The following is a 57404-nucleotide window of genomic DNA, read 5'->3' on the forward strand; positions in this document are numbered from 1 at the left end:
ACCTCCGGGCGGGCGGCCGCCTACGCGGCCTGGTGCTCGCGCAGGTAGCGGACCAGCCCGGCGACGTCCTCGGGGACGAGCCGTCCGATCGCCCCACTGGAGTACACGCTGACGACGACCTTGCCGTGCCGGTCGAGCACAAAGCCGGTCGACTGCAGGTACTTCGGGTCCTCGTTGACAAACGCTCCGGTCGCCTCGGCGAATGCGGTGGCGTCCGCGCTGTGGCCCAGGGGGAACTCCAGACCGTGCTGGGCGATCGTCTCCTTGGTGGTGGCCTCATCGTCGACCGAGACCGCGACAACCTTGATGTCCAGCTCGGCGAGCTTCTCCAGCGAGCGCTGAAAGGCGCGCAGCTGGGCCGTACAGTACGGGCACCACGAGCCACGGTAGAAGAGCAGTACGCCGAAGCCGCCGGCGAGCGCGTCGGGCACTTGCAGGGTCTCCCCGCCGGGCAGCGACAGCGTCAGCGCGGGGAACTGGTCTCCAGGCCGCAGCAAGCTCATTTTTCGAATCTCCTTATTTCTGCGTTCGATTCTTGGGTTGTGGCCGGCCGGCATGGGCACCGGCCGCGTGCGGCGGCCGCCACTGGGCGAACACGCCCAGTTGGATCCATTCGTCGCAGCGGTTGCGGATGGTGGTGGCCGAACAGGTGCTGTTGGCGATGCCTTCGTAGGAGCAGCCGAATCGCAGGACTTGCAGGAGTTTGTCGAACACGATCCGGTCAGACACGTGGTCGGTGACAGCCCAGCGGGTGGGTCGGATCGATAGCCGGTCGTACGGGCAGGACCTTCATGATCACCGATGCATGTGCCCGCTTCGTATCCGCCCGGTAACCGCTGCCCTATTTGCGCGGCGCCCTTACAGAAGATGACCGGCACCCCGTGGGCCGCGCCCCACGGTTTGACCCGCCGCGCCAACCGGCCGGCCATCCGCATCAGATGAGTGTCATCGAGCTGGTCATCAGACCCCGTGCAGCCGCCGCCACCACGTACGAATCCCACCCGGACCGCGTCCCAGCGGGTAGTAGGCGTTGAGCACGATCGGGTCCACACAGTCGTAGGAACCCGTTACCAGGTCCGCGTACCGCGCACTGAACTCATCGATCACTCTCACACCGTACGGACCGCCCGGCCGGCACCGCACCTACCCGCCAGGCGAAGCTGCCGAGAAGGGGCCACTGATGTTGGGCGAAGTCCCAAGATCAGCATAGGTTTCTGGCTTGTCGGAGGTCAGGAACCGAAGATCGGAACACGGCGTGCGTTTGACCAGGGTATTTCATCGGCAGGTGGGGTTCGATCGGGCGGTCGTCGAGGACGTGCGCCTCGATGAGGACGCCGACGGTGAGGTCCTCGTCGTCGCGGCCCGGCCACGTAAGGGCGGCATCCGCCGGTGCGGGCGCTGCTCGGATAAAGGGCAACAGCGCTCTGTGCGCGGTCGGCGTCAACGTGATCAGTCGGCGGAGGGCGGGACGCGGAAGGAAGCGGGATCGACGGGACGGCTCTGCTTCGGCAGGCTGGCGACGACGAGGAGGTACGACTCGGTCACGAGATTGTCGACAAGCGCGGGCTCGACGTTCGCACCCGCCCGGACCGTGATCCAGTGCTTCTTGTTCATGTGGTAGCCGGGCGAGATGCTCGCGTGAGCTGCGCGGAGCGCCTCCGCGTCGGATGGATCCGCTTTGAGGATCACGACGGGCTCGCCGGGCATGGACGTCTGCAGCATGAACACCTTGCCGCCGACTTTCCATACCTCCCAGTCGCCGGTGAACTGGTGTGTGTGCTCGGAGCCGGGAAGCTCGGCGGCGCGGGCCGCGGCTCGATCCTGCACTGCCTTGTCAATCTGCATCTTGACCTCCTCGAAGTCCTTAGGGGGTCGGTTGCCCGGCGTCCGTCGATGAGGTGCGGATGCCGGACAATCGAGTCGGAGTGAACGGGGCCGGCACCGCGGTCCGATGTCCGCCCCGTCCGTCACATGTGCGTGAAGATCTTCTCCGCGTCGAACCGCGAGACCGGCTGGCGGGAGACCCGAGCCTCGTCGGGGTAGCCGAGCACCATAAGCAGCGTGGTCGTGTAGCCGGTGTCGGTCAGGTCGAAGGCCGCGTCCACGGTCGTGCGGTCGAAGCCCTCGAGCGGCGTCGCGTCCACCCCGAGGGATGCGGCGGCCATCATCGTGGCGCCGACGACGAGGTAGGTGTTCTTCTCAAGCCAGTGGAGCACGTCCCCGCCATAGTTCTCCGTCTGGATGTCCACGAAGTTGGAGGCGCCCGCCTCCCATCCCTTCTGGATCTCCGGGTCGGCGAAGCGCCCGTCGGCGCGCTCCTTCTCGAAGATCTCCTGCAGGTGCGTGTCGGGGATGTCCTTGCGCGTCGTGAAGACGATGGCGTGCGACGCGTTGCGCACCTTCTCCGCGTTGTCCGCGAAGCGGCCGACCAGTGCGTCCGCGAGCTTGTCCTTGCCATCCTGCGTCTCCAGCACGTGGAAACGGTTCGGCTGGATGTTGATCGTCGTCGGCGAGGTGCGCAGGTAACGCAGCAGCTGCTGGAACGTCTCCTCTGGGATTTTCTTGCTCGGGTCGAAGTAGCGGGTGAGGTGCTTTGTGATCAGCTTGTCGAGATTCAACGTCGCGCTTTCTGTCGATTGAACGGCGGGTGGAGAGGAAAGTCAGGCCGACTGGTGGTCGGCGCCGGGGACGTCGACGACGGTGTCGCTGACGTTGTTGAGGTAGTTCGTGAGCAGGGTGACGACCACGATCGTGACGATCGCCTGGATCTCCGGGTCGATATACCCGACCTCGCGGATCGCTGCGAGGTCCTCGTCGCTGACCTGGCCACGCGTCTCGATCACGTGCTGCGCGAACTTCGCGACGGCGGCGCGCTTCGGGTCGCTGGACGTGCCCATGCGGGCGAGCTCAATCTCCTCCGCCGACATACCGCCGAGGTTCGACGAGATGAAACCGTGGAGTGCCTGGCAGTAGTGGCAGCCGTTCGACTGAGAGACCGCGAGGGCGATCGTGTGGCGCGTCTTCGCGTCCAAGAGCTTCGCGATGCTGCCCTGCAGGCCCATCACGATCTCGAGCACTGCCGGGTTCGCGGCGAGCGTGGTGAACATGCTGGGCGCGAAGCCGAACTGCTTCGCGATGGCGTCGAGGGCGCCCCGCGTCTTCGCGTCGATGTCGGCGGGCGCGGGAGCGGTCAGGCGAGCCATCGTGATGAACCTCCGTGTGACGTTACTGGACTATTTCGTCCACTCGCTTGAGTGAACACCATCGAGAATGGGTTGGCAAGCCCAGTTTGTGTTACCTTGATGACATGCAGGTGGACAACGGGGCGGATGCAGCCCAGAAGCTCACTCCCAAAGGCCAGGCCACGCGCGAGCGAATACTGGAGCATGCGGCCGCGTTGATCTACAGCAAAGGGGTCCACGCAACCAACAACGAGCTCGTCCGCCGCACTGCAGGCGTGAGTGGATCGCAGCTGAGTCACTACTTCCCCACCAAGGAGAGCCTCGTCCTGGCGGTCATCGACTGGCAGGCCGACAGCGTCCTCGGCTTCCATCGCAGCGAACGGTTTGCCGGCTTCGACACCGTCGAGGCGTTCCAGGACTGGACGGACTTTTACGTCCTCTCGGGGCGTCCGTTCGAGGACGGCTGCAGCCTCGGCTCGCTCGCGAGCGAAATCGTCAAGACCGATCTCGACGTGCACGACCGGCTCGCGGAGGTGTTCGCGCAGTGGCGCGAGATCTTCCGCGTCGGGCTCGATCGCATGCGGCAACTCGGCCGCATCGACGCGTCCGCCGACCCCGCGCGGCTCGCCGACATGTTCCTCGCGGCGTATCAAGGCGGCACGCTCCTCGCTCAGGTCGCCCGGGACATCGGCCCCCTGCAGGACGCGCTCTCTGCGGCGGTTGACCATCTGCGGACGTTCGTGACGTCTGACGACCAGCACATGGGCTGACGCGGCGCATCCGAGCCTCGGGTGTCGGGCTGCGGAAGATGGTCTGGCGAGCTGTTAAGAAGACCACGTCGGTCGACGCGAAAGGGCGTCCGCTCTGTTAGCAGAACGAACGGCTCGCCGACATCCAGCCTCACGAATTTCTGGGCTCGATGGCGTGACAGCTGGTTGCCGGCCCTGACGTGAAGGAGATGCCGTCCTACCTGGAATGATCTGGATTGCCTAGATCGAGAATCCTCCAGAAGTGCGGCACCTGCCCGGTGAAGGGGACTGCCCCCGGTTCGGTTGACTCCTGACCTGTGAGGATGCGTTCCTCGCTGGGAGCATGTCTGTCATGCCGAAAGCGTTCCCGCCCGAGTTCCGCCGTGACGTCGTCGCGGTCGCCCGCAAGGGTGAGGCGCTCATCGCGCAGATCGCGAAGGACTTCGGGATCTCCGAGTCGTGTCTGCACCGCTGGCTCAAGCTCGCTGACATCGAGGACGGGGGTCGTCCCGGGACCACCAGCAGTGAGTCCGCAGAGCTGCGGGAGCTGCGGCGGCGTAACAAGCTCCTCGAGCAGGAGACGAGATCCTGCATCGGGCGGCGGGGTTCTTCGCCAAGGAGATCGCCCCAAAATGATGTACCCGCTGGTCGTGACCTGGCCGCGGACGGGATCCCCGTCGCGGTGACCTGCCGGGTGCTGGGCTTCAGCAAGCAGGCCCACTATGCGTGGAAAGCGAACCCGGTCACCCGTCGTGACCTGGAGGACGCCTATCTGATCAACGCCGCCTTGGACATCCACGCCGATGATCCGGCGTTCGGGTATCGGTTCATCGCCGATGAACTGCCCGCCCACGGCATCACCGCCGGCGTCAACAGGGTGGCCAGGCCGGGCTCAGCGCAGCGGATCTGGTCGGTGTTCGCCAAGTGCAAGGGGCCTCACGAGGCGGGCGGGCCCGCCAGTGCATGACGACCTGGTGCGGCGCCGCTTCACCGCCGAAACGCCGGACCGGCTGTGGCTGACCGACCTCACCGAACATCCCACCGCCGAGGGCAAGCTGTACCTCTGCGCGATCAAGGATGTGCACTCCGGTCGGGATCATCGGCTACTGCATCGACACCCGCATGAAGAGCTCCTTGGCCTTGTCGGCGCTGTGCAACGTGATCCCTTTGCGAGCCATGACAATCACTTCCTGCGAGAATCGTGGTGTACGGCTTGGAACCGGTCGGCACGAACAGTATGGACGGCTGCGGACGTCATCGAAGGCAGGGCGTTCCGACGGAAGAAACCACAGCGCGGAGGCCGGGGTTGTCAACTGGGGCGTGGGCCCCGGGTTTGACAAGAGTTCAGGCGGGCGTAGCCGGAGCGCACAGCATTTCACCCGTGGCGGGGTCCTCGCACAGGTAGCGACCGCCTTCATGCATCCAGCCCCTTGCCTGGGCGAGTTCGGTAAACGCGGCGGCGACCCGTGTAGCCGGCGGGGCTTCGATGGCGAGTTCGTAGTGTCCGCGGCGTAGGTTCTGCATGAACGCGTGGCCAGCGATGATCACCTGTGCCGTCTTGTTCGTCCGTAGGCCGCGCATCGGTCTCAACCGGTGTTTCAGCTGGCTGTGACCAGCCTCGATCGGATTGTTGGCGTACCGCTCGACGTGGTGCCACGCGGACGGGATCAGCTCATCCAGGACGCCGGGGTAGACCGCGGCGGCGTCGGTGACCACCTCCGCGGGTGTCACCTTCAACGTCGACAGTGCCCGGCGGACGAACCGCCGGGCCGCGTCGGCGAGTGGCGGGAGAATCGGGCGGCGTCGGCCAGCAGCGGCGTGAACCGCTACACCCACCGGTAGACGGTGACGTGATCGCCCTCGACGCCACGCTCGACCAGCAGCTCCTCACCGTCGCGATACGAGAGGTTGAAGCGCAGATACCAGCGAACCGCGACCACGATCACCTCGGTCGGGAACCGAATCCGGCGAACGCCGACTTCGGAGGCAGCCACGGTCCGGACGGGTCGATGACTTCACTGCTCAAGCCTGCCTCGATCTTGCCAACGCTCAATGCAACGGTGCCCGCTCTTCTCCTAGCAGTCGTCCTGCTTCCACTTGCCGTCTTCCCGTACCCATGGCTCTTTGGTCTGGTTCAGCGCAGGCACGTCGTACGTGTAGGTCACTCGAGCGAGATCACCCGAGATTTGCGCATCGAAGCTCTTGAGCGGCATCGCCTTGCCGTACATCTGCTTGGCCGCAGTCAGCATGCCGGTGAACTCGCTGAGGGTTACGCGATCCTTGCACCTGGCCGAGAACAGGTCGTACGCGACCGTGGGCTTCGCGTCGAGGAAGGCGTCCGAGTACGCCAACACCGCCTGGCGGAGCTCCTCCTGCCCGTCAGGCGCCTGCACGGTCGGGCTGGCAGCCGCACTTGGCGGCGCGATCGCCGAAGGCGCCGCGGATGTCGAGGACGCAGCAGCGTCTGGCTTATCGGCGTTGCCTGCGCAAGCGGTCAGAGGCAGAGCGAGAAGAGGAATTAAGATCATGGCGTTGCGGATCATGGCGCGCACGGTACCGCCGCGACACGCCTCGATCCCCGATGGCTCCCCTGCCGCGTGAGGCTGCAGGGTGAGCAACGCGCCCGGCCTGGCCGTGCTCGCTGTCCGAACAACGCAACCGCACCGTCCGTCCCGGCACCCCTCGTTGGAGCTGCCTGAACTGGAACGTACGCGGCGAATCCGGCCCTCCCTGACACCGGCGACGCCGCCGCCCGCCCCCGCACCCCTCACAAGGGCACATGAGTCTCCGCACCAGGATGCTCCCGGCCGTCGATCTTCGTCGGATGACCTACATCTTCGGCAGCGCGTTCGCTCAGCAGTATTTGCAGGCGCTTCTCGAACCCCTGGGTTGCTCCGTTACCGCGACCGAGCGCACTGGAGAACCTTCTGAGCGCATACCCGGACGCGTTCGGTTCGCTGGATTGCTGTACGGACGTCCGCGCCTACCAACGGCCGGCGCCGTGGCCGGAGTGGAATTTGGCAGCGGCTCCCCAGCAACAGCGACAACTCCCACAGCAAACAGCCCGGCCGAAGCACATGCTCCGGGCCCGGGCCGTTTCCGTCAGGCGAGCTGGCGAGGCGCTGCCGCCGGACTCGCTTTCGGTGGCACCGACATCAGCTGCTGTCACGGCCGCGATAATGGCCGACGATGATGAGAACCATGGCGACCGAGCCCGCCAACCCAGCGAAGGTCAGCAACCAGAGCCCGGAGCCGACGCTCACCTGCACAGCTTCGCTCATCGCCTTTCCGAGGCCGAGGACATCGTCCTCCCCGGACATTTTCGCTCGCGTTTCCGCCTCAGTCGCCTGCAGGTCAGCGATCTTCCATGCGCCCGCACCGAGCAGCCCGAGGGCAGCAAGGACGGCAAGGACGGGCACGGCCATGTGGGTGCGCTGGCCGCGCAAGGTCATGCCGGCGTAGACGACCAGCACTAGGCCGAGACCCGCCGTGATCCAACCGTCCGATCCGTCGACACCCGACACGGTGACCGTGCCAATGATCGGTGCGCTCACCTTGCCCCACGGCATGAACGAGCCGATGACGGCAGCAATACCTGCTCCCAGGACAGTCCATTCACGGATTGGTCGTGCGGCGGTGAGCCCAACAGCCGGGGCTTCGGCGGGTTGGTCACCGGACGGCGACTGGTTGAGCGACGGCGGTTCGGGCGAAAAAGACTGCGACACTAAAATTCCTCTGGATGTCGATGCCTACTCACCTCTCGAGACAGGCATGAGGAGAGCAATCTAAAACAACGCTGGAGCAGGAACCAGCGGCCGTATGGGTGGCAGAACCAAACGGAAATGTGCTCGGAGTGGCCGAGAGACGCGAAAGTCGATCTCATCCGCGATGGAAGGGCCGATAAGTTGCCAGACCGGGACGTCAGCGGCCCAGGGTCAGCGACGTAGCGGGCGTGCGGGCCGTTGACGAACGACATGGCGATGTCAGTGGACGGCGGCCAGTGTCGACGTATGGTGCGCTCGAATCGGCCGGTTCGCGCGGCGATCTCCACCGGATGCAGATCAGATCCCGCCGGGTCGGCTAGGTCGCCATCCTCAATCCCACCGAAACCCTCGACCTCCTCGCAACGCTGGCTGAGGCCCACACCGGGCGAGGCACCCACCGCGGCCTCCGTCATGTTGAAGAAGTGGCCATCCACCTCGACTTTGCTGATCGGGATACTGCCGCCGAAGGCGTCCCGGTTGCCGGTGAACGGATCCGCGTTCAACTTCCCACCGGCGGCGCCGCCGTCGCTGGGTAGTCGCCCGGGCAGGTGCGCCCCTAGACTCCCGGTGTCTCGGAGCTCGACAGATGGGAAGTTTCCGTGCGTCGCTGGACCGCCGTCCTGACCCTGCTCGTGCTGCTCGCCGGGTGCGGTGGAGGCGAACAGGTCGACCCGCAAGCTCCAGCGCCGGTTTGGCAGAACGCCGCGCCGACCACCCCGGCAGGGCTGACGCCTACTGAGGCGAAGAACCGCTACCTGGCGATCGTGGCGCCGTACAACACCGCGTTGGAGGAGCTGGAGGACGCGGTCAACGCCGGGAAGCCGTGGAGGACGGCCCGTACGCTGGCCGCCGACGTGGCCCGGACCAACGCGGCGCACGCGGTTGAGCTGCGCGAGACGGTCTGGCCGGCAGAGGTTCGGGCGCCGATGGGCGCACTCCTCAAGGAGAACGACGTCGCGTTACGGCATTGGCGGCGCGCCGGCGAGGCGGCGGACGCCGACGCGCTGATGCGGGAGATCCGCGCAGCAGCGGCGCACAGCGGAGCCCGGGAGGCCGGCAGAGTCCGCACCGCGCTCGGGCTGCCCGCCTACCGGGAAGGCTGACCGCCTGCTGCCCGCCGATCGTCGGCCAGGTGCAGCCGAAGCACCGGGCGCCCCTGCATGCAAGGACCCGGTTCAACTCGTACCGAGCCTCGCGCTGCCTCCTGCGGCTCGCTACCGACTCACCTACAACGGCTGGCCTGCTTCTGCTGCTCGGCGGCCCGCTTCTGCAGCAGCGCCGCCGGGCTGAGGCCGGCGGGGATGACTCGCTGGTGCCCCTGTTTTACCGTTCGCACGCGTCGCGAGTCGGGGTAGCCCCTGCGCTGTGCGACTACCGCGGCTATAGACAGTTGCCGTTGGGAGAAGGCCATCTGTCCGGTGGACGTCGGCACCTCCAGGCACTGACTCCACGTAGCCGACCCGCCCACACCGCGTCGAACCGACCGACAACAAACAGCGCACGGAGCGGACGATCACCGGCTGGCGACATGCCGCGATGACCGTGTTTGCTCTGGCACAGCTCGCGATCCACGACCGGGACCGCCCGTACGCCGGGCGTTCATGAAGTAGTACCGGGGACTCCTCGCCGCCGACGAAGCGCCGGAGCGCCTGACAACAGGAGAAGGTCATCCCGATGGCGTCCGAGAACAGGCAACACTTCGAGCGCTGGGCCTGCTCCCCTGAATACCGGGAGCCTTCCGGGGACCGGGCGTCCGCGACGGACAGCCCGGTCCTCGGGGTCGGGGCGGCCGGGCTGCCCTATACACCGAGCGACGCGTCAGCATCTGCCCACCATCGGCAGGGTGCAGGCTTCATCGCCACCGAGGTCCTGGTGTCGGAGCGCGCCGACGGGCACTGCATTGGTTCAGCCGAGTGGGCCGCCGCGGTTACCACCATCCAAAAAGCAGCGAAAAGGATTGGCAGGCCCGGGCCACCAGGGCCACCCCCGCTCATCGACGTCTCCGGACGTCCCTCCGGACGCAAGCGGTCACGATCCGTAACACTCGGATCGGGCCAGATCCGGATGGCACACCAAGATACCTGGATGTGCGCCCCGGCCATTACGGTGCCGTGCGTCGGTCAGTAGCGCGAATCCCGTAACGGCAAGGACAGCGGTGGATGTCACGATGGCGTCCACGTGAGACCCTGTTCAAAGTTGATCTCTACTCAAGACTGCTTTGAACAGGGGCTTCACGCGATTCGGCAGCAGAGCTCGAACATCAGGGTCAGCGAAATCAGACCTATGCGCTACTACATATGGCACTACCGGTTGTAGGAAATGGTTTACTGCCCGGGCGTCAGCGCCGGGCTGTTGTGATAGGCAGCGATCAGCCACTGGCCGTCCCGCTTCTCGAGGACCCAGGTCGCGTTCACCTTGGCTGTGTCCGGAACCTCGGTCTCGCCGGCGAACAGGATGCCGGATTCGCTGACGACGATCGCGGCGTCCCGGCCGACGAAGCGGAGGCTGGGCTGCTTGTTGTAGGTCGAGCTGCCCTTGAGTGGTCCCTCGAAGGCCAGGGCCATGCTCTCGCGGTCGCGGCGGCGGTCGCCGAGGGGGACGTCGGGCCAGGGCAGGGATTTGAGCTGGGCGAACAGGGTGGGCTGGTTGCCTTTCGTGGGGATCATCAGGTGGGCGCCGCAATGCGGCTGCACAACCGCCGAGGTGGGGCCGGCCGGGCTGCCCGACGATTGCCGGGCGACGATGCCGGCGCTGCCGGCGAAGTGGTTCATGTTTCTGTACGCCTTGAAGGCGGCCCGCAAAGCGGGCCGCGCCGGCCCGGCCCCGGCCTGCTGGCGACCTCCGGCCGGCATCGGCCGGGCCGGCCGGCCACGCTTGGAGCGACCAAGCCCTTGAAGACCTCGGGGCTTCGCCCCGAACCCCAACCCTCCTCAGAGATGCCGCCGCAGATCACCTCGCCGGGCACCACAAGGGCTACCAGCCTCCCCGGGCGGGGACCAGGTCGTACGTCCAGTAGGGTGCTCCACCTGGTCCCCGTCCGGGGAGGCTGGACGGTCTGCGACTGCCCGACGAGGAGATCCGCTTCAGCGCTAGGCGCCACGCTTCGAGCAATCCGCTCTGTCAGGGGGGTGGTGTGCCAGTAGCGCCTGGGGTGCGATGAGCATCTTTCGACCGCTGCTGGGAAGTTGTGCAACAGGTGCCAGCGCTCGACGAGCCAAGTGAAGGCGGGCGCCTAAGCCGGCCTGCCGGCTCAATCCTGGAAGTCCACGCCTCATGGGCCGGTTGTCGTGAGGTGGGGCTGGATCTGGTCGGGGCCGTCGAGGTGCTCTAGAGAACGCACTGCCGGGATCGGCGAGGGAAGCAGCCATAGCACGCACATCGTCCCCCCGATCGCCGCGATCCATAGCGTCGGGCGGAGGCCGAGCCAGGTACCCAGGGCTCCGCCCGTCAGGGCGCCCAGCGGACGGACGCCGTAGTTGATCGTCGAGTACGCGCCGACCACCCGGCTGCGCAGGGCGTCGGGGATCACGGCGGCTTTGAGCGTGTTGAGGTTGACGTCGAAGAGCATCACGCCGAGCGCGGAGATGAACTGCGCTCCGCCGACCAGGACTGTCCGCAGCCAGAGCGGCCCATCGGCTACGGCGACCAGCGCGATTGGGGCCGGGAAGACCACTGCGCCGATCACGATGCTGCGGCCGATCCCGATTCGGGCAGACAGTCGGGGCGCGGCGACCGCGCCCAGCAGCCCACCGAGCGCGCCGGCCCCGAGCGCGAGGCCGAGCAACCCGGCGGGGATGTCGAGTGTACGGCTGGCGAAGAGCACGAGCAGGGTGACAAACATGAAGGTGAAGTAGTTGCTGGTTGTCGCGCAGGCGAGGCTCGCCCGGAGGACGGGATGGCCGAGCGTGAACCGGAGCCCGTCCCAGGCCTGCCGCCACAGTCTGGCGGTCCCGGGTCCGCCCTCGTCGCCAGTCGCATGCGTCACCCGGATCCGGCCGATGCCTAGCGCCGAGGCGAGGAACGAGACCGCGTCCACGAGCATTGCGACCGGCGCCGTCAATGTCTGGACCAGGGCGCCACCGAGGGCCGGGCCGGCGATGAAGGAGAGTGACCGGCTGCCGCTGAGCGCGCTGTTGGCAGCAAGATACTGGGAGCGGTTCACGAGCAACACGAAAAAGGCCGGGTAGGTCGTGTCGAACAGCACCGACGCGGCGCCGGTCAGCAGTGCGACGACGTAGAGCTGGGCTAGCGTGCCGGCGTCGAAGGCGAACGCCACCGGCACGGTCAGCAGCAGCCCACCCCGGATCAGGTCTGCGGCCACCAGGAGTCGCTTCTTGCGGGCCTGACGATCCACCCAGGCGCCGAGGAAGACGGCGGTGAGGTTCGGCAGCCACACCAGCGCGGTCAGTACCGACACCTGAGCGGGCGTCGCGTCGAGAATCAGCACCGCGAGGAGCGGGAACGCCAGCTCGGAGATCCGGTCACCGAACTGCGAGACGCTGTGCGCGAGGAAGAACGACCGGAAGCCGCGCTCGTGGAGCAGCGTGCGGGGCGGCTTAGCTGGGCCGCTCACCGCTGCCCTGCCTCGTGCATTACGTAGCCCATCCACATGTGGCGAGACCCCGGTGCCTGGTCGGGTGCCCGGCGAGGAGATCCGGCTCCCGCTCCGTGTGGTTCACACGTCGGCCCCAAAGGGCTAACGGATGCCGTGGGACAGATGTCGCAACCACGACCCCGATCGCAGACGCCATTCGCCTCGTCACGAGCGAGCACTGGCCCTATTCCTCACGCAGCACGAGCACGGTGTGTTCCTGCTCGCCGTGCCGAACCGTCCCGACCCGCTGAAAGCCGCATTTCTCCAGCAGCCGCACCGAACCCGTGTTCCCGGCAAAGGGATCAGCATAGAGCGGGCGGGTTTTCTCGCGGCGGAGAAAGAGCGTCAGCGCCTTCGTGCCGACGCCCCGCCCCCAGTGCCGGCGACCCAGCCAGTACCCGATGAAACGCTTATCCTGCTCCCACCAGGCCACGACATGACCAGCAGGTTCGCCATCCACGGTGACCGTCTGCACGAAGGCCAAGGGGTCTCCAAGCACCTTCGTGGCCCAATGCGTCATGAATTTCTCTCGATCGCGAGGAGGAAACTTTGACCGTTGCGCGGCCTCCGGATCGCGCTCCTGCTCGTGGAACACCTCAAGATCTGCTTGCTCGACGTCTCTCAACCGCACAAGATCGCTCATCGGGCAGAGCCTCACACGAGGCACTGACAAACTCGAAGGGATCGGAGGTGGCCTGACGGCAGTGTGTGACAGGCGCCACATGACCGTTGTCGTCAAGCAATGATCACTTGGCTCGGGCTTGTTCCCGGTGTTGCCAGCTGGTGCTACAGCCGTGTGGCTGTACAGGCCTTCGTACAGCCGAGCCGACCGATGAGGGTCGGAGGAAAGCGGCAGGTTGGCGACCACTTCCGCGCCAGCGGTCGCGACGGGCACCGGCGTGCCATTAGCGTGCCATTGGGCGAGGACAACAGGGGCCAACCGACGCCACGAGAGACTGCCGAGACCAGGCCGCCAAGCCGGTGGCCTGCCGGACATCAACAATTCCCAAGCTGACGTTGACCGCCGCTGACAGCAACGGCTGACAGCAACGGCCCTGGACGCCCAGCGACGGACGAGGACAGTGGTAGCCGTAGAGCCAGGGACGCGAGCCGGATGCGGACGGTTCTGGACGGGGCCGCCGAGGCTACGGATCAGCGGGCCGGCCGGACCATCCACGGACCGGGGGACCAGGCGGGGACCGCACGTGGTGCGCGATGCTAAGCGGTACACCGTCGAGAGAACGGCTTGATCATGCGCACAGCGTGTGTGGCGTGCGGAAACGCTTAGCAAATCGTCCTGGGGGTCAAGGGGTCGTCGGTTCGAATCCGGCCGTCCCGACGGAGTTTCGGCAGGTCAGAGGCCTTGATTCACTTCGGCGAGTCGGGGCCTTTGCCGTTTCGTCTCACAATTTCTCACGTACGCCCGTACTGCTGAATTTCGGGCGCTCGAGTCATCCAAACAGCCCTGATTCGAGGTACTCGGCCGCCACCTTGAGGTGGCTGCTGTCGGGGTGGACGTAGACCCGCTTGGCGAGCGTGCCGCCGTCGGCGTGGCCGGCCCAGGCCGCGAGGACGACGTCGGGAACTCCGGCGCCGGCGAGGTAGGTCAGGCAGGCGTGCCGGGCGTCGTACGGTCGGACCTTGCGGACCCCGACCTTGGCCATCAGCTCGTAGACCCGGCGGCAGAGCCAGTCGGTGCGCTGCGGCGAGCCGCCGTGCGACGGAGCGGGCGGTGCCGGCACCGACCACCACGAAATCCGCGTGTTCGGTTGTTGTCATGATCGTGGCGGACTTGGGTACGGTGGGCGGGCACGTGCGAGGAGGCTGGGCGTGACCGACGTTGTGCCGTAGATGGTCGTCGCCGCACCCATTCCGCCGTCGTCGCCGTCGCCGCAGTCGTGTTGGGGCTGCTCTCGTTCGCCGCCGACTTTGCCGGGGCTGTTGTCGGTCAGGTCGTGGTCGCGCTCACCAGGAGTGGCTTCGCCTGGGGTCTGGCGGCCTTCCTGTTCGGCCGTTCCGCCGCGGACGCTGGACGAGCCGCTGTCGGTGCTACCGGGCTGTTGGCGCTGGCCACGCTGGTCTACTACCTGCTTGTGCTGCTGGTCAGTCGTCGGTGGAGCGGGGGGTACCTGGAAGACGGCACGTCGGCCGACCTGCAGGTCCTGCGCTCCATTGCCATCATGACGGCAGTCCGGCTGATCGGTTCCCTTGTCGCGGGGCCAACGCTCGGCCTGCTTGGTGGTGCGTACGAGTGGGTGGAGTGCCGCGGGCGGCGCTGGCTGCTGGGGGCACGGCTGGGCTGCTGTCCGGCGAGGGCTGGCATTCGATTGTGGTGGCCTCGCCCTGGGTTGCCACTCCAGCGAGGTGGCGAAGGCTCTTGCGAGCCTTCGCCACCCGGTTGCCTACCTGATGCTGAACGCGTCCATGACGGTCTGTTCGATGGTGTTGCCGTCGGCGTCGGCCGCCTTGGCCTTGATGCTGACCTTTCCGTTGGTGTCGGACAGTCGCGGGATCCGATAGCTCCCGCTGTAGTCGCCGCCTCGCTTGGCGTGGACCTTCACCTGCTGCCAGGTGACCCCGCCGTCCGTGCTGATCGACAGCTCCAGGCCGGCGACCGGCGAGGTGTGCGGGAACTGGTGGTAGGCGGTGATCTTCAGCTCGTGCGAGCCGCCGGCCGTCACGGCGTTGGTGGGGTCGACCCCGCCGTCATAGCGCAGGAACAGCAGCGGCTCGGCGTGGCAGGCGACGCCGCCGTCGTCGGGACAGGCAAAGCCTTGCGGCCGTTGGTCCGCGGCCGGCGCCGACGATGTGAAGGTCCATGCCGTCGTGGTGGTGCCGGCCAAGTCGGTGGTGGTCAGCCGGTAGCGGTTCGCCTGCTCCGGGAGGACATAGGAGGGACCCCACAGCACGTTGAATGTCTGCGGTACCTCCTGCCCGTCCGCGGTGTACAGGTGGATGTTCTCCGGCACGAAGGCGTAGGCGCCGTCCTGGATCTCGGCGCTGGCGCCGGAGACCAGGTGCGTCAGCGGAAAGAACGTGTTGCCCTGCCGGCAGAACGAACAGAGCGAGACCGCGTTGTACAACTCGCTGCCGTCCCACCTGCCCGGCTGCGCCTGGAACAGGGTGGGCGACAACTGCGGTGCCCCAGGGACCCGCGGCTGATTGTCCCACCGCTGCGGTGCGCTCGGCCCCGCGCGGTCCACGACCTCCGTGGTCCTGTGACTGTGGTTATCCCACTGCATCCGGACCAGGTCGGGAGCGATTGGGCCCTTGTAGGTGGTGTAGCGGGTGCCCTCGGGGATCTTGGCAAGATCGGTTCCGCCGGTGGCCATCACGTTCCTCCGGAACGCGGAATAGAGGAACTTGCTTTCGTTGGCCGGGGAACCGGCCACCGTCGTGTCGACCTCGGCGAGGTCGTTGTCAGTGAGCGTGGTGTGCAGGGACTCCGGGATCCGGCCCTCCTGGTAGCGGTGGCCGCCCTGGCGCTGACCGAGGATCGGCACGTCGGGGCGGCGTACACCCTCACCGGGCCCGAGGCCGCCAGCCAACTGAAGCAGGTACGGCTCATCGGGACGGCGATCGACCGCGACCTTCGGTGGGAGGAGCAGCCTCGTGCCGAGGCGCGCGAGTCTCTGCTGGCCGCGTGGGGCGATCCGGCGTTCGTGGACATGGCGCTCGACGGGTGGGCCGCCATGATCGACGCGCCGGAGCCGGTCACCACGACCGTGGAGCAGGTCACCGGAGTTCCGGCCCGCGAATTCCGGCAGTGGGCTCTCGACCACGCAGCGGACTTCCGCTAGTCGCGCACCAGCCTCCAGTCAACCGATCAGATTCGAGGATTCAGCATGCCAACATCGACCGCGGACCCCATCGCGGCACTATTTCGTCCGTTCACCATCGGCCGGCTCACCGTGCCGAACCGGATCGTGATGGCGCCCATGACGCGGACCCACTCGCCGGATGGCATACCGGGCCGGGACGTCGCCGCGTACTACGCCCGCCGCGCCGAACACGGGGCAGGACTGATCATCACCGAGGGCACGGTCGTGGATCACCCTGCCTCGGCGAACAGCCCGGCCGTCCCTCGCATCTTCGGCGCCGCGCCACTGGCCGGCTGGGCTCGCGTTGTCGACGCGGTGCGTTCCGCCGGCGGCCGGATCGTCCTGCAGTTGTGGCACGTCGGTACCGACCGCAAACCAGGTGATCTGCCGAACCCGAGCGTGCCACCGGTTGGCCCCTCCGGACTTTCCAGCAGCGGCGAGCCCGTCACGGCGCCGATGACACAGGCGCAGATCGATGACGTGATCGCGGCGTTCGCGCGAGGGGCGGCGGAGGCCGAACGCCTGGGCTTTGACGGCGTCGAACTCCACGGCGCGCATGGTTACCTCATCGATCAGTTCTTCTGGGAGCGAACCAACCGGCGTACCGACCGCTACGGCGGTGACCTTGCCGGGCGAACTCGGTTCGCCGCCGAGATCGTGGCCGCGTGCCGGCGCGTGGTGGCGAAAGACTTTCCCATCTTCCTCCGCTTCTCCCAATGGAAGATGGACGACTACACCGCACATCTGGCGGAAACACCGGCCGAGCTTGAGTCGTTTCTCGCGCCACTGCTAACCGCCGGTGTCGACGTTTTCCACTGCTCGACCCGACGTTTCTGGCTACCCGCGTTCCCGGATTCGCCGCTCACGCTGGCCGGGTGGACCCGAAAGTTGTCCGGTCGCCCGACAATCGCCGTCGGCTCGGTGGGGCTCGATGGACCGGAGTTCCTAGACTCGATCCGCACCGGGGCAGGCGTTGGCAACGCCAACCTGGGCAGTGTCGTGCAACTACTGGAACGCGGCGAGGCCGACCTCGTGGCCGCCGGGCGTGCCCTGCTCGCCGATCCCGCCTGGACAGCGAAGATCCGCGACGGCCGGCACGACGAACTCGTGCCCTTCCACGTCCAAGCGCTCGGATCTCTCCAGTAACGCACCAATCCCGCCTGGCGGTCGCAGCGGGTTATGCGGAAGCGACCCAACACTCCGGCCATTCCCTCACAGGGCCCCGCCCTCAGGTCGAGTAGCCCGGACGAGATTCACCTCCCCGGCTACTCGGCCTGGGGGCACGAGCCATGATCAAATACACGCTCATCGGCATGTCCGGAAGGAACCGCACGCGGCTGACTCGGCCCCGGGTGTGGCCGCAGTCGTGTGTCTACGTGGTCGACGGGCCCTGCGCCGGTTCACCGTCACCGACGGCTGCGCGTTGCGCGGCGGCGAGGTCTTCGGCACCTGCGACACCGGCTCCTTTGACGGCGTACGCGTCGACGACGCGGGCCGGGTCTGCGTCGCCACGCACGACGGGCTGCACTGCTCCCACCCCGTCGGGCAGTCGCCAGACCATCCAGCCTCCCCGGACGGGGCCAAGGTGGAGCCCATTACCGAACGACCTTGGCCCCGTCCGGGAAGGCTGGTAGCCCTTGTGGTGCCCGGCGAGGGGATCCCCGGCTGATGTCTGAGGAGAGGTCGGGGTTCGGGGCGATCCCCGAGGTCTTCCCAAGGTTTTGCGCCCTTCAGCGTGGCCGGCCGGCTGGTGCCGGCCTGAAGTCCCAGCAGGCCCGGGTGGCTAGTGCTTTTGCCCGCTCGAGGCTGCGCGCGGTGTCCGGACTTCTTGATGTGGGATGACGTGCTCCATGCCGGCGTCGGTCAGCCGTCGGTTGAAGGTGGTGAGCAGGTCTTCGGCAGCGGCGTGATCGCCGAGCGCTTCGAGGGCGTGTATGGCGCGGCGGTGCAGGTTTTCGTTGTACGGGTCGACGCGGATCGCGTCTTGCAGTAGGGACAGCGTGCGCCGCGGGTTGGGCTGGGTGGCGGCTAGTGCGGTGTAGGCGTCGATGACGTGCCGGCGTAGGGCTTCTCGTGGCGGGTTGAGCCACGGCCAGTCGTGTTCGGCGGCGAGGTTGCCGGTGTGGGCGTTGATGACGGCCTGCCAGGCGGCGGGGCGTGCGGTCACTGCGGTGGCGGCATGTTCTACCGCAGCGTGGAACCGCCACAGGTCTACCTCGATGTGGTCGCGGCGCAGGCGGTAGCGGTCGCCGGTGTGCTCGATGAGCGGAGCGTCGCTGACGGCGGTGACGGCTTTTCTGAGGTCGCTGAGGGTGGTGTAGAGGCGGGCGGTGACGGTGTGTGCGGGAAGGCCGGGCCAGATGGTGGTAGGGCTCGGCTGTTGGCGCCGCCGGGATGCACGGCGAGGAAGACCAGGGCTTGGAAGGCCGCGGTGCGTCGGATCGTCACCGGCTGGCCGTGGCTCTGCAGCGCGGTGTCGCCGAGGATTTGTAGGTGCAGTGGCTGTTTGGTGGTGTGGCGGGGCGTGGTTGGCGCTTGGCCTCGAGCGGTCTGCCGTGGGACGCGCGCCCGGGTCGGCGGTGGGTCGGCTGCCGGAGCGAGTGGCGTGTTGTGTCCCGGGTGGGGCTGGGCTTGGCTGATCACTGTGAGCAGATCGGTGGCAGCCGCCGCGTTGAGAACGCACATTCTTGGCGTTGCCGGCTGCCCCTGGGTGCCGTCGTAGGCGTGACCGGTTGCCGTGATCTCCCAGGTTGCGCCGGGCGGCCAGGCTCCGACGAGGCTCCCGGACGAAGGTGACACCGGCCTCGGCCATCCGCCGGTAAGCGGCGTCGAAGTCGTCGACTCGGAGGAAGAAGCCAACTCGGCCAGCTACCTGGCTACCGATTGCGGCACGTTGGTGTTCCCCGTCGGCGCGAGCGAGGAGAATCCCGGTCTGGGCACCCGGCGGCCGGACCACGACCCACCGCTTGGGCCGCCCGTCATTGGTCAGCGATGGGGAATCCTCGACAAGGTCGAAGCCGAGTACGTCGGTGAAGAACGCGATCGCGGGGTCATACTCGTCAACGACCAGGGCAACCAAGTCGATCTTCACCACGACAGCGTACGCAGGGTCCCGTCGTGCTCGCCGCTCGCGCGCCGACAGCGGCAGAGATCCGGATACTGAGTCCCCCCAGTAGGGACAGGAAGTCCGTCTGCGCGGGCAGAGGGCCTCATGGGCGTGGTTGGGGGTCTCGGTCTTCGGCGAAGGCTGTCTGCTCCGCGGGTGCAACCCAGATGCCGGATAGCTGTCTGACGTGGTGGACCATGTTCTTCACTCGGCAGGTTCCCGACGCTTCGGGCGGCCGTCGCTGTCACGCTGCGCGACGCGCAACTTGCGGCGATGCCGTGCCATACTGCGGCGCGTGCACGTGACCGGGGAAGTGCAGATGACGTACGGCCTGCTGCGGCGGATGAGCCAAGACGCCCAGGGCCGCTGGCAACGCGTCATGCGGATGCTCCTGCTCGCCCTCGCGGCACTGGTTGTGCTGCTGGCCACGCTGCTCGCGACACTGACCGGGTTCAACGGTCGGCTGCTCTACCTCGTGCTGGTGTTGTGTGCCGCGTTCGCCGTGACAGAACTCCATCCGGTACTGAGTTGGTTGCTGCAGCGCCGTCTCTTCGTCGAGCCGTTCCAGTACGGGGTGAGCACGTCGGGCGTCGACATCCAGACCGCGAGCAGCCGGACCCAGATCGACTGGTCCGGCATCACCCGGATTCGGCGGCGACGCCATACCTGGCTGCTGAAGTACGGAATGAGCCAGATCCCGGTGCCGCGAGCGGCGTTCTCGCCCGAGGATCAACGGATCGTGGACGACTTCATCGTCGGGCGCCCCGAGTTCGCCGGGTGACCGTCTCCGACGCGGCCAGCCCGAGCAGCGCGACCGCCGAATTGTGCAGCACGTCGACAGCGTCCCCGCATGCAGCAGCCGACCGCTCGGCTACGGCCAGTAACCCGTACGGCAGTTGCGCAACGCACGGATCGCGGCATTAGCGCGCGCAGTGCGGCAGATGCGGATGTCCGATCATGTTTGTTGATCGCGCCGGGCGGGGCCTCGCTCGAGGTGTTCCCAGGGGTGCGCGAACGTCAGTAGGCGGGCCCTAAACTTGCGGCTCGTGACGACATCCCTCACTCCGGTCGAGCTGGCCTTCGCGCTGTTGCGGGAGGGCCGTATGGGCGATGCCGAGAATCTCATGACGCGTGAGCTGCAGGCCGCCACGGACAAACATGGTCACGGCAGCCCGGAATGGGCCTCAGCTCAATGCGACCTCGGCAATGTGCTGCTCAACGCCGATCAACTCGACCGCGCGATCGAGTGCTACCGCCGCGCCGTCTCCGCGACGCCGCGCGATCAGGAGTCCCGCAAGGAGCAGTTGACCTACCGACTCAATCTGGGCTTGGCGCTGCGTATGGCCGGACGACTCGACGAGGCCGAGACGGAGTTACGGCAGGGCGTTCAGGAGCGGCTCGCCTTCTACGGTCGCGAGCATGCCGGGTACGCGTTCGGCCTGGAACCGCTGGCGGACCTGCTGCGGCAGCGTGGCGACGTGGTAGGTGCCCGGCAGGTCGTCGAGGAGGCGGTGGCCAACCTGTGGCGCAACGGGCACGAGCGGGTGGCCTCCGCGTTGGCGCTGCGAGCAGCGATTGTGCACGCCGGTGGCACCAGCGAGCCGCTCTTCGTGGGCCTGCACCAACTGCCGGACGAGGTCGTCGAGCAGGTCGGGCGAGTCGTCACCGACATGCTGGACCACGACGATCCGGCATCCAAGCCCCTGCTCACCTCCCTGGTCACCGCCATGGAGGAGCGGCTCGGCATTGACCACCAGGCGACGCTCAACGCTCTGTCCGCGCTGGCGAACCTCGGCCGTGATCTCGGTGACCAGGCAGGACGGGTTGATGCGATCGAGCGGGTGCTCGCTTCGTACGACCGCCAGGGCCGGCAGGAGGAGGCGCTGACGGCAGCGCTCGGCTTGGCGATGGCCCAGGACGACGCCGGCGATGCCGAGGCGGCGCTGCGCACGTACGCCTCGGCGCACGCGAGGGCGGAGCGCATCGGTCGTCCGGAGCTGCGGAGTCAGGTGCTGCGCAACTGGGGTCTCGCGCTGAAGGAGGCCGGCCAGGTGGGCCTGGCGGAGCAACGGCTGACCGAGGCAGTGAACCAGGCGCGCCGCGGCACCGACCATGACACGGTCGGCCAGGCCTGCATCGCCCTCGGCCTGTTCCTCCAGCATGAGGCCCGGCTGTCGGAGGCCCGCACGGTCCTAGAGGAGGGCCTGCCCGTCATGGATCCTGTACACCCGGACGCGATCATCGGCCGCAGCCACCTCGGTGCAGTCCTGGACGGCCGCACCTGCGGGTGCGGCGACATGGCAGGCACGATCGCCGACGCGTTCCGCGAGTTCGTCATTACCAGGCTTCCCGCGGACCTGCTCGACCGCCTCGACGTGGCGATCGTGGACGGCGACTTCAAGATCGAAGTCGGCCTGCGGCGAGAACCGACCGAATCCGAGCTCGAGCGGCTCAACGACGTCTTCCAGACCGCTCACGGGGAATTCCGGCGGCGGATCAGCGAGCCCCGCTACGCCGACTGACCGCCCGACTGCCGTTGCGGTACCAGGCCATCGGAGCACGGGGCCAAGCCTCGACCTCGCCATGATCACACGCACTGTCCTCCGCAGAGTCGGGCGGCAGCGGCTGGGGGACGCGCGGTCTGCGCGCAGTGAGCGGATGCGTCGGCTCATCTACTACCGTCCGGGCTGTGGCAGCCAAAGCAGCGGGAGCGTTTCGTCGGACGCCGATCGAGCGATCAGACCAGCGGGTCGCATGGGAACGGACGGACCAGGCCTTCTTCGCTGCCGGAGCGTGTCACATCCTCGCCTGGGTCTGCCGGGGTTCCTATCCAGACCGGCCCATCGAGATAATCGCGGTGCGCTTTCCGGGCGAGCGGCAGGTCTTCCACACCTACGCGGCCTGGGGTGGCTGGGCGTTCGACCACTCGGGCTGGAATCCGGAGCCGCAACTGCTGGCTGTCAACACAGACTTCCAAGGCCACCCGCTAGAACACATCAAGATCAAGGACAGTCTCGCTGAGTTCTGCGAGAAGCACCACCACCGCAGGCCGAACCAGTATTGGCATGACCCGCTCCCCCGTGCTCGCGACTACGTCGGCCGATACATCCCGCCCTGGGCGTAGCCCCTTACCCGGGCACCCACACCGGAAAAGCACATCTGCCGAGCGGGCTTAGCTACGGACGGTGATGGCCGCACCGGCCGCCTACGCGCTCGACCCGCGACATGAGCGGACGTTCAACCTGCTTTCCGAGGCTGACTGGTGGTCAACGGTGTGCGCGCAGCTGGGCCGCGATCGACGGGTCCGTGATCCGGGCATCGTCGGCGAGCAGAAATGCCTTGCTGAGGATAAGCGCGAGCCGGTCGTCCTCGAAGGGCAGGAAGACCCGCTCGTGTAGTTGGCGTCGGGACGGCACGACGCAGAGGTACGTATTTCCAGACTCCATCAGGATGTTTGCGCTACCCAGGTGGATCTTGTAGGTGTGCAACTGTCCCCGCACGATGAGATGGCGCTCGGTCAGCTCACACCGATCGGCGAGTCTCGTGCGCGGGATGATCCGCTCCAGCGCGCTCCGCCGGGTCTGTGCCGTCGCCGTCAGCTCGGCGAGGCTCGCCTCCCGCCAGTAATCGACGTAAAGGTCGTCCCCCCGGTCCATCCAATGGGGATCGACGGCGATCGAGGTCACGGACACGAACAGGTCCACGTCGCGCATGGCCTCGCTGAAGGCGATGGCTGGAACGTCGGCCAGCTGCGCCGGCCGCCAGGTGCCGTCGACACGGCGATCGAACCACACCCGGCCGGTGCTGGCGCACTCGACGCCGTCCGGTTGTTGGTCGCGGAAGTCATGCCGGAACCCGACCCGCCAGGCCCCGCCGGGCAGGACCCGGTACGCGTCGTCGGTGTCCCCGCCGTCCCACGGACCGAGCCTCGAACACGTCCAGCCCCGGCCCTTTACCAGCGCGTACAGCTGCCGGTAGTGCACGATGTGCGCGGCGAACCGGTTGGAGTAGGTTTCGGTTTGCAGCTCGGCCGGCGTCAGCAGGTAGACCTCCCGGAACGCCTGCTTGAACGGTTGCCGCAGTTCGCGATCGGTGAGCTCATCGCGCCAGCCCCGGATCTCGTTGGCCGCCGAGTTCAGCGGATGCCACAGCCGAATGTCGGCCTCCGGCTCGGGCTCGGGCACGGCCGTCCCGCTCAGATCCGCGAAGCCGTCGCCCGTGGGGAGCACCGACCGCCATTGGCCGGACGCGCCCGGTACTTCCCAGATCAGGCGCCGCACCACGCTCCACCCGAGACCGTTCGCCGCCAACTCGTCACGCCAGCGGCGGTACGGCAGCGTGGCGCCGGCGGTGAAGCCAAATTCCAGCGACCGGGCTACCGTCGCGAGATGTCCCCGGGCCTGCTTCACCAGGTCGCGCAGTTCCTTTACGGTGTCGGCGTGGTCGCGCCGTACAGCCGCCGGGACAGTCGCCAGCGCCTTGCCGTCCGCCCGCCGCCAGGCCAGGTCGACGTCGTGGGACAGGGTGATGACCGCGTCATACCCGCCGACGGTCACAGTCCGGACGCCATCGGACCCGAATCCGAGGTCGGGTAGTCGGAACGCCACGTCGGGCCGATCCCCCAGGGCAGTTTCGATTCGCCGCAGCTCGCGGTCGAGCTGTTTGTGTATGCCCTTGTGCCGGGCTGCGGCGCGCGCGGCACGCAGCGCGGCCAACGCCTCCGGCGTGGGGAAGTCTTCGATGGCGCGGGCCCCCTCGTGCAACAGCGCCTGCGAGGGGGCTGTCCTTGCGGCGGTCGGCGCCACGGCGACGCCCAGCAGGAGCGGTCGCAGCAGGTCCATCAGCCAGGGCTCGTCCCGCAGCAAGGCGACCCGCACCGCCCGGCCGAGCGCCCCAACCTCGTCCCTCTCGAACGCCGCGTCCGCCTTGTACGCGATCCTGCCGGACTGAATATCCGCGACCCGCCTGTGTGCCGCCTCGAGCGCCCGGTGCGCGAACGACGCGTACCCGGGCAGGTCGGCCAGTCGTTGCCACAGGTCCGGCAGCGGCGGCGGCGAGTGGTACGAGCGCTCCCCGCTCGCCTCGGCGAGCAGCGCCTGCGCGGTGAGGCCGAGCGCGGACACCACAGCGGCCTCGTCCCGGGCGATCGAATGCAACGACCACGCGAATAGTTTGCTATCGATACGCGCGGTCAACCCGCCGCCAAGCCCGGCCAGGGCCATCAGCGCGTACGGATGATCAAGCCGGTATCGGTCGCCGAGTAGAGTGACGAGTTTCCCGGCCGATCGCGCCGCCTCCTCCGGCAATGGCCCCTCGCAGCGGGCCAGTGCGTTGACCGCCAGCACCGCATATCCGCCGTACCCGCCCCGCTCCAGCTTCTCGACGGCGACGGACAGCATGGCGGCACACGGTTCCGGCGTGAACGCCGGCTGCCGCAACTGGCCCGCCGTCACGATGGCCCCCACCACCCGGTGGGCGGGGTGCTGGGCCGACAGGCGAAAGGCGACGGGCAGCAGTACGCCGAGCTCCCGGTCGCTGAGCCGGGACGTGTCCACCGGCTCACGCGCGATCGGGTCGTCCTCGGCCGCCTCGGGGACGGTCAGCACCCGCAGCAGGCTGACCGCGTACGGCGACAAGGTCACATCGGGAATCACCGCGGTCATCAACCACCGACCAGGGGAACGAGCCGGAGAAACATGATCTCGGTGCCCGTCCGAAGATCGACCTGCGCGTCGAGGTCCTCGACCTGCCGGTCGTCGACGAGCACGATGAATCCGTTGCGACTGAACGCCTCCACCGCGCGATCGTACTGGCGGTGCGGATCGACCCGCCGATGCTCGTACACGGGGGCGCCATTGAGCCCACGCTCGATCTCCGACGGCTGCACCAGTCCCCGGAACTCTCCCGAGCGCCGGGCGTTGTGCTCCGCAACCTCCTGGAACACACGGCGACGAATGACCTCGCGCAGCGGCAGCCGCTCCTCGAAGATCTCCAGATGCCACGCGTCGGGCCCGCGACCCGCGGTCGTTTCATCGACGATGCTTATCATCACCACGGCGGTCAGCCTGCCAAACAGGGCCGACAATTCCCCATCGCGCCGCCTGGCATCTCGTGCCTGCCCAACCGGAGCGACCCCATCCTCTGAACGCCCGCTCATGGGTCAAAGCCGCGCGGTCAGCGGCAGTTAATGACGCGCGAGGGCCCTTTTGCGGGGGCCATGGGAGGAGCCGATCGCCTCGTGCGGCAGGGGACTCGCCGTGGCAGCGTCGCTCTACGATGGCCTGCATGCTGCCGATCGAGGATGATGCACTGCTGGGCATCCGGCGGAGCGCGGTGTACCGAACCGCCGTGTGGTTGGCTCGCCTGGCCAACCTTGTGCTGCTTCCGGTGGTTGTCTGGGGCATCGTCTCCGTAGCGCAGATTGCGCCCACGCTGCCGCAACCGGTCTTCATGGGGGCCTGGGCAGTCGGCTGCGTGACGCTCGTGCCCGCCGTGGTGCTCTTCTACCGCTCCGGCATCTCCTTCGGGCGCAGGGGCTTGACCTGGGTCACCGACGAGCGTGTTGGCAACGCGGTCCTTCGGGATGTCTTTTGGCTCCGCCGCTGACGAGCAGTGGTTCTCGCCAAAGCCGTACCCGCGACGGAGAGGCAGGCAACGGCTCATCGGCACGACGGTGCGCCGGCTTGACCCGGTTGTCGTGACGCCGCATAGGCGCGGTCGGCGGCCAGAACCGGATGGTGCGCCGCTGACGCTGGGGCCGCTGGGCTTGCTCCATGGTTCGTCAAAGCCGCCGTCCTCCGTCTTCATGCCCCACCGGCTCGCTACTGCTCCCTAGCTAGCCTGTCCGGGTGTCTGATCTTCGCTTCGAGACGGTGCGGCCAGACGGCGGCGATGCCGTCCTCACGGACTGGCAGCACGTCCACAACGTAATCATCGCTACCGAGCCGCTCTCGGTCGAGGAGATCCGAGTACGCGCCCACCGCAACCGCCTGACCGCCACGTATCACGGCGACACGCTCGTGGGCTGCTCGACGGTCCGTCCGCCGGCCGACGACCGGGCAACGGCGACGGTTATCATCCGCGTCCTGCCTGAGCACCGCCGGCAAGGCTTCGGCGAGCAGATGTACGTTGAGGCACTCGCCACGGCGTACGAGATCGGCGCCCGAGTGATAGAGACCGTCGTGCTGGCTTCCAACGAGGAAGGTCTACGGTTCGCCGAACGGCACGGCTATGTCGAGATCGACCGATACATCCTCGACGGCGACACGACCCCGTTCATCGACCTCCGGTTGACCGACACCGCAGGGTGATTCCTCCGCACTGTCATCGATAAATCCGTGCGTTGAGGGCGACGTGGCCGTGTTTGCGGTGGCCGATCAGGTCGCTGGCTGTTCAACTTACCGCCTGTCGGCGTACTCGTTGATATGGCTGGCTGAATGGAACGGTGATCCGGAACTGTTCCGTTGAGGATCATCTTAGGTTCATGATCGACGGAGGAGGTGGGATCAGCGGGTGAGGCCTCGGAGCTTGTCCGGGTTGCCCTGCATGCGTACGCCGGTGATCCGCTCGCCGTCGAAGTCGAGGCAGATCGCCCCGGCCGGTTGCCCGTCGGCCAGGCCGAGGATGCCCGGCCCGCCGTTGATCTCGGTGATCACGAGCAGTGTGTTCTGCGTCTCCGGCTTGGCGAAGACCCCGAGCAGCCAGCGGGCGACGTTGTCGGCGCCTTCCAGCGGCCGGCGGGCCGCGGTCACCTTGCCACCGCCATCCGACCAGCAGATCACCTCGGGCGCCAGGAGTTCCATCATCGCGTTCAGGTCGCCTCCGGCACAGGCCTTGCGGAACCGGTCCACTGCTTCTCGGCGTACGCCTTGGTCGACGTCGAAGCGAGGCCGGCGGGCCGCGACGTGCGCCCGCGCCCGGACCGCGGTCTGCCGCACCGCGACCTCGGACCTGTCCAGAATGGACGCGACCTCGGCGTGGTTGAAGCCGAAAACGTCGTGGAGCAGGAAGATCGCGCGTTCGGCGGGGGTGAGCGTCTCCAGGACGACGAGCATCGCCATCGAGATCGACTCGGCCATCTCGGCCTCCTGTCCCGCGTCGGGCGCGGTGAGCACCGGCTCGGGCAGCCACGGCCCGACATACGTCTCCCGGCGGGCGCGGGCCGAGGTGAGTTGGTTGAGCGAGAGGTTGGTGACGGTCTTGACCAGGTACGCCCGGGGGTGCGCGAGCTGGCCGCCGTCGACGTCGCGGCACCGCAGCCAGGCCTCCTGCAGGATGTCCTCGGCATCGGCGACGCTCCCCGTCATCCGGTACGCGACATCGAAGAGCAGCCGCCGATGCTGAGCGAAGACCTGGCTATCGATCATGGAAACAGGCTAGACGTGACCGTGCGCCTGCGCACGCAGCCCGTCCAGCACCGTCGCGTACGCGGGCTGCCACCCGAGCTCGCGGCGGGCCTTCTCGCTCGAGACCCGCAGGGTGACGCCGAGCATCAGGTGCATGTAGGGCGCGACCGCCATCATCCACGTGGGCACGGTGAACGGCTTGGGTGTGCCGAAGGTCTCGGCGATCGCCCGGATCATCTCCCCGAAGCCCATGTGGTCATCGACGACGTTGTACGCCTCACCGGGCCGGCCGCGATCGATCGCCGCGACGACGGCGGCGGCCGCGTCGGCCAGGTGCGTCCACGGCGAGATGTGACCGTGGTCGTTGAACGCCGGCAGTTGTCGCTTCCGCAGCATGTGCACCATCGTCTCGGTGCCCCCCGGCCCGTAGAAGAAGCCGAATCGCAGTGAGATCGCCTCCAGCCCCGACTCCCGGGGCAAGCGCTCCTTCTCCCGCATGCCCTCCAGGTGCCGGTTGATGTTCGGGTCCGTCACGGACGCCCCGAACTCGTCGGCCTCGGTCAGAACGCGGTCGCCGAAGTCGCGGTAGCCGTAGCCGACGGCGACGTTCTCGCCGACGAAGCGGCGTACGCCCGCAAGTTTGGCTGCCTTGATCAGGTTTGCGGTCCCGGTGACCCGCAGGTCGTCGGTGCCGAACATGCCCTTGTGCATCATCGGCGGCTTGCGCAACGCGGTCGCGGCGTGCACCACGACGTCGGCCTTGATCCCCTCGAACGCCCGCAGCAGTCCGTCGCGGTCGAGCAGGTCGGCGCGGATCTCGTTGCCCTCGCCGCGGCCCACGCCTAGCACGGTGTGCCCGGCGTCGGTCAGCGCCTCGCGGATGTGCCGGCCGAAAACACCACTGGCTCCGGCCACGATCACACTCTGGTTCTTCATCTCCGTCATGGCCATGGGACAAGGCGGCCTTCCGATCCGTGACATACCCGGGCGTGACCCCGGTCACTCGAGTCCTCCACTCCGGGCTTTGAATTCCAACAGTGAGAGGATCTTGTGGCAGCTCGATAGTCGTCTCGGTGCCGAGTTGGCGATGCAGGCTTGCAAACGCCCACGGGAAAGCCGTGGCGACGCCTCAGCCGGTGCACCTCTCATGATCGAGTGCACTGTCATCGGCTACGCGGATACGCCGCTGTCAGCGTTCGCCAGGAGCGTGGATACGGGCCAGGACCGCAGTCGCGACGCGGAAGCAGCGCGGCGGCGACGACGTGTCGTCCGGACGCCCTATCTTGAGACGGTATGGGAGGCCCGATGACCGAGTTGCTGACCGCGACCGATCTGGAACAGTGGTCCGAGCGTAACGACTCGCGCGAGCACCTGCCGACGCTGGTCCGGCGCCTCATCCTCGCGGTGGCCGCTCCGGAGACACTCCGCATGCCCGCCGCCGAAGCCGTCGGGCTGCCCGGCCTTGATTGCGAGGTCACGAGCCCATCCGGCGCGCCGCCGTTCCTGCTGGCGGGCCGCTCCGTCTGGGAGCTGGGCACGGGCCGAGACCCCAGGACAAGGTGCAACGCGACTACCGGAAGCGGGTCGACGGGTCGACCCGGGGCGAGCGCGCAGGCGTCGTCTTCGTCGTCGTGACGAGCCGGCGGTGGCCCGGCTCGCAGGACTGGGTCGATCGCCGCACGGAGGACGACGATGGCAGGGCGGGTATCCAGGTGCTCGACGCGAAGGACCTTGCCGCGTGGCTCGCCCTCAAGCAGACGACCCAGACCCGGGTATACCAGGCCCGGCAGATGCACACCTAGGCCGTCAGCAGGAGCCCCGCCAGGGTCAGGGCACCGGTCGCGGTCGCGAGGCCAGTGACGGCGAGCAGGCCGCCGCGGCGGCGCACGAGGACCGCCGAAAGCGCCGCGGCCGCGGCGGCGGCCAGGAACAGCGGCCGGGAGCCGGTGTGCAGGCCGAGACGGACCAGCAGCAGCGCGCTGACGACCGAAACCGCGGCGGTACGCGTCCATGCCAGCGCTGTACGTTCCCGCTGCAGGCCCGGATCGCTCACGACACGACGGCGACGACCACCACGGCCGCGCCGAGCACCCCCAGCGCGGCGGCCAGCAGGACAAGCAGCGGGGTGAACGGGAGGCCCTGGTTGAGGCGCATGGCGCGTTGGATGCGGGCCCAGCGGCGGTAGGCGGCGACCGGAAGCAGCGTGCCGGCGACCGCGAGCACAGCCGCGAGGCCGGTGCGAGTGCCGGCCAGCGCCGACGCCGGCAGGAACTGGATCACCGCGATGGCACTGGCCAGGAGGGCGAGCGCCGTGCGGATCCAGGCGAGGAACGTGCGTTCATTGGCGAGGGAAAAGCGGTAGTCCGGCTCGGCGCCCTCCCGCGTCCAGGCGGGCTCAGGCATCGACGGCGCACCGGAAGCCGGCGTGACCGGTCGTGCTGTCCGGTGTCGACGATGTGCGGGCCGAGACGCGGTAGCGGTTGCAGTAGGACTCGTGACACAGGTAGGAGCCGCCGCGCATGACCCGCGTCGCGCCGGCCGGCGGGCCCGCCGGGTCGATGCGGGTAGCCGGAGAGGGGTCGGCATGCCAGTCGGCGCTGAACCAGTCGGCGCACCATTCCCAGACGTTGCCGCTGGTGTTGTAGAGGCCGTAGCCGTTGGGGCGGAACGCGGTCACCGGCGCGGTGCCTACGTGGCCGTCGTCGCCGGTGTTCTGCCGAGGAAACGTGCCCTGCCAGGTGTTGCAGCGGTGCTGGCCGCGCGTGGTGAACTCGTCGCCCCACGGGAAGCGGGCCTGGTCGAGGCCGCCGCGTGCGGCCTTCTCCCATTCGGCCTCGGTCGGCAGGCGCTTGCCGGCCCACGCGGCGTAGGCGGTCGCGTCGTTCCACGACACGTGCACCACCGGGTGGTTCGCCCGCCTGGTCACGTCCGAGCCCGGTCCCTCCGGCGCCCGCCACGATGCCGCCTCCACCGGGAGCCACCACGGCGCGCCGGGCACCTGGCCGTCGAGCACCCGGTGCGCCGCCTCGCCCCGCACGAACAGGTGGAAGACGTAGGACCAGCCGAACCGTTCCGCGTCGGTCTGGTAGCCGGTCGCCTTGACGAACGTGGCGAACTGCGCGTTGGTGACCGCCTTCGTATCGATTCGGAAAGCCGCGACCGACACCTCGCGCACCGGGCCCTCGCCGTCGTCGGGGAAGGCGTCGGTGTCGTCGCCACCCATCCGGAACGGGCCGGCCGGGATCAGCACGGTGCCTCGGGCGGCCTGGTGCGCGTCGACGACCCGCACCGGCGCGACCGGTGCGGGCGCCTGTTCACCGCGGGGTCGATGGGAGGGGGCACAGCATGCGTGGGACACGATCAGACCTTCGATAGGGGTACGTCGAACGCTAGCCCGCTGGTCGCGTCGCGGCAGATCCCGCGCAGCTGGTCGTAGAGCGCGCTCACCACCTCTGGCTCGGAGTCCCAGCGGTCGGTGGTCTCGCGCGGATCGTCGGCGATGTCGTAGAGCTGGCCGCGCGGGTGGTCGGCGTCCCACGGCGGGTTCTCGTGTGCCTTTCCGGACCCGGAGCTGAACAGCGCGTCGATCGACGGCTCGGAGAAACCGCCGCCTGAACCCGGCGCGAACACGGCCTTCCAGCGGCCGGCCCGCAGCGCGAACCGGCCGCCGAGGCTGTGGTGCACGATCGGGCGGTCGGCCGGCGGTGGTGGTGCTTCCCCGGTGAGCGCGCCGAGGAGGTTGATGCCGTCCTCGGCGGCGCCTGTGGGCAGGGTGACTCCGGCGGCTGCGGCGGCTGTCGGCAGCACGTCGGTCAGGCAGACCGGCGCGTCCAACTCCCCGCCCTCGGGTATGCGACCGGGCCACGCCGCGACGAACGGCTCGCGGTGGCCGCCGTCCCACAGGTCGCCCTTCTGTCCACGCCAGTCGCCGTTGGGCCGGTGCACCGACACGTCGCCATCGTCGGTGAAGATCATTGGTGCGCCGTTGTCGCTGGTGACGATCACCAAGGTATTGTCGCGCTGACCACGTTCGTCGATGGCCGCGACCAGCTGCCCCACGACATCGTCGACCAGGCAGACCCCGTCGGCGCGGTCGCCGAGCCCGGACCGTCCGCGCACCGTGTCCGGTGGAACGACCGGGCGGTGCGGCGCGGAGGGCGTCACGTAGCAGAGGAAGGGGCGGTCGGTCGGTACCGAGCGGATCCACCGCACCGCCTCCGCGGCGAAGCGGACGTCGACCTCGTCCTCGCGGAAATCGGGGGCCTGAAGGCCGGGGCGCTGCTCGGTGAGGTACTCCGCCTTCTCCCGGTCCGGGACGCCGATGGTGCGGTCCTGGTCGATGAACGCGTACGGCGGCATGTCCAGCGACCCGGCGATCCCGAAGAAACGGTCGAAGCCGAGGGCGGTCGGGCCACCGGTGATCGGGGCGCTGTAGTTGATGTCGCGCCCGAAGTCCGTCTCGACGTCGTCGTGCAGGTGCGCACCGGGGGCGAACGCGTCGCGGACCGTGCCGTCGGTGTGTCGCCAGCCGAGTCCGAGGTGCCACTTCCCGAACGCGCCGGTGGCGTAGCCGGCGCCGCGCAGTGTCGACGCGAGGGTGGGCCGGGTCGGCTCGATCAGAGCGGGGCCGTGGCCCATCAGCACGAAGTTCTTCAGTGGCCCACGCCAGGCGTAGCGGCCGGTCATCAGTGCGTAACGGCTCGGTGTGCAGACCGCGGAGGCAGAGTGCGCATCGGTCGCGCGCACACCGCGGGCGGCCAGGGCGTCGATGTGCGGGGTGGGGATCTTCGAGCCGTAGCAGCCGAGGTCGCCCCACCCCATGTCGTCGGCGAGGACGATGACGATGTTGGGTCTCATGTGCGGCAGCTCCCGTCGGTGCTGCGGTAGATCCGTACCGCGTTGGTGGTCGCCGGGTCGACTGTGAAGTTGCCGGCCTGGACGTTGTTGAAGCAGACGCCGTTGGCGTACACGTTCTGGAAGTTGATGTTGCGCATCTTGTGCGTGCTGTCGAAGCCCTGCACGACGTTCGGTTTCTGGTACGTGGTGTAGGCGTGGATGTTGCGGAAGATGACCTGGTCGATCTCCCCGTGGCCCCGCGCCGGGTCGTACCATTTGTTGTCTTCGATGGTCAGGTAGAACAGCCGCCAGGCGGCGTTCTCGATCCGGATGTCGTCGAAGAGGTACCGGGAGAGCGTGCCGCTGCCGGCGTGCAGCGACCGGAAGATCCCGGACTTCTCGATCTGGTAGTGCTCGGCGTGGATGACGTCGTTGTCGTAGACGTGGAACGTCTGGCTGTTCTCGTGGATGTTCCAGCTGATCATGAACGGCGCGCCGTTCTCCAACTGCCAGATGGTGTTGCCGCGGGCGGTCGTGTCCCCCCAGAAGAGCTTGATCGAGTCGTCGTTCGACTTGACGAAGTTGTTCTCCAGCAGGCTCTTGTTGCCGCCGACCATGCCGTCCGTGCTGTACCACCAGGACATCGTCTTGACGTTGTGGATGGTGGTGTACTGCGCCAGCGCGCGCACGTTGAACCGGGGCGCGTCGACAAAGGTCACACCCTCGACGAGCACGTTCGACGAGGTCTGGTCGGCGATGTCGATCATGCCGGGTTGGTTCTTGTTGAGCTCCTGGCTGCCGGTGTCCATGAACAGCCCGGAGATGATGCCGCGGCCCTTGACGGTGACGTTGGAGACCGGCCCGGTGGCGAGGAACGCGCCGGAGACGAACGCGCCGCCGGCGACGTAGATGGTCTGCCCGGAGGTGATCGGCTGGCCGGCGCCGATCGTGTGCACGCCGGGCCCGAAGTAGCGCACGTTCGGGTCACCGGGGGAAGGGACGTCGGCCTCGGGCGGGTTGGCGAAGACGAGCATCGGGTGCGGCACCGGGTTGTGGATCTCCGGCTCGAACTCGACCGAGAGGTTGCCCGGCCGGGAGATGGTGAACGTGCAGGTGCTGCCGCTGAAGCTGGTCACGACGGCCGCCGAGTACGGCCTCACCAGGCAGCCGGTGGCGCCCGGCCTCGCCCGGGTCACCCGCACGGTCACGGCGCCGGAGAACGAGAACGACGTCCACGACGTGTCCAGCTCCCGGTTGGTGTCGGTCTTGCGCGCGAGGGACTTGTAGACGAACGACGGCACCGGGCCGCCCGCCTGCTCCACCGTGACCGTGTACTGGTCGGAGGCCGGGATCCCGGCCGGCCCCGGATAGGTGGTCAGCTGGTCGGGCGTGCCCGGCGCCGGGTAGATCTCGCCGTAGGGCAGGGTCGCCCGGTGCGCCGCGATCTCGTCGACGGTGGCCGCCGTCGACGCGGTGATGCTGTTCGCGATGTCGTCGACAACCGGCACGTCACCGCTGATCTGGGTGATGGTGCCGCCGAAGTCGTACTGCTTGCCGGTGTAGGGGGCGCCGTCGGCGTGCGCCGCGCCCGCCGGGACGAGCGCGAGCGCGACCGCGGCGGCGAGGATGGGAAGGCCGCGTGGCATGGGGATACCCGCTTCCTGGTCGTCGGGGCGTCAGCCGAAGCGGCGCTGGAACTTGGCTTCCGGGTCCCACTCGTTCAGGCCCGGCGCGCCGAACGCGGGGGCGAGCACGTAGTGGTCGTAGGTCTCGACCAGCCGGTCGCGGAGCAGGGCGTGGTGGCGGCTCACCTCGGCCGCGTGCGTCGGGTCGTCGACCAGGTTGGTCATTTCGTAGGGATCGTTCTCCAGGTCGAAGAACTGCCACGGCCGGCCGCCGTGCGCGTCCCCGAGGACCGTGTACTTGTACCGCCGGGTCCGGATCCCGCGCCAGGTCTCGTCGTGGAAGGGCAGCCCGGGCCGCATCTCCGCGACGAACTCGAGCAGCACGCCCTCCCGCGGCACGCCACCGGCCTCTCCCCGCACCACGGGGCTCAGGTCGAGCCCGGGCTTGGGCCCGGCGGGCGTCACCCCGGCGAGCCCGAGCAGCGTGGGGAACAGGTCCTCGGTGCAGACCGGATCGGCCACCGTGGCGGCGACGGCGGGACCACCCGAGACGATCAGCGGGACCCCCAGGGACTCCTCCCACGGTCGCTGCTTGGCCAGCAGACCGTGCGACCCGAGCAGCTCGCCGTGGTCGGCGGTGAGCGCGATGACGGTGTTGTCGAGCTGGCCCTTCTCCCGCAGCGAGGCGACCAGCCGACCGATGTTGTCGTCGAGGTTCTCGATCATCGCGTAGTAGACGCGGAGGTCGTCGATCAGGTCGCGGCCGTGCGGTCCGCGCTTGTTGTACTGCTTGCCCAGCTCGACGTTGTCCCGCAGCACGATCTCCCGGTCCCGCCAGCGCTCCAGATACGATTCCGGGGCGGTGAAGATGGGGTGCGGCGGCTCGACCGACAGCACCGTGGCGAAGGGTCCGTCGACCTGGCCGTGGTGCGCGATGGCCAGGTCGAAGAGGCCGTCGGTCTGGAAGCCGTCGATCTTCTGCGGGGTCGGGTCGTCCTCGTTCCAGTAGTACGTGTCCCACGGGTCGTTGCAGATGTCGAACCCGGCGAACCGCTGGAACCGCCCCTGGAACGGCCGCGGGACCGGCGTCCGGGACGCCTTCACCACGTTGTGCCCGGGGTAGTGCCCGAAGTTGCCGTAGAGGTGCCACTTCCCGAACAGCGCCGTCGCGTACCCGGCCTCGTTCAGCTCGTCGGCCAGCGTCCGCTCCGCCGGCGACATCCGCCACTCGATCGACGGGATGAAGCGTGTGTGCGCGTACTCGCCGGTCATCAGCGAGAACCGGTAGGGAACGCAGACCGGATAGGTCGACGAGGCGGCGTCGAACCGGGTGCCGGCGGCGGCGAGCGCGTCGATGTGCGGGGTGCTGACGTTCGGGTCCCCGTAACAGCCCAGCGCCTGGCGCCGCAGCTGGTCGGCGATGATCAGGATGATGTTGGGACGGCTCACTTGATACCTCCGGAGGTCAGGCCGCTCACGAACTTGCGCTGCAGCACCAGGAACAGGAGCACCACGGGCCCGAGCATGAAGATCGCCGCGGCGCTGGTCAGGCCCCAGTCGGTGGAGTACTGGTCCTGGAAGGCGAGGAAGCTCGTCGAGACGGGTCGCAGCTCGGGCGTGTGGATGAAGGTGATCGCCCAGAAGAACTCGTTCCACGACCAGAGCGCGACGATCAGCGCCACGGTGAGGAAACCCGGCCAGGCCAGCGGCAATACCACCCGCCAGGCGATCTGCAGGCTCGACGCGCCGTCGAGCCGGGCCGCCTCGGTGAAGTCCTTCGGGATCTTCAGAAGGAACGACCGCAACAGCAGCGTCGCGAACGGCGCGTCGGTCGCCCAGTAGATGACGATCAACCCGAACAGGTTGTCGGTCAGGTGCAGCTGCGTCCAGAGGAAGAACAACGGCACCAGGAACAGCTGTACGGGCAGCGCGCTGCCCAGGAACAGGTAGGCGACCACCGCCCCGCCACCGGGCACCCGCAGCTGGCTGAGGGCGAAGGCGGCCAGCCCGGCGACGACGCAGGTGCCGATCACCGAGCCCAGACAGATGATCAGGCTGTTGCGCATCGTGGTGGCGAAGTCGCCGCGGGTCCAGGCGTCGACGAAGTTGTCGAGGCTGAACGAGGTCGGCGGCGCGAGCGGGTTGGAACCGATCTCCGCGTTGTTCTTGAACGCGTTGAACAGCACGGCGACGAGCGGCCCGATCGCGAACAGCGCGAGGACGATCAGCACCAGGTAGTGCGTACCCCCGCTGAGCCGCAGGCGACGGCGGCCGCGTCCCGGCGGGTTCGGGGCGACCCCGGCGGGCACCGGTCGGTCGACGGTGGTGGCGCTCATTCGTCCTCCCATCCCTTCTTCCGCATCCACTGGTAGACGGCGAGGATCACCGCGGTCACCAGCGTCATCGACAGGCCCAGCGCCGCCGCGTAGCCGGCGGAGTACTCGTTGAACGCCTGCTTGTACATGAGCGTCGAGACGACCTCGCTGGACCCGGCCGGCCCGCCCTGGGTCATGATGAAGATGTAGTCGAACGCCTTCAGCGACCAGATCACCGTCATCAGCACGATGAACACCATGGTCGGCCGGATGCCGGGCAGCGTGACGTTCCGGTACTGCTGCCAGCGGCTGGCGCCGTCCACCTTGGCCGCGTCGTAGAGCGCCGGATCGACGCCCTGCATCGCGGACAGGAAGATGACCGCGAGGAAGCCCCACCAGTGCCAGTCCACGACGAAGTTGACGGACAGCAGTGAGGTGCTGGTGTCACCCAGCCAGGCCTGGTCGACGCCGAACTGGTGGGCGATGCCGCTGGTCGGCGACAGCAGCATCTTCCACACCGCCGCGTTGACCACGCTGGCCACCACGTACGGGATGAAGTAGAGCGCCCGGAACAGCATCTGGAACCGTCTGACCTGGCTGAGCAGGTAGGCGCCGAGCAGGCCCATCGCCATCGGCACGGTCAGGAACAGCACGAACCAGACGAGGTTGTGCAGCAGCGCCTGGTGGACCTTCGCGTCCCCGAAGGCCTTGACGTAGTTGTCGAGGCCGATGAAGGTGGCTGGTCCGAGCCCGGACCAGTCCGTGAACGAGTAGTAGACGGTGGCCAGGGACGGTCCGAGCACGACGAGCAGGTTGAGCACCAGCAGCGGCGCGAGGAAGGCCCAGCCGACCACCGCCGCGCGCAACCGCGCGCGGCGGGCGCCGGACGCGGTCGGCGGCGCGGCGGTGGCGGTCACTTTCCGGGCCCCTTGGCGGGCAACTGCGGGAGGTTGCCGTTGGCCTTCTCCTCCGTGAACATCTGGTCGAGCTGCTTGCAGTAGGCGGCCGGCGTCAGCTTGCCGGTCAGCACCTGCTCCAGGCCCTCGTAGACGAAGACGTCGGTCTTCGGCGGCCACCAGGTCCACGTGACGAAGCCGTACTGGCCGTCGGCGACCGCCTTGTTGAGCGAGGTGAGCACCCGACCGGCGCGCGGGTCGATGCTCGACGGGATGTCGCCGTCGGCGAAGTCGATCGGGACGTTGTACGTCGACGGGACCTCCGACATCCGCTTCAGCGCGGCGGTCCGGTCGCCGTAGTACCAGTTGAGGTACTCGGCGGCGGCGTCCTTGTTCTTGCTCGCCTCGTTGATCGCCAGCGAGCCACCGATGCCCATCTCGAACAGTGGGTACTTGACCTCGGGCCGCAGCGCGGGCACCGGCATCCAGTCCCAGTCGTTCCCGTTCTTGGCCTTCGCCCCGAAGTACTGGCCGACCTGGCTCATGAACCAGTTGCCCTGCGGGACCATCGCGACCTTGCCCTTGCCGAAGTTGGCGCCGATCTCCTGCGACGGGACGGAGAAGTACTTCTCCACGCTGCCGCCGATCCAGCCCTTGTCGAAGTAGCTCTTGATCAGCGCGACCGCGTCGACGAACACCGGGTCGGTGAACTTGATCTCGCCGGAGAGCGCCTGGCGTAGGGCGTCGGGGCCGGAGTAGTGGTTCCAGAAGACGGTCATGAGCCACTCGCCGGCGGCCTTCCAGTCGACGTTCGACGAGCCGAACGGCACGATGCCCTGGCCTGCGGCCTCGGTGGCCAGCGCCTCCAGCGACGCCCGGTCGGTCGGCTGCTGCCAGCCCTTCTGCGCGAACAGCGTCTTGTTGAAGTAGAGCAGCATGGTGTCGACGCGCATCGGCAGCGCGTAGAGCTTGCCGTCGGTGGTGAACGCCTCGACCGCCCAGCTGGACAGCTTGTCCTTCCAGGCGAACTTCTCGGCGTACGGGGTCAGGTCGGCCAGCACGTGGGCCTTGCTCCACGCGATGGTCTGCGTGGCGCTCGGCCCTCGCACGATGTCCGGGCCGGAGCGCGACTGCAACGCGGTCTGCACCAGGCGGCGCAGGTCATCGCCCTTGTAGAAGGTGGTGTTCAGGTCGATCTTCGGCTTGGCCTTCTCGAAGACCGCGGCCACGTTGTCGGTGAAGTACTTCTGGTTGGCGTCGCCCTGGATGTCCAGCCACAGGTCGACCTTGCCGGTGCCGGTGCCGGCGCCGCCACCACTGTCACCGCTGCAGCCGGAGAGCAGCAGGCTGGGGGTGGTGATACCGAGGGCGGTCAGGCCCGCACCGGCGAGGAACCGCCGGCGACTCAGCGAAGCGGTCACGATGTCTCCTCAACGGAAATGGGGGTGATGCGGACGGACTGCGTGGCGGTGCGTCCCTGTGTGACGAGGAGCGCGACGCCCCCGCAGGTGAGCTCGTCGTCGTCGAGGTCGAACAGCACCTCGTCGTCGACGCTGGCGGTGAGGCGGGTGCCGGCCGCGCGGATGGCGAGCCGGTAGGTGGCCCCGTACTCCCAGGGGAAGTCGCGGCTGGCGAGAACGGTGTCGTGGCGGACCAGTTCGACGCGGTCGCGGCCGGCGAGCCGCAGCGCGTAGTAACGGGTCAGGCCCTGGACCCGCACGGCGAGGCCGGTGGCCTCGGCCAGGTGGGGCGTGACATCGGCGTGGACGGTGTAGTCGCGCCAGCCGCGTTCGCCCTGAATGAGCAGGCCGGTGCCCCGGTTCTGCACGATCCGGAACGGCTCGGGCCAGTGCGGATCCCAGCGGTCGACGGTCTTCACCCAGGCTCGCCGCCACATCGCGTCGCCCGGGGTGCCGTGCCCGGTCCCGGCGGTGGCGGGGCGGGTCAGCGTGAGCGTCGGCGTACCGTCCCAGGTCAGCGACTCCACCTCGACCGCGCCGGTGGCGCGGAGGCCGACGTAGGTGATCGGCTGGCCGCCGAGATCCGGCACCGTCCAGCGGATCTCGTCGCCGGCCGCGGCCGGGCCCTCGACCCAGTTCAGCGCGTCGCCGTCGTCGGCATAGTGCCCGACGACCGGGCGGACCTCGACGCCCGTGCCGGCGCGCAGCCGCGCGTGGATGGTCTGTCCGCTGTAGAGAGTGGGGCTGGCGATGAGGCCGTAGATGGGCATGGCGCGCGCTTCCGCCGGGATGAACGTCGGCGTCGCGACGGTGATGGCGGGTGTGGTCGGTTCGACGGCCAGCCGCCCGCCCGGGTTGTGCACCCGGGCCGCGCCGGACAGGACCGTGAATCCCTGCACGCTGCCCGGGAGCGAGAAGTGGAACCGGGCGCCGTTCTTCGTCAGGTCGCGTTCCGGCTGCCTCGCCCAGGCCCGGCCGTGGCGGGCGAGCGTGAGCGCCTCCCGGGCCACGTCGGTGATCGTCGACCCGCCGTCGGTGCTGGGCAGGTACATCCGGTCGGCGACCGGCCCGCGGTAGTCCGGCTCGGCTCCGTCGATGCCGGCGAGGCCGCCGAACACGCCACAGATGGCGCCGACGTCGCCCGCGTTGGAGTCGGTGTCCCAGCCGGAGGTGTTGACCACCGTCATGGCGGGCAGGAACGCGCCGCCGCTGCGGGCCACCGCGTGGATCACGGTGGCGTGGTTGGGCACCACGTGGCAGTTGCCGCCGTAGCTCTCGTAGCCGTAGCGGGCGTCGATCCGGGCCCGGGTGGTCTTCCAGTCGGCGTCGGCGGCGGTCCACTCCCGCACGTCGGCGATGACCCGGTGGATCAGGCTGTCCTTCGGGATCAGCGCGACCGCGGTGTCGAGGAGACGCTCCATGTCGGTCTCGGTGAACGCGCCGGCGACCAGGGCGGCCACCACCCGGGCCGCGTGGATGGACTCGCCGTCGTGGCTCACCCGGGCGGCCCGCTCGGCCAGGTCAGCGGCCGCCTCCGGGTCGCCGGGGCGGGTCATCGCGAAGCCCTCGACGAAGATCTGCGCGCCGACCTGTTCGGCCACGACCACGCCGTTGCGGGCGATCGACCCGCTGTCCGGCGCGAGGACCCCGTCCTTGAGATGCAGGTACGCGGTGTGCTCGGTGGAGTTGCCCACCCCGCCCCACCACAGCACCGATTGCCCCTCGGCGATCTCGTTGAGCCACGTCTGCCCGATCTGGGCCGATGTCGGCTCGGTGCCGTGGTCGCGCAGCGCCCGGGGGAACATGAAGGTGCCGCTGATGTCGTCGTCGGTGACCACCAGGAGGTGGTTCTTCAAGGCGAGGTCGGTGCGGTGGTTCACGTAGCCGGTGATGTCGCCCAGCTCGGCCTGGATCCGCTCGAAGCGCCAGCCCTCGAAGGGCCGGCCGAGGTAGACCGCGATCACCTTGCCGAGCACGCCGGCGTAGACGCGCTCCTCGTAGTCGTCAGGGAAGTCGGTCATCAGAAGGGAACCCCCGCTCGCAGGATGACGTTGGCGAAGGGCGTCGCCTCGCCGGTACGGATGACGGCGCACGCGCTGCGGCAGGCCGCCTTGAGGATGTCGTGGCTCGTGGTCTTCAGTGGGATGCCGGCGAGGCCGGTGTGCAGCCCGGCGAGGATGCCGGCGTCGGTCAGCTCCTCGGCGACGGTGGCCTCCTCGACGACCAGCTCGGCGGTGACCGCGGCTAGCACCGGCAGGAAGGTCGGGACGCCGCGGGTGACCCCGAGGTGGACGATCTCGACGCCGGGCGGGACCGGCAGCCCGGCGTCGGCGATGACGATGGTGTCGGTGTGCCCCATCCCGGCGACCAGCGCGGCGATCCGGGGGTGCCAGAGGCCGCTGTCACGCATGGCTGGCCTCGGAGTACGTGGCGCGGAACCGGTCCAGGTCGGCTCTCGTGGGCAGCGCGGACTGGGCACCCATCCGGGTGGTGGCCAGCGCTCCTGCCGCGCAGCCGCGGTGTACCGCCTCGGGGAGGCTCTGACCGTCGGCCAGCGACGCGGCGAGCGCGCCGACGAAGCTGTCGCCCGCGCCGGTCGTGTCGACCGCGTCGACCGGGAAGGCCGCGTGGGCGGTGACGCCCACCGCGTCGGCGTGCACCGCGCCGCGCTCCCCCAGCGTGATGACGCAGGCGGCCGGGCCGTGCGTGCGCAGGCCGGCCGCGAGGGCGGCCCAGTCGGTGGTCGGGACACCGGCCAGCCGCAGCGCCTCGCCCTCGTTGACCACCAGCACGTCGACGTGGCGCAGCAGGGTGGCCATCGTGGGCGGAACCGGGTCGGGCAGGGGCGCGGCGTTGAGCACCACCCGCGCGCCGGCGTCACGGGCGTGCCGGGCGGCGGCAAGGCAGGTCGCCAGCGGGATCTCGAGCTGCAGCACGAGCACCGCGTCGGAGCTGAGCGTGGCCGGCAGGGCGGCTAGCGCGTCGTCGGTCAGCCGGGCGTTCGCCCCGGGCGCGACGACGACGGTGTTCTCGCCGGCCGTGTCGACGACGATGAGTGCCACGCCGGTCGCGATGCCGGCCACCGTGGTCAGATGGTCGGGCGGCAACCCTTCGGCGGCGAGCGCGGCGCGCACGTCGGCGCCGAACCGGTCGTCGCCGACCGCGGCGAAGAACAGTGTGTCGGCGCCCAGCCGGCGGGCCGCGACGGCCTGGTTGGAGCCCTTGCCGCCGGGGCGTGCGGCGACCTCGTCGCCGAGCACCGTCTCGCCCGGCGTGGGCAGGTGCGGGACGGCGACCCCGAGGTCGAGGTTGGCGCTGCCGACGACCACGACGCGGCTCATGACCTGTCTCCCTCGCTCGGCGAGTCACCGCCGGGTGGATCCGGACACCCGCACGAGCCGCGCCGGATCAGCGCGACCGGCAGGACGTCGGTCGGGCTGGTCGTGCCCGCGTGCTGGGCGAGCAGATGGGACAGCGCGGCCCGGCCGATCGCGGCGAACGGCTGCGCCATGGTGGTCAGCGCGGGGGTCGAGTAGGCGGCGCCGGGGATACCGTCGAACGAGGCGACCGCGATGTCGTCCGGGCAGCGTCGGCCGGTCTCGCTGATCGCACGGAGAACCCCGACGGCCTGCTCGTCGCTGGCCACGAAGATGGCGTCCGGCGGCTCGGGCCGGGACAGCAACTCGCGGGCGGCCCGGTAGCCGGCGCGCCGGCCGAACTCGGACTGCACGACCGACATCGCCCGGCGGGTGACGCCCTCGTCGGAGAGGGCGTCACGCCAGCCGCTGACCCGGTCGTGGGCCGGCATGACGTCTTCGGGCCCGCCGATGCAGGCGATGCGGCGGCGGCCGTGCTCCATCAGGTGCCGGGTCGCCAGGTAGGCCCCGCCCCGGTTGTCGACCAGCACGCTGGGGGCGGTGGCGCCGGGCACCTGGCGGTCGAGCGAAACCCAGGGGGTGCGCGAGCGCTGCAGATCGGGGAGAAACCCGGCCGACCCGTGCGCCGGGACGATGAACAGCCCGTCGACCTGCCGGGCGAGGAAGGTGCGCACGTAGGTCGTCTGCCGCTCGTCGTTCTCCGCGGCGTTGCCGATCAGCAGCGTGTAGCCCTTCGCGAACGACTCCTCCTCGATCGCGCGAGCCAGCGCGGCGAAGTAGGGGTTGGCGTTGTCGGGGATGACCAGGCCGAGGGTCATCGTGCGGCTCATCCGCAGCGACCGGGCGATGCCGTTGGGACGGTAGCCGAGCTGCTCGACCGCGGCGAGCACTTTCGCCCGGGTCTGTGCCGACACGGGGCGCGGCCCGCCATTAAGGACATAACTCACCACCGCTGGCGACGTGCCCGCCAGGCGGGCCACGTCCGTCCGCCGAACCGTCACAGGGACCTCCGGTCAACACGAGTTGCGCTCGATGTGCCAGAGGTCATGTGACGGGCACGTTAACGGAAGCAACACGTGTTGAGTACCCGTGACCCGACCGAGACCTGTGATGACCCGACCCCGTTCGGTGCCCCACAACACGATCATGGCGGCGAACGGCCTCACGTGCGCCGCTGCGGATGACAAATCCTTCGGAAGCCTGACCTGTTCCTACGGCGGAGGCGTTCTCCGTTACGTCTTCGAAAACGAACGCCGTGCACCATCGTGCGCTATCGAGTCAGCCGCGCCCGGCCGGCCGGCGAATGCGCCGCCACGAAGCTCGGTGACCCGAGATGCCGGGCGGCGCTAGCAGGGCCCCGGCAAAGTCGTGCCGGCGGACAGCCGGCGGCCGGCCGGGACTCTGTGTGGATCGGACCGGGGGGTAGCTGCCCGCGACCTGTCACGATGGTGCTCCTGGTGGCGACGGTGGTTCGGCTGGATGTGCTCGGGCGCGAGTGGCGTCGGAGATGGCGACCCCGGCGAGGACTGCGGTGGCGGCGAGGGCGACCAGCAGTGGCGGCAGGAGGAGCATCGCCGGTGTCAGGGCGGCCAGCACGACGAGGCCGATCGGTCGATCGCGGGATACGCGGGCGAAGACCGCGTACTCGAAGCCGGCGCGCCCGGCGAGGAAGAGCGCGGGTCCGCCGAAAATGACGGCGATCCAGGCCGGTGGCGTATGTCCGAACGGGTGGGTGATGACGAGTTCGTCGCCGACGGCGGTGACGACGATGCCGGCCACCATGACCAGGTGGGCGTATGACGTCGATCCGGCAAGGCGGGCCGGGTCGGGGGCCGTTTTGATGGCTGCGGCCGCCAGTTCCCCGGCGCGGTAGATGTAGATCCGCCACAGCAGCACGGTGGTGGCGATCGTCACGAGGAACGCAGCGGTCCGGTCGGGCGTGAAGGCGGTGCCGCGAAGCGCCAGTCCGGTGACCAGGATCAACTCGCCGAGCGCGATGATGTAGAACTGCCGGTAGCGCTCGGACAGGTGTTCGGCCACGGTCGGCAAATCCGACGGGGGGGTGCGGCCGATCCCCGGCGTGGGGTAGCGGAGCGCGTATGCGGCGTAGCCCACGGCCAGCGCGAGTGTCCACAGCGCCACACGCGCCGTCCCATGCGAGAGCGCCCCGGCGATCCACGGCACCGCGGCCACGCCGTACCAGAACAGTATCCGCGCGGAGGTGCGCCGCGATGCGTGGCCCCGCAGGGCGATCACAAGGAAGATGTTGGTGCCGATGAATAGGGCGACGAATACCCCTGCGAAGACCAGGCCCTGCCTGCCGAACGCGTCGGGCAGCGCGATCGCGATCACCAGGCTGCCCACCAAAGTCGCGATGACCAGCAGCTGCATCGCCGGTTGTTGCGGGTCGAACCTGTCGGTTATCCACGCCGTGTTGAACCAGATTCGCCACACTGTCAGCAGCAGCAACAGCGTCCGGAAGGCGCCGCTCCAGGTGAGATCCTGGATCAGCGCGTGCGAGAGTTGGGTGAGCGCGAAGACAAACGCCAGGTCGAAGAACAGCTCCAGGAACGTTGCCATCTGCGGATCCCCAGGCAAGCGCACCAGCTCGCCCGCCCTGCTCGTCGTCATCGGCTCGCCCGTTCTGTCGGCTTCGTGGCAGCGCTGAAGCAGTCGTACCACGCTGCCGCGCCTCCCGGTGCCGACAAGACGATGCCCAGGGTCCTCGCAACGAGTGACGAGCTGACGCGGCGTGGCGGGTGGGCCAAGCAGTTTGGGTGAGTCTGAATCGAGAGTCATGCCCGCGCAGGGCCCCGGTAAAGTCGTCAGGTGATGCCGAGTAGGGCCAGGGGCCGGGTGCTGTCGCGGGCGTGATGTCGGTTGGCGGCGGCGATGTTGGCGATTCCGGCGGTGCGGAGGGCGCCGATGGCGGCGTTGCGTAGGGCGGCCATGACCTCAGGCCCGGTTCCGGTGCGAATCTGGCAGCAGTCTTCGTCGTAGGTGACGTCCCGCACCCAGTGGATCTTGTTTTCGATGGACCAGTGGCCGCGGATCCACGTGGCCAGTTGCGCCGGTTTCGCTTGGTGCGCGCGCAGGTCGGTGATGGCGTAGACGGTCTCGGTGGTGAAGCGTTTCGGCTGGTCCAGGCGACGTCTGCGGCGGCGGATCTGCAGTGCTTGGGCGGCGTGTGGGAAGTCGATGCCGGTGGAGAGGGTCAGGACCTTCAAGGTGCGGATCTCGCGGCGGCCGTGCCCGCGGTCGGTGTCGCGGGTGGCGTCCGGCACGGCCCGCCAGGGCAGGCCAGCGAGCTGGCTGTGCAGGCTCGGCTGGTTGCCCTTGACGGTCAGGATCCAGTGCGCGCCGCGTTCGGCGAGGTAGTCGACGTGCTCACGCTGGCAGTGCAGCGCGTCGGCGGTGATCACGGTGTCGCGCAGGTCGCCGATCTGGTCGAGCAGCGGCTGTAGACGCGATTCAAGGCCGTTCAGGGCACCCCGCTGCTCCCAAGCTGCTCCCCCAAACCGGGCTCGCACCGGGCCCCCGACCGCCAACCGCCGACCGATCATGAGCTGGACAGTTATTGCTGCCCCAACCGCAATAACTGTTGTACACAAACACACCTGCCCCAAGTAAAAATCTCAAGGTGAGGTCGTCCGGGTCAGGTCGATGATTCGCGCCCGTGTCGGCCCGGGTGCCTCGGCCGGCTCTCAGCCGCAGGTGCTGGAACGGTAAGGTCACGGAGTCCAAGTGATTGGTTCGGGAGCCCCTGCTGGCGTATATTCCACCGCAGTCGGCTTTCCGTCCTTGGGTACCTTGAACTCAAGCCAACCACGAACGCAGGTCCCGACCTTAATTTCCTTCCGGTCGGGATACTCGGGCTTCATGCCTTTGCCGCCAGCGTGGCCAGTGCTTTTGATTGAAGCGTCCCCGAATTTCAATACCCAGTTTGAGGTGCCAATCGAGACAGCGGAGTATCCCTTGGGTAGTTTTTTGAGGCAGTATTTGAGGTCGATCGCGCCATAGACATAGGCACTATCTGATGGCTTTCCGAATTGCGTGGCGTTGTGCTTGTAACCGTAGAACGTGATGATCGAGGTGTTCTCGTCAAAGGGAATCGCATCGCCAAGCTTGTTCCCTGCGGGTGCCGAGGGCGGCGGGGTCGATGGGACCCCGCTGGCGCTTTGGCTCGGAGCGCTCGCCGCGCCGGACTCGGTGGCTCCTCCGCATCCCGCCACTGTCATGGCCACCGCGACCACGATGGAGGGGATCATGGTCTGCCTCAAGTGCACCCTTTTGCTCCTATGCTCAGCTTGACGATCTATGTACTGCCGATCGGCCGCGCCTCGACGCCCAGCCAAGGACGACCTTCGGGGACATCTACCGACGGCCGGGAGGGCCGGCGGATCGCGGCTAGCTAGGGAAGCTAGCCCATCGACTATCTTCCCTGGGGTCTAGGCAGGCGGTCAGGGTCTTGCGAGGCGGACCAGGAAGACCGTGGCGGCGATGAGGATTAGCAGGGGTCGGCCCCGTATGTCACATGTACGACCTCGCCCATGCTGGTCAAAGGCGGAGGGCCCGGAAGTAAACAAGTTGTCCGCCATAGGTTGAACATGTCACTGCCGGTATCGACGAACCATCCGCTCATCGGCATGTCCGCGCACGTCGCGCGCACCGCACGGCCATCGCGCAACGTGACGCTCGCTTCGGGGCAGATGTGCACGTTGACAACCACGAACTCTGTCAAGTTCCGGAGAAGCTCGGGACCCTCGGGCGCAAGCCACAGAATCGCACGTCCGCTACGGGCGGCGCTGCACCTCCCGGGCGGCGTCCGTGGCACGTCGAGCCGCCTTTGCGCGCAGCTGCTCCTCTTCGGACCGATCGAGGACGTCCTCAGTACAGCGATGGCGGTCTAGCGGATCTCCTCGTCGGGCAGTCGTAGACCGTCCCGCCTCCCCGGACGGGGCCAAGGTGGAGCGTCCTACCGGACGAGTTTCAATGGCGGCTGTCAAGCGGGCTGTGCGGTGGCGGGTCTCCTCGGCGGACAGGCTTGTTCCTGCCCGATGGTTCTCGGTCGGGTCAAGGCTCGCCGGAGGCGACCGCGTAGCGGCTTGGCCTTGACCTGGCCGGGGTTCTCGGGCAGCCCTTGAGGTGCCCGGCCGAGGAGACCTGTTGCGGTCTCTGAGGGAGGGTTGGGGTGCGGGGCAGCGCCCCGCCGAGGGTGGGGAGCGGGAATGATCCCTCTGTGAAGAGCCTTACCGAACTTGCTCTCGATCTCTGCTCTGACCTTGAAGATCCGGAGCGACCGGGTAGTCGCATCAACGACGCGACGCGGGACCCCGCGTGTGCCTGTCGGTTTGTCCGCCCGGCCGACACCCGGCCCATAGCCTGGCTGCATGACCGAATCGGACGGGCGGTCGCAGAGCGTCCGCACGGTGATCGTGGCCGGTTGCGTCAACGTCGCTGTCGCCGCGGCCAAGGTGGTTGCGGGTCTGCTCTCGGGGTCGGCGGCCATGCTGTCGGAAGCCGCGCATTCGTTTGCCGACACCACGACCGAGGTGCTGCTGTTCGTGGCGCTGCGTCGTGGCGGACGCCGGGCCGATCCCGGGCGCCCTTTCGGCTACGGTCGGGAGAGCTACATCTGGGCCCTGCTCGCCGCGGTCTTCACCTTCGTCAGCGGTGCCGGCTTCTCCATCACCCACGGCGTGCACGTCATCGCAGCGGCCAAGGAGACCGGAGATTACTTCGTCTCGTACGCGGTGCTGGTCGTCTCCTTCGTCCTGGAGTCGGTGTCCCTGATGCGGACGGTGCGCCAGGCACGGCGCCGGGCCAAGCGCTGGGGCATCAGCCCGGCTAGGGTCCTGCGGCGCACGCCCAACACCGCCATCAAGGCGGTGTTCCTGGAGGACAGCGCCGCCCTGATCGGCCTGGGGATAGCTGGTGCAGGCCTGGGGCTTGCCGAGTGGACTGGTGATGCGGTGTGGGATGGCATCGCATCGGTCGCCATCGGTGTACTGCTCCTCGTGGTGGCCACCATTCTGGCCCGCAACAATCTCGCCCTGCTCGTCGGCCGGTCAGCAAGGGAGCCAGTTCAGGACGAGATTCGCCGGGAATTGGCCGCCCTGCCAAACGTGCAAGCCATTGTGGAGCTGCTGACCCTGCAGCTCGGCCCCGATGACATCCTCGTTGTCGCGAAGATCGACTTTGCCGACCAGGTCAGGGCCGCTGACATCGAGGACGTGGCTGACGAGGCCAGACGACGGCTCACCGCGCGTAACCCGGCGATCCGGTTCGTCTTCCTCGTCCCGACGGGCGCCGGCTCCTGACCCGCGGGCAGTTGATGACGGCTCGGCAGACGGCGTCCTGCGCGCTGCGCCGGCGTCGTAGAGCAGCCGCCGCGCCGCGAGGTCGATGTTGTACCGCCACGGGCGCGGCGGCCTGGTCTCGGCAGTCTCTCGTGGCCCCGACTGGCCCCTTGTTGCCCTCGCCCCACGGCACGCTGGATGACTCGCCGCGGCTGCCGGCCGCAAAGCGGTCGCTGACCTTCGCCTGTCAGCCATGCCTGGGCGAGTGTCGGGAGAGCGGGCCAGTCAGCTTTCGAAGATCCGGCGACGTCCTTCTCGGCTAATCGCCTTGAGCGTGGCAGGCGGCGCGGCGGGCGACGGCCAGATCTGCAGCAGGTACTCGTCAACAACCTCGCAGTAATCCCTGCTGCTATTTCCAGCTTCGTCCATCCCCCGGCAGTGGTAGCGCATCCGGTACGAGCCGGGCCCGGCCGACAGCCGCGGCAGCGTGTGTGACTTTTCTCCGGCCCATTGAAAGAGCCTCAACTCCGACCGGAGCGCCTCGAACGGCACCTCCACCACGTCTTCAAACCCCTCCAGGTCAGGCCCTGGGTCGCCATCGTTGACCCTCACCGTGAACCCGACGGTGCCGGTATGGCGACCCGTGACGAGGAAAACTTCGCCCGGAGAGGTGGCGATGAGGCCGGTCGGGCGCCTGCCGAAGAACACGTTAGCCCAATCGGTCCGACCCCAAGATTGATCATCGGCGATCTCGAGGAAGCCGTAGTGCACTCCGATATGCGCTCGAAACTCCGCCACGCCGCGACAGTAATGCACCCCACCCAAGGCGCTAGCTGCACACTCTGCCACGACCAGCGGACCCCCTCAGGCACTGGATCTACCTGCGCAAGAACGGCCGGTGGACGGCGGCGTACTTCGTGTCCAAGCCCGGCGGCGGGGGTCGCACCGCTACGTTTACGGTCGCTCGCCGCAGGAAGTCGAGACGAAGCTGCTCACCGTAGGTGTGGCGCGGGAGGGGCGACCCGACGCACTCGGCGTGGCACCTGAGAAGCCCAATTCAGCCCGCAACCTTGTAGCATGCGGCGGACGACGGCCGGCAGCCGGAGCGCGGCTCTGGTACGACTCGGCGTGCGGCACCGCCGGGTCGGCGGCCGCGGCGCCGGACAGGTCGGGCCGGGGTGAGAGAGGAACCTGCTCGGCGTGTTCCACGGACCAGACCAGATTCGGATGACCGGCGGAAACCCAATTCGCGGGGCCTCAGGCGCCAAGGGCGGGGCGTCAGGCGCCGGAGATGTGGGACGCGGAGCTAGCTAAGGCGGTGCGGCAGGTTGCCGTGCTGCGCACCGGGTTCTACGTTGTCGTGCTGCTGATCGCGCTCGGTGGCCAGGTGTCCGGGGCGATGGAAGGGCTCGGCATGCCGTGGTACGTCGCCCTTCCCGCGGTTGGGGCGTTGGAGCTGGGCGGCGTCGTGGTGCTGGCGAACGCTGACGTACGCCGTCGGCTTGGCGAAGGGGCGATGCTGTCCCGGGTGTTGTCAGCCGGCATCGCCACCGCCGCGGTCGTCTTCAACTGGCTGGCTCACAGCAACCACCTCGAAGGCGGTTTCTACGCCGGCATGTCGCTGCTCGGTTATCTGGTGTGGCTGATGAGCAGCGAGAATCAGCGCCGGGACCGACTGCGCGCCAGGCAGCAGCTGCCACCCACGACGCCGGGGTACGAACCGGTCGGGCACTGGTTGCGACACCCGTGGCTGACCCGCCGCGCCCGCTCGTTGGCCAAGGCCGATCCCGGCCTTGGGCTGTACGCCTCGCTCGACGCGGCCCGTGCGCAGATTCGCGCCGAGCGGCGGCAGGCGGCGCTCAGAAAGGTGTTGCGCCGCAAAATCAGCCGAGCACTGGACGCCACGACCGCGGACATCGCCTTGGCGGTGTACGACCTCGACGAGATCGCCCTGCGGCTGGCCGAGCAGGCGGACTACGACGGGCTCACCGCGCTGATCGCCGCCGATCTGGCACCAGCGCGTGTGCTGGCCGGGAACCTGCCGGCTGGCGGCCGCCGCCGGCGGTGGCGTCGGGCCGGGCACCCCGACCCCGTCGCGCTAGCCTCGGCCGCGCGGCTGCTCGCCGACGCCCCGGAGCGGCTGATCACCCACGCCCCCGAGCCCCTCATGGACGCGGCCCCGGTAGCCCCTGCCGCGGACGAGGCCTCCGGCGGCTCAACGCGGCCAGAGTCAGCCGGGGACGCCGTTCAGCAGCCGGGCGACGGTGACGAGCGACCGGGATCGGAGCGGTCCCGGGCGGCGACGCCGGACCGTACCGACCGGCAGCTGGAGCGGCCCGAAGGCAAGAGTCAGCCCACCTCGACCACGGATCAGCCCGACGCGCCCCGCGCCTCCGACTGGGTGGCGCTGCACGCGGAACTCGCCCCGCTCCTGCCGGCAGCCCCACCGAAACGAACGCCGCGCAACACACCAGGCCGGTCGGCCGCCAGCCGGGCAGAACCGCCGTCGACCACGGACGCGCCAGGCTCCGTCGCGGAGCCGGCCGACACCGCGCCGGCGGCGACGACCCGCCGCGCGGCACCGACGCCGCGAACCGCGACGGGACGGGCAGGTGTCGCCCGAGTCGCCGACCTGGCAGGCGAGGTGCCGATCGCGGAAGTCACGCGAGAGTTGCCCCTGGTGGACGGGCGGGACCTGCCGGATCTGGTAACCACCGCGGCGAGCCGCACCACACCACCCGTCGCGGCCGCCGAGGCGGTGGAGAAGGCCACCGAGCAACGACCAACGTCGCGACCACGGCAGCGCCGGCGCGACGACGGGGACCCGCGGCCGAGTTCGGAGACCGTCCGGCGCCGGTCGAACACACAGTCGGCCGAGGCCGGTCGGCCCTGACGGAAAGATCCCCAATGGCCTGATCAACAAATACTCCCCGGCGGCGTAGCTGAAACCGAGGAGGCGTGTCCGGGTTCCCCGCGGCGCTTGATCATGAAGTTCGCGCTCCTGCGGTCCAGCCCCCTGCCGAAGAGCCGGCCCGGCGCAGCGACGGCCCCGCCGGGGTCGCGCCCGCCCAACCACACAGCGTGTCAACGAGGGCCCCGGCAAAGTCCCTGCGGAGGCCGGGAACCGCGCGATGGAACGCGACCCAGCCCCCGCATTACTCAAGGGCCCAGCTCAAGGCAGGCCGCCGGTCAGGCTCCCAGGAGCCCGCCATCCACGCTGGCCTGCGCGTCGCCGTTGACACCGAGGTCCCCCGCGATGCTGCCGATGCCGTGCACCGTGCCGCCCAGGTTGCCGGTCACGCCACCGACACCGAGCCCACCGACCGTGCCGTCGAGAGTCCCGCCGAGGTCACCGGTGACGCCGCCAGCCAGGCCGGTCACGCCATGCACCGTGCCATCCAGATCGCCGGTCACGCCACCGACACCGAGCCCACCGACCGTGCCGTCGAGAGTCCCGCCGAGGTCACCGGTGACGCCGCCGGCCAGGCCGGTCACGCCATGCACCGTGCCGCCCAGATCGCCCGCCACGCCACCGACACCGAGCCCACCGACCGCGCCGTCGAGAGTCCCGCCGAGGTCACCGGTCACGCCGCTGACACCGAGTCCACCGACGGTGTTGTCCAGGGTGCCGGTCACGCTGCTGAGGCTCACGCTGTCGAGGGTGGCGCCCACGTCGCCGGTCACACCGGTGAGGCCGAGGCCGCCCAAGGTGCCCTCGATGGTGCCGGCCACGCCGCCGAGCGCCAGTGCGTCGACGGTGGCACCCGCGCTAGCTCCGAGGCTGTCTCCGGCCAGAAGGGACGTGACGCCCTGGACAGGAACATAGTCGGCGACCAGCGGAACAATGTCCTGCACATCGGCCGGGGTCACGTCGTTGATGCCCGCGCCGTCCAGCGCACCTTGCGGGTCCGCCTCGTACGCCGCCCGGGCGTCGACGTTGGTGAGCAGGCTGAATACGAAGTCCTGCAGGGTCTGCGGCGCCACCGTCTCAGCGGTTACGCCCATCTCGCCGGTCGACCCCGCGTTGGCGGTGGACTCCAGACTGGTCGTCGAGTTCGCGTCGGCAGTTACCCCCGTGTTGCCGGTCCAATCGGCGGCAGAGGTGGAGTTCACGTCGGCGGTTGAGTTTGTGCGGGCGCTTTCGCTCATGTTGCCGGTCCCCTCGATGACTGTTCTAGGACGTGGGTCCGGGCAAGATCGTCCGACCCACGATCGACCGTAGGTTGAACAGCGGTATCGGGCATCGGGGGTGAACCCCAGCCCTGCCTCGCCGGGTTAGGGCATGGGTGGCGCTCGGCGTTAGGGGATTACCGGGTTCTTGCGCGAAAGCCCCCGTCGATAGCCCCAGTGTGGTGATGCGCAGCAGCCGGTCGGCGAGTCGGCCTCGCCTCGCCCGGTTCCCCGCCTCAGCGTCCGGCGCCTACCCGGCACGGCGCAGTTTGTGGAAGGGCTGCTGTCGAACACAGAACGCGAGACCTGCTGGTCGTTGGCTGAACGGGCTGGTCACGCCGATCCGCAGGCGATGCAGCGGTTGCTGCGTACGGCCGTGCGGGACCCGGACACCGTCCGCGATGACGTGCGTGACTGGCTGGTCGAGCAGCTCGGCCACCCCTGACGCGGTGCTAGTCACCGACGAGACGGTCGTCGTCACGTCGACCGGGGGTCACCGAGTCGGGGGGCTCCCTGATCCTGATGCCCGCGGAGCAGGCCGCTCAGGTCCGTTCGATGACCGACGGCGACCCGGCCACCTGGATGGTGACCGGGCCGCCGTCGTACAGGACGCACGCTACGGGACGCGTGCTACGGCGCCCCGTGTACGCGCTACCGGAGCGGGTCGAGCGAGAAGTCCTGCGTGACCGTCTTGCCAGCCTTGAGCGTGACCTTCGCCGTTTCAGGCGCGTAGCCCTGGACCGCGACGACCAGCGTGAGCGGGCTCACCGTCGAGTTGATCCAGTAGGCGTACGTACCGTCGTCCTCGGTGACCAGCGTCTGGCGGTATCCCTTGCCGCCGGTCACCTGGACGATGGCGCCACCCAACGGCTCGCCGGTGGCCGCCGAGGTGACGGTGCCGGTGACCTTGCCCCACGTCTTCGGGGCGGTGACGTTCATCGACACCGGCACCTCACCCACGCTGTACGGCGTGTTGGTGCTGGCACTGATCGCGGCGGAGTACGCGCCCGGCTGGTCGACGTCGGCCGACATGGTCGCCTCCACCGTGACCGACTCGCCCGGCGCGAGCGTGACGGACGGCCTGTCGAAGGACACCCAGTCCGCGGGAGCGCCGCCCGTGCTACCCGTCACGTTCATCACGATGTGCATGTCCGGGAAGCCGATCGAGGACGTGTCGGCCGGTTCGGAGATGCCGCAGTCCACCGAGGCGATGTACGACGGAGCCGTCTGGCCGGCGTTGTTCGAGCCGATGAAGAAGTAGCCATCGGCAGGGACGCTCACCTCGACCACCAGGGTGGCACCGGACGGGACCGCGCCCTCGACCGGGACCGTCACCAGAGTGCCGTTACCGGCTGGGACCGTGGCGTCGGCCGAGCCGATGAGCGTCATGTTGGCGTACCGCAGCTCGCCCTCGAGCGTGTAGAGGTTGACCGTGAGCGGCTGGCTCCCCTGGTTCGTCTCCACCCCGAACGACACGCTCGACACGTCCAGGCCGTTGAGCCCGAAGTCGGCGAGCGTGAACGTCCGCAGGTACGAGTTGTTCCGGGTGGTGAGGCCGTTGTTGCACGACGCCGAGTTGCCGGTCATGATCGCCTGCGACGCGGAGTGCGTGATGGTCATCTCGTCGGCCGGGACCGGCGCCGCCTGAGGCGTCATCGTCTGGCCCTTGACGTTCGAACGCGACATCGACGAGCCGGCCGCCGACAGCTTCCCCTTCGGGGCCGCCGACGCCGGGACGGTCGCCTTACCCTTCACCGCCGTGAGAGCACCCGTGGCGAGCGGCGCGAACTCGCCGCTGCGGGCTTCCAGTTCGACCGACGCCGGGGCGGTGCCCTTGTTGGTGATCGTGAGATCCTCGGTGTGCGAACCGCCCATTGGCAGTTCGGCGTGCGTGTCGCCGTCCGAAGCGATGGTCACCATGCCCGCGGCCAGCGCGGCGTCGAACCTCACGGTGCTGTCCTCGGTAACCATGACCGAGCCGGTGGCAGCCTCGTACTTCGGCGCCGTGATCTTGACCGAGTAGCCTCCGGTGAGGACCGACGTCGAGTACGCGCCGTCCGCTCCGGTGGTCACGGTCTTGCTCTGGGCCTCGGAGGAGACCGCCACGGTCGCGCCGGAGATCGGCGCACCCGTGTTCCGGTCGGTCACCGTGCCGGCCACCGTGCCTCGTGGCGCGGAGTCGTAGTGGATCGACATTCCGGCGTTGATCGCCGGGGTGTTGTAGGAGAACTGATGGGCGATGGTGCCGTTCTCGTTCTCGATACCCACCGTGGCCGAGCTGCCGGCCGCCGCTCCGCCCGAGTTCGCCCCGTAGCCGAGCTCGATCTCACCGTTCTCCAGCAGGGTCGCGGAGAAGTTCGTCCGCTCGGCGCGGTTGGCGTAGAACGTGACGTTCCGGAACTCGAGGACGAACGCGTCCACGCCGTCGACCTGGGTGGTCGCGGTGTAGAGGCCCGACGAGGCGTCGAAGTACAGGTCGTCCCACAGCGGGTAGATCGCGGCGTTAGGTGCGGCACTGTTCGGGATCGCGGTGTTGCTGTATGCGCTCGAGAGCCCGGCGAAGTTCACGTGGCCGTTGGTGGTCACGTACGCCGTCGTGTAGTCGCCCTCGTAGTACGGGAACGAGAACGGCAGCGGGACCGTGGCCGCCGCGTCGTCACCGCTCAGGTTCACCTGGGTGTCACCCGTGGCGGCCCCGTCGCTGCCGACAGTGCAGAAGTACCCGAAGTCGTCGTACCGACGGGCGATCTCGGCGGTGACCGTCTCGTCACCGTCGACGACGACCTCCTGCGAGAACGTGCTCGTGCAGGTGCCGCCCTCGATCGAGATCGTGTAGGTGCCCTCGGGCACGTCGGCGAACGCGAACGCGCCGTTGGCGTCGGTGGTGACCGGGCCGATCGGTGCGGAGATGCTCACCGTGGTGCCGACGAACGGGTTGCCCGTGGCGACGTCCGTGACGGTGCCGGACACGGTGTGGCGTGGCGCGGCCTCGAGGTCGATGTCCACAGTGGTGGTCGCATCGACGGTGACCGTGGCGCCGGTCGGGGCAGACGGCAGGTAGCCGAACGCCGAGGCCGAGACCTGGTAGTCGCCCACGGCAACGCGGGCGGAGTACGTGCCGTCCGTGCCGGTGGTGACGGTACGGTCGTGCTCGCCGTCGACCGTCACGCGCGCCCCGCTGATCGGGTCGCCGTCGGTCTCGGTGACGGTGCCGGCAACGGTGCCCATGTCACCGATCGGCGCAGCGTCGATCAGCGCGGCCAGGTCGAGCGTGCCCTCGCCGTAGACGTTGTTGTTCTCGGCGGTGCCGCCGCACGAGGTGTCGTCGACGTTGTGGGCGGTCTGGTTCAGCAGTTCCCAGGTGCCCGGAATGTCGCCGATCAGTGCCGGTGCGGCGCTCCACAGTACGGCGACGGCGCCGGCGAGGTGCGGGGCGGCCATCGAGGTGCCGTTGTAGACGGCGTACCCATCACCAGGGACCGAGGAGCGAACGGCCACGCCCGGGGCCGAGATGTTCGGCTTGATTCCGCCGCCCTCACCCGGACCGCGCGAGGAGAAGGACGCGATGCGGCCCGAGGAATCGATCGCGCCCGTCGAGTAGTTCGTAGTATTCGCGCCCGGCGAGGAGGTCGTCTGGCAACCGGGACCGCTGTTGCCCGCCGACCAGGCGCTGAAGATGCCGGCGGCAGCCCACGCGTCGGTGATGTCCTGGTACCAGTCGTCGATGGCCCCGGCGGCGACCGCGCCCCAGGAGTTGTTGACGACCTGCGGCCGCATCGCCGGGTCGGCGTCGGTGCCGTCCGTGCGGGTCGGCGCGGTGATCCACTGACCGGACTCGAGCAGGTCGGCGTCCGAGCAGGTGTCGCAGCCGTTGGCCTCGATCCACTGCGCGTCGGGCGCGACACCGATCTGGTTACCCTGGCCGTCGTCGCCCATCATGGTGCCCATGGTGTGGGTGCCGTGCCCGTTCACGTCGCACGGGTTGCCGGCGCCGCACCGCCCGGAGGAGTCGAACGAGTTGTAGTCGTTGACGATCGTCCCGTCGGGCTGCCGACCGCGGTAACCGTCGGCGAGCGCCGGGTGGTCGAACTGGACGCCGGTGTCGACGCTCGACACGACGATGCCCTCGCCGGTGAAGCCCTGGGCCCAGACCTCAGGGGCGTTGATGAAGTCGAGGCCCCACTCGGCCGTGGCCGGGGCGTTCGCCGGCGCCTTCTCGCGCTTGACCGGTTCGACGAGGTCGAACTTCGTGGTCTCGGTGATCTGGCTGACCTCGGACTGCGCGGCGAGCTCCTTGGCGAGCTCCATCGTGCCGTCCTCGACGAGGATGCGGTTGCTGATCCAGAAGCTCTCGTAGTCGGCGCCGTTCGCCTCGAGCTGCTGGATCACGTCGGCCTGGGACGTCTTGGCCGTGCTGGTGAGCGCGTCGTAGACGTACTGGCCGCGCTTACCCCAGTCTGCGATGTTCGGTGCCGCGTCCAGGTTGGCCTTGGCCGACAGCTTCACCCAGAAGTCCGCCGAGTCGTGCGTGCTGAGCGTCTTCTCGACGGCCGAGGTGAGCTTGTCGGCCGGTTTGGCCGACGGTGCTGTGGTCGACGGGGCGGCGGACGCGGGTAATGCGCTCGCCATCGCTGTCGCGAGAACCGCGAAAGCCGCTGTCACGACTGACGCGCGTCTCACATGCCTGGTTCGTGTGTGCACGGAACCTCCATGTACTAGCGCGCCGCAGAGACAGGACGCGCACGACACCCCACGGTCGTGGGTTATTGACCAACCTGGATGATGCGGCACAGGTGGGTCTACCCGGCGGCGTGGGCAACTCGGGAGCACTCCGGTCAACTCGCGGCTAACTGATGGTCGGCGCC

General features: G+C 68.6%; 51 protein-coding genes and 5 pseudogenes. 15 read left to right on the forward strand and 41 right to left on the reverse strand.

Annotated features, from left to right (window positions below; translation table 11 throughout):
- Window positions 1-20: 20 nt before the first annotated feature.
- From GA0070607_RS00005 to GA0070607_RS00025, 6 genes and pseudogenes are all read right to left on the reverse strand, one after another.
- Window positions 21-503 carry a peroxiredoxin family protein gene (locus tag GA0070607_RS00005; protein ID WP_089016316.1) on the reverse strand — a complete coding sequence of 161 codons (483 nt, stop codon included), beginning with the start codon at window positions 501-503 and terminating at the stop codon, window positions 21-23.
- A gap of 82 nt (window positions 504-585) precedes the next feature.
- Window positions 586-793: pseudogene (locus GA0070607_RS00010) on the reverse strand (transposase); the annotation flags it as partial.
- A gap of 167 nt (window positions 794-960) precedes the next feature.
- Entirely contained in the window at window positions 961-1107 is a 147-nt protein-coding gene (locus tag GA0070607_RS32155; RefSeq protein ID WP_157743022.1) for a hypothetical protein, read from the reverse strand.
- Between the two features lie 342 nt (window positions 1108-1449).
- Entirely contained in the window at window positions 1450-1845 is a 396-nt protein-coding gene (locus tag GA0070607_RS00015; protein WP_089016317.1) for an MmcQ/YjbR family DNA-binding protein, read from the reverse strand.
- Window positions 1846-1967: 122 nt separating this feature from the next.
- The gene (locus tag GA0070607_RS00020; RefSeq protein ID WP_089016318.1) at window positions 1968-2618 is read right to left on the reverse strand and encodes a nitroreductase family protein; all 651 of its coding nucleotides are present in this window, start codon (window positions 2616-2618) and stop codon (window positions 1968-1970) included.
- A gap of 42 nt (window positions 2619-2660) precedes the next feature.
- Window positions 2661-3203 (reverse strand): carboxymuconolactone decarboxylase family protein, encoded by a 543-nt coding sequence (locus GA0070607_RS00025; protein ID WP_089016319.1) that lies wholly within the window; start codon window positions 3201-3203, stop codon window positions 2661-2663.
- 104 nt (window positions 3204-3307) lie between these two features.
- Between GA0070607_RS00025 and GA0070607_RS00030 the strand changes: the two genes are divergently transcribed.
- Together GA0070607_RS00030 and GA0070607_RS00035 are read left to right on the forward strand one after the other, a co-directional pair.
- Window positions 3308-3952, forward strand: a complete 645-nt coding sequence (locus GA0070607_RS00030; protein ID WP_089016320.1) for a TetR/AcrR family transcriptional regulator — start codon at window positions 3308-3310, stop codon at window positions 3950-3952.
- A gap of 331 nt (window positions 3953-4283) precedes the next feature.
- Window positions 4284-5104, forward strand: a pseudogene (locus GA0070607_RS00035) (IS3 family transposase); the annotation flags it as partial.
- 171 nt (window positions 5105-5275) lie between these two features.
- Here the strand turns inward: GA0070607_RS00035 and GA0070607_RS34020 are convergent.
- The 5 genes and pseudogenes from GA0070607_RS34020 to GA0070607_RS32160 form a co-directional block, all read right to left on the reverse strand.
- Entirely contained in the window at window positions 5276-5647 is a 372-nt protein-coding gene (locus GA0070607_RS34020) for a DDE-type integrase/transposase/recombinase (RefSeq protein WP_408630932.1), read from the reverse strand.
- A 113-nt stretch (window positions 5648-5760) separates the two neighbouring features.
- Window positions 5761-5895: pseudogene (locus GA0070607_RS34025) on the reverse strand (IS6 family transposase); the annotation flags it as partial.
- A gap of 111 nt (window positions 5896-6006) precedes the next feature.
- Window positions 6007-6474 carry a hypothetical protein gene (locus GA0070607_RS00045; protein WP_157743024.1) on the reverse strand — a complete coding sequence of 156 codons (468 nt, stop codon included), beginning with the start codon at window positions 6472-6474 and terminating at the stop codon, window positions 6007-6009.
- 612 nt (window positions 6475-7086) lie between these two features.
- A complete protein-coding gene (locus GA0070607_RS00050) occupies window positions 7087-7656 on the reverse strand; it encodes a hypothetical protein (protein ID WP_157743025.1) in 570 nt (189 codons plus the stop codon).
- On the reverse strand, window positions 7656-8198 hold the full coding sequence (locus GA0070607_RS32160; RefSeq protein WP_157743026.1) for a hypothetical protein: 543 nt from the start codon (window positions 8196-8198) through the stop codon (window positions 7656-7658). Before GA0070607_RS32160 ends, GA0070607_RS00050 begins: the two co-directional genes overlap by 1 nt.
- Window positions 8199-8294: 96 nt before the next feature.
- Between GA0070607_RS32160 and GA0070607_RS00055 the strand changes: the two genes are divergently transcribed.
- On the forward strand, window positions 8295-8798 hold the full coding sequence (locus GA0070607_RS00055) for a hypothetical protein (RefSeq protein WP_089016324.1): 504 nt from the start codon (window positions 8295-8297) through the stop codon (window positions 8796-8798).
- Between the two features lie 1221 nt (window positions 8799-10019).
- Here the strand turns inward: GA0070607_RS00055 and GA0070607_RS00060 are convergent.
- The 5 genes from GA0070607_RS00060 to GA0070607_RS00085 form a co-directional block, all read right to left on the reverse strand.
- A complete protein-coding gene (locus GA0070607_RS00060; protein ID WP_197701208.1) occupies window positions 10020-10466 on the reverse strand; it encodes an SgcJ/EcaC family oxidoreductase in 447 nt (148 codons plus the stop codon).
- A 500-nt stretch (window positions 10467-10966) separates the two neighbouring features.
- Window positions 10967-12268 carry an MFS transporter gene (locus GA0070607_RS00070; protein WP_089016325.1) on the reverse strand — a complete coding sequence of 434 codons (1302 nt, stop codon included), beginning with the start codon at window positions 12266-12268 and terminating at the stop codon, window positions 10967-10969.
- 205 nt (window positions 12269-12473) lie between these two features.
- Window positions 12474-12932, reverse strand: a complete 459-nt coding sequence (locus tag GA0070607_RS00075) for a GNAT family N-acetyltransferase (RefSeq protein WP_172898952.1) — start codon at window positions 12930-12932, stop codon at window positions 12474-12476.
- 808 nt (window positions 12933-13740) lie between these two features.
- Window positions 13741-14031, reverse strand: a complete 291-nt coding sequence (locus GA0070607_RS00080; protein WP_089016327.1) for a site-specific integrase — start codon at window positions 14029-14031, stop codon at window positions 13741-13743.
- A 660-nt stretch (window positions 14032-14691) separates the two neighbouring features.
- Window positions 14692-15792, reverse strand: a complete 1101-nt coding sequence (locus GA0070607_RS00085; RefSeq protein WP_089016328.1) for a hypothetical protein — start codon at window positions 15790-15792, stop codon at window positions 14692-14694.
- Here GA0070607_RS00085 and GA0070607_RS00090 point away from each other — a divergent pair.
- The 3 genes from GA0070607_RS00090 (at window position 15760) to GA0070607_RS34030 (ending at window position 17779) form a co-directional block, all read left to right on the forward strand.
- Window positions 15760-16089 carry a Rossmann-fold NAD(P)-binding domain-containing protein gene (locus tag GA0070607_RS00090; RefSeq protein WP_089016329.1) on the forward strand — a complete coding sequence of 110 codons (330 nt, stop codon included), beginning with the start codon at window positions 15760-15762 and terminating at the stop codon, window positions 16087-16089. The genes GA0070607_RS00085 and GA0070607_RS00090 overlap by 33 nt on opposite strands.
- Before the next feature lie 45 nt (window positions 16090-16134).
- Complete coding sequence (locus tag GA0070607_RS00095) at window positions 16135-17256, forward strand: NADH:flavin oxidoreductase (RefSeq protein ID WP_089016330.1); 1122 nt, start codon at window positions 16135-16137, stop codon at window positions 17254-17256.
- A gap of 208 nt (window positions 17257-17464) precedes the next feature.
- A complete protein-coding gene (locus GA0070607_RS34030) occupies window positions 17465-17779 on the forward strand; it encodes a hypothetical protein (protein ID WP_157743027.1) in 315 nt (104 codons plus the stop codon).
- Between the two features lie 114 nt (window positions 17780-17893).
- On the opposite strand, the gene GA0070607_RS33730 is transcribed toward GA0070607_RS34030, so the two are convergent.
- On the reverse strand, window positions 17894-18793 hold the full coding sequence (locus GA0070607_RS33730; RefSeq protein ID WP_269458443.1) for a BTAD domain-containing putative transcriptional regulator: 900 nt from the start codon (window positions 18791-18793) through the stop codon (window positions 17894-17896).
- Between the two features lie 90 nt (window positions 18794-18883).
- Window positions 18884-19204, reverse strand: a pseudogene (locus GA0070607_RS33115) (VOC family protein); the annotation flags it as partial.
- Window positions 19205-19517: 313 nt separating this feature from the next.
- On the opposite strand from GA0070607_RS33115, the gene GA0070607_RS00110 reads away from it, so the two are divergent.
- The 3 genes from GA0070607_RS00110 to GA0070607_RS00120 all read left to right on the forward strand — a co-directional run bounded on the left by GA0070607_RS00110 (window position 19518) and on the right by GA0070607_RS00120 (window position 22340).
- On the forward strand, window positions 19518-19997 hold the full coding sequence (locus tag GA0070607_RS00110) for a YcxB family protein (protein WP_157743028.1): 480 nt from the start codon (window positions 19518-19520) through the stop codon (window positions 19995-19997).
- A 265-nt stretch (window positions 19998-20262) separates the two neighbouring features.
- The gene (locus GA0070607_RS00115) at window positions 20263-21738 is read left to right on the forward strand and encodes a tetratricopeptide repeat protein (RefSeq protein ID WP_089016334.1); all 1476 of its coding nucleotides are present in this window, start codon (window positions 20263-20265) and stop codon (window positions 21736-21738) included.
- Window positions 21739-21905: 167 nt separating this feature from the next.
- A complete protein-coding gene (locus GA0070607_RS00120; RefSeq protein ID WP_089016335.1) occupies window positions 21906-22340 on the forward strand; it encodes a hypothetical protein in 435 nt (144 codons plus the stop codon).
- 142 nt (window positions 22341-22482) lie between these two features.
- Here the strand turns inward: GA0070607_RS00120 and GA0070607_RS00125 are convergent, their stop codons facing one another.
- Entirely contained in the window at window positions 22483-24879 is a 2397-nt protein-coding gene (locus GA0070607_RS00125; protein WP_089016336.1) for a DUF4132 domain-containing protein, read from the reverse strand.
- A complete protein-coding gene (locus GA0070607_RS00130; protein WP_089021552.1) occupies window positions 24879-25265 on the reverse strand; it encodes a hypothetical protein in 387 nt (128 codons plus the stop codon). Before GA0070607_RS00130 ends, GA0070607_RS00125 begins: the two co-directional genes overlap by 1 nt.
- Window positions 25266-25501: 236 nt before the next feature.
- Between GA0070607_RS00130 and GA0070607_RS00135 the strand changes: the two genes are divergently transcribed.
- Together GA0070607_RS00135 and GA0070607_RS00140 are read left to right on the forward strand one after the other, a co-directional pair.
- Entirely contained in the window at window positions 25502-25822 is a 321-nt protein-coding gene (locus tag GA0070607_RS00135) for a hypothetical protein (protein WP_089016337.1), read from the forward strand.
- Between the two features lie 242 nt (window positions 25823-26064).
- Complete coding sequence (locus tag GA0070607_RS00140) at window positions 26065-26526, forward strand: GNAT family N-acetyltransferase (protein WP_089016338.1); 462 nt, start codon at window positions 26065-26067, stop codon at window positions 26524-26526.
- 195 nt (window positions 26527-26721) lie between these two features.
- On the opposite strand, the gene GA0070607_RS00145 is transcribed toward GA0070607_RS00140, so the two are convergent.
- A complete protein-coding gene (locus tag GA0070607_RS00145) occupies window positions 26722-27582 on the reverse strand; it encodes an RNA polymerase sigma-70 factor (RefSeq protein WP_089016339.1) in 861 nt (286 codons plus the stop codon).
- A gap of 9 nt (window positions 27583-27591) precedes the next feature.
- Complete coding sequence (locus GA0070607_RS00150) at window positions 27592-28512, reverse strand: NAD-dependent epimerase/dehydratase family protein (RefSeq protein WP_197701209.1); 921 nt, start codon at window positions 28510-28512, stop codon at window positions 27592-27594.
- 354 nt (window positions 28513-28866) lie between these two features.
- On the opposite strand from GA0070607_RS00150, the gene GA0070607_RS00155 reads away from it, so the two are divergent.
- Window positions 28867-29196 carry a hypothetical protein gene (locus GA0070607_RS00155; RefSeq protein WP_157743029.1) on the forward strand — a complete coding sequence of 110 codons (330 nt, stop codon included), beginning with the start codon at window positions 28867-28869 and terminating at the stop codon, window positions 29194-29196.
- 163 nt (window positions 29197-29359) lie between these two features.
- On the opposite strand, the gene GA0070607_RS00160 is transcribed toward GA0070607_RS00155, so the two are convergent.
- The 16 genes from GA0070607_RS00160 to GA0070607_RS32170 all read right to left on the reverse strand — a co-directional run bounded on the left by GA0070607_RS00160 (window position 29360) and on the right by GA0070607_RS32170 (window position 46338).
- Window positions 29360-29614, reverse strand: a complete 255-nt coding sequence (locus GA0070607_RS00160; RefSeq protein WP_089016341.1) for a DUF202 domain-containing protein — start codon at window positions 29612-29614, stop codon at window positions 29360-29362.
- Window positions 29611-29964 (reverse strand): YidH family protein, encoded by a 354-nt coding sequence (locus GA0070607_RS00165; RefSeq protein ID WP_089016342.1) that lies wholly within the window; start codon window positions 29962-29964, stop codon window positions 29611-29613. The genes GA0070607_RS00160 and GA0070607_RS00165 overlap by 4 nt, the downstream gene beginning before the upstream one ends.
- The gene (locus GA0070607_RS00170; RefSeq protein ID WP_269458411.1) at window positions 29957-30850 is read right to left on the reverse strand and encodes a formylglycine-generating enzyme family protein; all 894 of its coding nucleotides are present in this window, start codon (window positions 30848-30850) and stop codon (window positions 29957-29959) included. Before GA0070607_RS00170 ends, GA0070607_RS00165 begins: the two co-directional genes overlap by 8 nt.
- 71 nt (window positions 30851-30921) lie before the next feature.
- Window positions 30922-32418: a sulfatase family protein gene (locus GA0070607_RS00175; RefSeq protein WP_157743030.1), complete on the reverse strand. Its 1497-nt coding sequence runs from the start codon at window positions 32416-32418 to the stop codon at window positions 30922-30924.
- Window positions 32415-34043 (reverse strand): hypothetical protein, encoded by a 1629-nt coding sequence (locus GA0070607_RS00180; protein ID WP_089016344.1) that lies wholly within the window; start codon window positions 34041-34043, stop codon window positions 32415-32417. The genes GA0070607_RS00175 and GA0070607_RS00180 overlap by 4 nt, the downstream gene beginning before the upstream one ends.
- A 30-nt stretch (window positions 34044-34073) precedes the next feature.
- Window positions 34074-35471, reverse strand: coding sequence for a sulfatase family protein (locus tag GA0070607_RS00185; protein WP_157743031.1), 1398 nt, complete (start codon window positions 35469-35471; stop codon window positions 34074-34076).
- Window positions 35468-36358, reverse strand: a complete 891-nt coding sequence (locus GA0070607_RS00190; protein ID WP_089016346.1) for a carbohydrate ABC transporter permease — start codon at window positions 36356-36358, stop codon at window positions 35468-35470. Before GA0070607_RS00190 ends, GA0070607_RS00185 begins: the two co-directional genes overlap by 4 nt.
- The gene (locus GA0070607_RS00195; protein WP_197701210.1) at window positions 36355-37254 is read right to left on the reverse strand and encodes a carbohydrate ABC transporter permease; all 900 of its coding nucleotides are present in this window, start codon (window positions 37252-37254) and stop codon (window positions 36355-36357) included. Before GA0070607_RS00195 ends, GA0070607_RS00190 begins: the two co-directional genes overlap by 4 nt.
- Window positions 37251-38654: an ABC transporter substrate-binding protein gene (locus GA0070607_RS00200; RefSeq protein ID WP_157743032.1), complete on the reverse strand. Its 1404-nt coding sequence runs from the start codon at window positions 38652-38654 to the stop codon at window positions 37251-37253. Before GA0070607_RS00200 ends, GA0070607_RS00195 begins: the two co-directional genes overlap by 4 nt.
- Entirely contained in the window at window positions 38651-40714 is a 2064-nt protein-coding gene (locus tag GA0070607_RS00205; RefSeq protein WP_089016348.1) for an ADP-ribosylglycohydrolase family protein, read from the reverse strand. The genes GA0070607_RS00200 and GA0070607_RS00205 overlap by 4 nt, the downstream gene beginning before the upstream one ends.
- The gene (gene rbsD / locus GA0070607_RS00210; RefSeq protein WP_089016349.1) at window positions 40714-41103 is read right to left on the reverse strand and encodes a D-ribose pyranase; all 390 of its coding nucleotides are present in this window, start codon (window positions 41101-41103) and stop codon (window positions 40714-40716) included. The genes GA0070607_RS00205 and rbsD overlap by 1 nt, the downstream gene beginning before the upstream one ends.
- A complete protein-coding gene (locus GA0070607_RS00215) occupies window positions 41096-42034 on the reverse strand; it encodes a ribokinase (RefSeq protein WP_089016350.1) in 939 nt (312 codons plus the stop codon). The genes rbsD and GA0070607_RS00215 overlap by 8 nt, the downstream gene beginning before the upstream one ends.
- Window positions 42031-43071 (reverse strand): LacI family DNA-binding transcriptional regulator, encoded by a 1041-nt coding sequence (locus GA0070607_RS00220; protein ID WP_089016351.1) that lies wholly within the window; start codon window positions 43069-43071, stop codon window positions 42031-42033. Before GA0070607_RS00220 ends, GA0070607_RS00215 begins: the two co-directional genes overlap by 4 nt.
- A 439-nt stretch (window positions 43072-43510) precedes the next feature.
- Entirely contained in the window at window positions 43511-44650 is a 1140-nt protein-coding gene (locus GA0070607_RS00225; RefSeq protein ID WP_231930673.1) for a low temperature requirement protein A, read from the reverse strand.
- A gap of 245 nt (window positions 44651-44895) precedes the next feature.
- Complete coding sequence (locus tag GA0070607_RS00230; protein WP_231930676.1) at window positions 44896-45492, reverse strand: ISAs1 family transposase; 597 nt, start codon at window positions 45490-45492, stop codon at window positions 44896-44898.
- A 309-nt stretch (window positions 45493-45801) separates the two neighbouring features.
- Window positions 45802-46338, reverse strand: a complete 537-nt coding sequence (locus tag GA0070607_RS32170; protein WP_157743033.1) for a DUF4352 domain-containing protein — start codon at window positions 46336-46338, stop codon at window positions 45802-45804.
- Window positions 46339-47460: 1122 nt separating this feature from the next.
- On the opposite strand from GA0070607_RS32170, the gene GA0070607_RS00240 reads away from it, so the two are divergent.
- On the forward strand, window positions 47461-48390 hold the full coding sequence (locus GA0070607_RS00240) for a cation diffusion facilitator family transporter (protein WP_089016354.1): 930 nt from the start codon (window positions 47461-47463) through the stop codon (window positions 48388-48390).
- A gap of 264 nt (window positions 48391-48654) precedes the next feature.
- On the opposite strand, the gene GA0070607_RS00245 is transcribed toward GA0070607_RS00240, so the two are convergent.
- On the reverse strand, window positions 48655-49167 hold the full coding sequence (locus GA0070607_RS00245; RefSeq protein WP_157743034.1) for a hypothetical protein: 513 nt from the start codon (window positions 49165-49167) through the stop codon (window positions 48655-48657).
- A gap of 493 nt (window positions 49168-49660) precedes the next feature.
- Here GA0070607_RS00245 and GA0070607_RS00250 point away from each other — a divergent pair, with 493 nt between their 5' ends.
- Window positions 49661-51262: a hypothetical protein gene (locus GA0070607_RS00250; RefSeq protein ID WP_157743035.1), complete on the forward strand. Its 1602-nt coding sequence runs from the start codon at window positions 49661-49663 to the stop codon at window positions 51260-51262.
- Between the two features lie 296 nt (window positions 51263-51558).
- On the opposite strand, the gene GA0070607_RS00255 is transcribed toward GA0070607_RS00250, so the two are convergent.
- The gene (locus GA0070607_RS00255; RefSeq protein ID WP_157743036.1) at window positions 51559-52518 is read right to left on the reverse strand and encodes an IniB N-terminal domain-containing protein; all 960 of its coding nucleotides are present in this window, start codon (window positions 52516-52518) and stop codon (window positions 51559-51561) included.
- 283 nt (window positions 52519-52801) lie between these two features.
- On the opposite strand from GA0070607_RS00255, the pseudogene GA0070607_RS34260 reads away from it, so the two are divergent.
- Window positions 52802-53009: pseudogene (locus GA0070607_RS34260) on the forward strand (transposase); the annotation flags it as partial.
- 181 nt (window positions 53010-53190) lie between these two features.
- Here GA0070607_RS34260 and GA0070607_RS00265 read toward each other — a convergent pair.
- Window positions 53191-57201, reverse strand: coding sequence for a carboxypeptidase regulatory-like domain-containing protein (locus GA0070607_RS00265; RefSeq protein ID WP_197701211.1), 4011 nt, complete (start codon window positions 57199-57201; stop codon window positions 53191-53193).
- Window positions 57202-57404: the final 203 nt, after the last annotated feature.

The organism is Micromonospora coriariae, from assembly GCF_900091455.1.
Taxonomy (GTDB): Bacteria; Actinomycetota; Actinomycetes; order Mycobacteriales; family Micromonosporaceae; genus Micromonospora; species Micromonospora coriariae.

Excerpts from the sequence above, each read along its gene's own strand:
- GA0070607_RS00005 (WP_089016316.1), bottom strand. The coding sequence starts at position 503 with ATGAGCTTGCTGCGGCCTGGAGACCAGTTCCCCGCGCTGACGCTGTCG.
- GA0070607_RS00015 (WP_089016317.1), bottom strand. The coding sequence starts at position 1,845 with ATGCAGATTGACAAGGCAGTGCAGGATCGAGCCGCGGCCCGCGCCGCC.
- GA0070607_RS00025 (WP_089016319.1), bottom strand. The coding sequence starts at position 3,203 with ATGGCTCGCCTGACCGCTCCCGCGCCCGCCGACATCGACGCGAAGACG.
- GA0070607_RS00030 (WP_089016320.1), top strand. The coding sequence starts at position 3,308 with ATGCAGGTGGACAACGGGGCGGATGCAGCCCAGAAGCTCACTCCCAAA.
- GA0070607_RS00045 (WP_157743024.1), bottom strand. The coding sequence starts at position 6,474 with ATGATCCGCAACGCCATGATCTTAATTCCTCTTCTCGCTCTGCCTCTG.
- GA0070607_RS00060 (WP_197701208.1), bottom strand. The coding sequence starts at position 10,466 with ATGAACCACTTCGCCGGCAGCGCCGGCATCGTCGCCCGGCAATCGTCG.
- GA0070607_RS00075 (WP_172898952.1), bottom strand. The coding sequence starts at position 12,932 with ATGAGCGATCTTGTGCGGTTGAGAGACGTCGAGCAAGCAGATCTTGAG.
- GA0070607_RS00095 (WP_089016330.1), top strand. The coding sequence starts at position 16,135 with ATGCCAACATCGACCGCGGACCCCATCGCGGCACTATTTCGTCCGTTC.
- GA0070607_RS00125 (WP_089016336.1), bottom strand. The coding sequence starts at position 24,879 with ATGACCGCGGTGATTCCCGATGTGACCTTGTCGCCGTACGCGGTCAGC.
- GA0070607_RS00130 (WP_089021552.1), bottom strand. The coding sequence starts at position 25,265 with ATGATAAGCATCGTCGATGAAACGACCGCGGGTCGCGGGCCCGACGCG.
- GA0070607_RS00135 (WP_089016337.1), top strand. The coding sequence starts at position 25,502 with ATGCTGCCGATCGAGGATGATGCACTGCTGGGCATCCGGCGGAGCGCG.
- GA0070607_RS00145 (WP_089016339.1), bottom strand. The coding sequence starts at position 27,582 with ATGATCGATAGCCAGGTCTTCGCTCAGCATCGGCGGCTGCTCTTCGAT.
- GA0070607_RS00150 (WP_197701209.1), bottom strand. The coding sequence starts at position 28,512 with ATGGCCATGACGGAGATGAAGAACCAGAGTGTGATCGTGGCCGGAGCC.
- GA0070607_RS00155 (WP_157743029.1), top strand. The coding sequence starts at position 28,867 with ATGACCGAGTTGCTGACCGCGACCGATCTGGAACAGTGGTCCGAGCGT.
- GA0070607_RS00165 (WP_089016342.1), bottom strand. The coding sequence starts at position 29,964 with ATGCCTGAGCCCGCCTGGACGCGGGAGGGCGCCGAGCCGGACTACCGC.
- GA0070607_RS00175 (WP_157743030.1), bottom strand. The coding sequence starts at position 32,418 with ATGAGACCCAACATCGTCATCGTCCTCGCCGACGACATGGGGTGGGGC.
- GA0070607_RS00180 (WP_089016344.1), bottom strand. The coding sequence starts at position 34,043 with ATGCCACGCGGCCTTCCCATCCTCGCCGCCGCGGTCGCGCTCGCGCTC.
- GA0070607_RS00190 (WP_089016346.1), bottom strand. The coding sequence starts at position 36,358 with ATGAGCGCCACCACCGTCGACCGACCGGTGCCCGCCGGGGTCGCCCCG.
- GA0070607_RS00205 (WP_089016348.1), bottom strand. The coding sequence starts at position 40,714 with ATGACCGACTTCCCTGACGACTACGAGGAGCGCGTCTACGCCGGCGTG.
- rbsD (WP_089016349.1), bottom strand. The coding sequence starts at position 41,103 with ATGCGTGACAGCGGCCTCTGGCACCCCCGGATCGCCGCGCTGGTCGCC.
- GA0070607_RS00215 (WP_089016350.1), bottom strand. The coding sequence starts at position 42,034 with ATGAGCCGCGTCGTGGTCGTCGGCAGCGCCAACCTCGACCTCGGGGTC.
- GA0070607_RS00225 (WP_231930673.1), bottom strand. The coding sequence starts at position 44,650 with ATGGCAACGTTCCTGGAGCTGTTCTTCGACCTGGCGTTTGTCTTCGCG.
- GA0070607_RS32170 (WP_157743033.1), bottom strand. The coding sequence starts at position 46,338 with ATGATCCCCTCCATCGTGGTCGCGGTGGCCATGACAGTGGCGGGATGC.
- GA0070607_RS00240 (WP_089016354.1), top strand. The coding sequence starts at position 47,461 with ATGACCGAATCGGACGGGCGGTCGCAGAGCGTCCGCACGGTGATCGTG.
- GA0070607_RS00250 (WP_157743035.1), top strand. The coding sequence starts at position 49,661 with ATGTGGGACGCGGAGCTAGCTAAGGCGGTGCGGCAGGTTGCCGTGCTG.
- GA0070607_RS00255 (WP_157743036.1), bottom strand. The coding sequence starts at position 52,518 with ATGAGCGAAAGCGCCCGCACAAACTCAACCGCCGACGTGAACTCCACC.